The organism is Streptomyces yerevanensis, assembly GCF_000716805.1.
GTDB lineage: Bacteria > Actinomycetota > Actinomycetes > Streptomycetales > Streptomycetaceae > Streptomyces > Streptomyces flaveus.
This window is the reverse complement of the sequence record NZ_JNWJ01000075.1, coordinates 1-56,434: the sequence shown is the minus strand read 5'-3', so window position 1 is coordinate 56,434 and position 56,434 is coordinate 1. Positions and strand designations below refer to the sequence as shown.

Below are 56,434 nucleotides of genomic sequence, written 5' to 3'. Positions count from 1 at the left end.
TGGATGGTGTCGTCCGGCACCGGGACACCGACGGCCGGCTCCTCGACCCGCACACGGCCGCGGTCGAACTGCTCAATGTCATCCGTCCGACCGTCGCGGTGTGCTGGTTCGTCGCCTACGCCGGTCATGCGCTGCGCCTCAGGCCGGACATCCGGGAACGGCTGGGCGAGGACGACCCCGCGTACGCCGTGGCCTTCGCCCATGAGCTGCGGCGCTTCTACCCCTTCGCCCCGTTCCTCGGCGGCCGGGCCGTCACCGATCTGGAGTGGCAGGGAGAACCGATCCCGTCCGGCGCTTTGGTCCTGCTGGACCTGTACGGGCAGAACCACGACCCCGACCTCTGGGACGCTCCGTACACCTTCGACCCACAGCGCTTCCTGGAGCGGCCGCCCCATCGCGACGAACTCGTTCCTCAAGGCGGCGGCGACCGCACCACCGGTCACCGCTGCCCCGGTGAGGACGTCACGATCGCGCTGCTGCGCGCCCTCGGGCCACGGCTGGCGCGCCTGGAGTACGACGTGCCGGAACAGGACCTGAGGATCCCGCTGAACCGCATCCCGGCGCGCATACGCAGCGGATTCGTCATCGAGGCCGTCCGTGTACCGGCGCCCGTTCTCAGCTCCGGGCGGGCAGCGGGCTGACGGCTGCCCGGAGATCGGCGTCTCGCGGGGGGCCACCGTGTGCGGGCGCGGAACCCGCACACGGCCGGGTGCCGGTCAGGCGCCCCGCCCGGTCAGGGCACCCACCGGACCACGACTCATCCGCCGCCCGGCGGTCACGGCCGCTCCCGCCAGCACGGCAGCGGCAGCCGTCCTGCGCATCGCGGTCCGCCGCCGTCCGTCCCAGCCGCCGTGCACCGCCCCCTCCCCGGGAGCCGGTACGTGCAGCGTGCCGTGGGTGGCGGGAGCCTCCTCCTCGTGGGACAGATGGGTCTTGCCCGCCTGTCGTGCCATCGCCCGCTCCGCGATTCCCGGTGTCCTCCGGGACTGGCGTACCAGAGCGCGGCCCGCGGGGCCGACGACCACTTCACGGCGTGGGTGGCGGACCAGATCCACGACGGCCCGGGCGACCCGCTCGGGGCTGTAGACGGGAGGCATGGCGACCACCTTGCGCCCGGTGTAGTTGGCCGCCTGCTCGAAGTGCGGGGTGTCGATGGTCGCGGGCATCACGGTGCACACCTGGATGCCCTTGACCCCCTCCACCTGCAACTGCTGCCGGAGGCTCGACCCGAGCCCTTGGACGGCGTGCTTGGACATGCTGTACGGATGGCTGTACGGCTGAGAGGTGGCACCCACGACGGACGAGATGTTGATCAGCGTGCCCGTACCCTGTCCCCGCATCACCGGCAGAGCCGCTCGGGCCCCGTGCACGTAGCCCATGACATCGACGTCCAGGACCTTGCGGAAATCCTCCAGCGGCACGTCCTCGAAACGGCCGAAGGCGTTGACAGCCGCGTTGTTGACCCAGACGTCGATCCGGCCAAACTCCTCCACCGCACGCCGCGCCAGCTCCTCGACCGCCCTGACATCAGTCGTATCGGTCGGCACGACCAGCGCTCGTGCCCCGCGATGCTTCTCGCACTCCTGGGCGGTGGCCCGCAGCGCCTCCTCGCGGCGCGCGGCCAGCACCACGGCGCATCCCTTGCGGGCGAAAGCCTCGGCTGTGGCACGCCCGATCCCGCTGGACGCTCCGGTCACCACCACTACGTGGTCCTTCAGTCGCATGTCGTACCTCCTCGGGTCGTCTGCTCGAGCCGGACGCGTCATGTCCGGCTCCACCGCCGAACGGGTACCCCACATGGGCAGATGATCGCGGTGGCCGCACAGCTCGCCGCGGCGCACTGTCAGCGTGGGATTCCGCATTGGAGGCCGGTCTTCGGGTACTCAGGGTTTGCTCGATCGCACCAGGGCCCGCCTTTCGCAGAAGGAGTGGCGTATGACCGTCCCTGACGAGAACCGTCCGAAGACCGGGAAAACCGACGACACGTCCGTCGCAAAGCCTGACGAGGAACGCCGTTCGCAGCAGAAGCAGGAGAACCAAGGGGCCGGGCGCTCCATGCGGGAGGCGCTGGACGAGGCAGACATCACGCCGGAGGACTACGAGGAGGAGTAGAACTCGGCCGGTCGCGGACGCAGGTGACAAGTCCCCTGGCCACGCGGCCGGCCAGCGACCTCGCCCGGGGAGCAGCACGCCGACGAGTCGGCCGAGAGGCTGAAGAAGTCGCGGCGCACATGCCGTCGCGGCGTCGGCGCAGGCGTACGCCTCACTCCCCTTCAGGGGGGTGCCCGTTCCGCAGCATGCGCAGCACGGCCCGTTCCGCAGGTCCCTGGGTCGCGGGGATGCCGTAGGCGCCCTCGTCGCCGAGGTGCGGCAGCGCGGCGGCGACCGTCACGCCCTCCTCGAAGAGTTCGACCACCCGCGGGTTGATGTAGGAAGCCCGGCAGACCGCAGGTGTGTTGCCGAGGTACCCGGCCACCTCTCGCGCCGCCCGGGCGATGGCCCTGCGCCGGGCGGTCTCGCTGCGCGCGACAGGCTCCGAGACGGCAAGCGCCACGGCGGCCATGACGGTGGCATGCCAGGTGCGGAAGTCCTTGGCGGTGATCTCCAGGCCGGCCAGTTCCTTGAGGTACGCGTTGACGTCATGACCACTCACGTCATGCCAGGCGCGCCCCTCCCAGTAGGCAAGGAGCCGGTCGCCGCCGCCCCGGCGCCGCAGCAGCGCGGTGAGGCTACGGCAGGCGGCGGGGTCTGCGACCGTCTGGGCGATCTCCTTGCCGTGCTTGCCGGTGTAGGTGAACAGGACCGCACCGGCGTGGCAGCGGGAGTGTTCACGCAGCAGCGTGGTGAGGCCGTAGCTGTTGTTCAGGTCGGTGTAGCGGTCGCTGCCGATGCGGAAGAAGCCGAGGTCGAGCAGGCGTACGGCCGTGGCCAGGACCCGCTGCCGGGTCAGCCCGCGGTCGCGCAGATGCCCTTCGACAGCCTCCCGTACCGCGGGTAGAGTCTCGGCGACGTCGAGTACGTGCTCGTGCTTGGCCTGCTCCTGCTCGGCACGGAACTGCGGGTGGTACAGGTACTGACGGCGTCCGGCGGCGTCGGTACCGACAGCTTGCAGATGACCGTTGGCCCGGGTGCAGATCCACACATCCCGCCAGGCCGGCGGTATGACCAGCTGCCGGATCCGGGCCAGCTCCCCGGCGTCGCGCAGCGGCTCTCCCCGGACGTCGAGGTAACGGAAGCCGCGCCCGTGGCGCAGGCGGCGGTACCCGGGGTCAGTGGGACGGCTGTGGTAGAGACGCACCGCAACCTCCTCGGACGCACCTGCGGCGATGAAAGTACCGACTCGCCCTGTGCACGGTCCTCCGGTTCCCAGCCGACTCAGTCGGCTGCTTCCCTCTTCTGCTCCCCCCATCTACCTCAGATCGCAGATTCCTGGGGAAAGCCGTGCCCGAAGCCGACGACGGCCGGGTCGAACAAGGCTTGCAGGTCGACCGCTACGTCGGGCGCCGGGCCGGTCCAGTCGAGGGCGCGTGGTACGGAGCGGCCGGGGCGGCGTCCCGCAGGGCGTTCCCGTGCCGCTCCTGGTCGGCGGCCGCCGCGGCGAACGTACGTGCCTCCGCGCGGGCCGGTGACACCAGCCGGGTGCCCGGCACCGGCGGTCCTCCTCGCGGATGCGGGTCCCAGACCAGAGGTGGCCGCTCTGCGAGGACGTCCCGGAGGGCGTCCGCCGCGCCCCGGCCGTAGTCGGAGACCAGGACGGCGGAGGCCGAGCACAGTGCCTCGCGCGCCTCGTCCGTCGCCTCGCGGACACGGCCCGCGCCCCGGTCCAGGCGGACCACAGGGCTGCCCCGGGCCATGACGCGGGTCTTCTCCGACAGCGCGCCGGTCAGCGGCAACTCGATCAACTTCAGCTCCGGGGCGAGGAGTTGGCGCAGTTCCTCGCTCGCCGGGTCGTCGCCAAGACCGGTGATCAGGGTGACCTCGCGGCCGTCGCGGGCCGCGAGGTACGCGGTGAGGGCGGCGCCGCCCGGCCGCAGCCGGTGCGCGCAGTCGGCGACGACGGGCACGGGCGCGTCGGGGGCGAGGCGCTCGGCGGTGCCGGTCAGGTCGCGGTCCAGCAGAGCGTCGCCGACCACGACGAGGGGTGCCTTGCGGTGCATGTCAGCTGCCCTCCCTTGCCAGCGCGGCGTCGAACGCGGCGCACACCATGTGCACCGCCACGAGATGGAGTTCCTGGACGGTGGCGGTGGAGGCGGCGCTCACGCACAGGGACTCGTCGCTGCCCGCCAGCAGGGGGTTCGGGGCCGGGCCGGTCAGTGTCCACACGCGCAGGCCCGCCGCGCGTCCCGTGTGGGCGGCGGACAGCAGGTTGGCGCTGGCGCCGCTGGTGGACAGCAGCATCAGCACGTCGCCGGGGCGGCCGTGGGCGCGTACCTGGCGGGCGAACACCTCGTCGACGCCATAGTCGTTGGCGATGGCCGTCGTGCTGGAGGTGTCGGCGTGCAGGGCGATCGCGGAGAACGCCGGCCGGTCGTCGAGGTAACGGCCGACGAGTTCGGCGGTCAGGTGCTGGGCCTGGGCCGCACTGCCGCCGTTGCCCGCGGCGAGCAGTCGCCCGCCGCCGCTGAGGACGGTGGCGAGTTGCTCGCCCCACCGTTCGGTGACGTGTGCCGAGGCACGGAACGCCCCCAGGGCGTCGAGGAGTTCGTCGCAGTGCGCGGCGACCGGGGATGTCTCGGTGCTGCGGGTGCTCATCACGCCACCTCCGACGGGATCGCGTCACGCGCCGTGACGCGTTGGTGGACCTGTTCGACGCCGTCCGCGACGCGCTGCCAGGTGTAGCGGGCGAGGACGCGTTCGCGGCCGGCCGCGCCCATGCGGCGGCGCGACCGCTCGTCGTCGAGGAGTTCGCGGGTGGCCTCGGCGATCCCCCACGGGTCGCCCGCCGGCACCAGCCGGCCGGTGCCGTGGTCGGCCACGGTGTCCCGGTGGCCGCCGACGTCGGTGGCGACGACCGGTACGCCGCAGGCCATCGCCTCAAGCGGGACGATGCCGAAGGGCTCGTACGTCGGGGTGCACAGGGCCACGTCGGCGCTGCGGATCAGCGCGGGCATGTGGGCCGGGTCCACGGCGCCGAGCAGGTGGACCCGGTCGCCGACGCCGGCGCGTTCGGCCAGGCGCAGCAGCCGCTGTGCCTCCGGTTCGGCGGCCAGCAGTTCGGGCGGCGGCCCGCCGGCCACGACGAGTTCGGCGCCGGGGATCCGGGTGAGCGCGCGGATGGCCTGGTCGTAGCCCTTGCGGGGGACGAGCCGCCCGCAGGAGAGGATCCGGTGCCGCTCCCTCCGTACCGGTGTCTTGGCGCGTGGCCTCCCGGGGCGGAAGTGGTCGGCGTCCACCCCGCACGGCACCACGGAGACCCGGCTGACCGGTACGCCCATGTCGGCCAGTTCGTGCACCTCGTCGGTGCAGGTCGCCAGGACCCGGGCGCAGCCGCGGCCGATCTGCCGCTCGACACCGATGCGCTGGGGCGGGCTGGTGTCCTCGTGGCCCTGGTGGCGCCGCTTGACGGCGCCGAGGGCGTGGAAGGTCTGCACGACGGGGATGCCGTGAGGCTCGGCGCCGGTCTGTGCCGCCATCCCGGACATCCAGAAGTGGGCGTGCACGGCGTCGGGCCGCTCGCGCTCCCAGACGCGCGCGAGGTACGCGCCGAAGGCGGGCATGTACGGGAACAGCTCGTCCTTGGGGACCGGTTCGGGCGGCCCGGCCGGTACGTGCTCGACGACGGCGCCGCCGGGCAGCGGCACCCGGTCGGGCGGGCCGGTCGCGTCACGCCGGGTGTAGACGGTGACGTCGTGGCCGCGGCGTGCCAACTCCTCGGTGAGGCGGGCGACATACACGTTCTGGCCACCGGCGTCGACGCCGCCGAGCGCCGCCAGGGGGCTCGCGTGCTCGGACACCATGGCGATCCTCATCGGCTCACTTCCTTCAGCAGCCGCTCCCAGTCGTCCAGGAAGCGGGGTAGCCCGTAGCGGGCGAGCGCCGCGGCGCGTGCGCCCTCGCCGACCATGCGGGCGTGCAGCGGATCGGCGACGAAGTCCCGTACGGCGTCTGTCAGTACGTCGACGCGGTTGGAGACCACCCCGGCACCCGCCGGCACCGCCTCGGTCACCTCGGTGGTGGCGAGGGCCACCACCGGCATGCCGAGGTGCATCGCCTCCAGCAGGGACAGGCCGAGGGAGGTCCAGCGGACGGGGTGGACGTACACGCGCCGTCGGCCCATCTGCGCGTGCAGCTCGCTCTGGACGAGTTCGTGGGAGCGGCAGCGGTCGGTCGGGACGCCGATCCGGTCGGCGAGCCCGTCGGTCCCCATGCCGAATACGTCCAAGGGGGCCGCGCGGGAGAACTCCGGCAGCAGGTCCGTGCCCGTCGTACGGCCGCGCCGCACCGGCTCGTTGACCACCACGGCCGCCCGGTCCAGCTCACCGGTCCACAGGTGCCCGGGGTCGACGATGCCGTGCTCGATGACGGTCGTCGGGGTGTTTCCGGCGTCCCACATCAGGCGGTTGAAGTGCGTGACGTGGACGAGGGTGGCGCCGGGGATATCGGCGGCCGGGTGGCGGGTGTCGGGGACGTCACCGTGCGGGGCGTTGTGCTCGAGGTACACCAGCGGCGGCCGGCGCCCCAGCCAGCGGTCGACCAGGGCGAGTTCGTGCGGCCGCTGGAGGACCACGGCGTCGATGTCCGCGTCCCGCAGCCGCTCCGGCGGGACTTCGACGACGGAGTCCGGCCAGTCGAAGGTGCGGGCGCGGCCGAGTCCGTCGGGCCCCCGGTCCGGCGTGACGGGGACGACGTAGGTGTGCGGGCCCTGCACGAAGGCCGTGGTCCACGACCCGTGCACATGCCAGATGAGGATCCTCATGACTCCCCCACGAGTTTCCGCACGGCGGCGAGCACATCGAGCACGGTCACCGACTCCAGACACGGATGGCCGGGGACCGGGCAGGTCCGTGCACGGCTGTCCGCGCACGGTGCGGCCTGGTCGCCGAGCAGGACGTACGGAACGCCGTACGGCCGCCGGCGCTCGGCGGGCACCACCGGCGCGAAGAGCGAGACGACGGGGGTGCCGACGGCGGCGGCGAGGTGGGCCGGGGCCGTGTTGCCGGTGACGACGGCGTCGGCTCCGGCCAGCACACCGGCGAGTTCCGCGGCACCGGTACGGCCGCCGAGGTCGAGGCCGTGCTCGCCGGCGACGTACGCGGTCAGTTCCCGCTCGTCCGGGCCGCCGGTGACCACGACCCGGTGCCCGTCCGCGGCCAGTTCGCGCACGGCCTCCGCGCTGCGCTCGCGGCTCCAGGCCCGGGCGGGGACGCCGGCGCCGGGGTGCAGCACGACGTACGGCCCGGGACCGGTCACCGCGGCGGTGGCGGGTGGCGGCAGCACCCGCAGCCGTCCGTCGTCGACCCGGGGGAATCCCGCGGCTTCGGCGAGGTCGAGCGCGGCCTCCGCCTCGTGGGCGTGCGGCGCGCGGTGGTGGCGTACGTCGAGGAGGGAGCCGGGGTAGTCCTCGCTGTCCGCTGCGATGTGCCCCACCCCGGCCAGGCGCAGCAACAGGGCGGCGGGCAGCGGGGATTGATGGAAGGAGGTCAGGATCAGGGCGGTGTCGGCGTCGATCATGTCGAGAAGCTGCTCGACCTCTCCGCGGCCGACGGGCGGGGGTTCGAAACCCACCCAGGGCGCGTCCCAGACCAGGATGTCGTCCACGCCGGGCAGCAGGCGCGCGGCGGGCGCGCCCCGCGGTCCGCACAGCATCGTGACGGTGTCGGCGCGGGCGGCGGCTGCCCGTACGGCGGGCCCGGCGAGCAGCACGTCGCCGAAGCTGTCGAGGCGGGTGACGAGGGCCTTCACGGTGGCCTCCCACGGGTGTCGTAGGCGGTGTCGTAGGCGGCCTCGATGGGCCGCTCGTCAGCCAGGAGGCGGCCCCGCGGAGGCCCTGCCAGGACCGCGCGGACGGCGGTCAGGACGTCCGGCGCCACATGCTCCGCCCGCGCCGTCTCCTCCGGCCGCGTCTCCGGAGCCGGTACGAGGATGCCGTGGGCGCCCGCCCGGTGTGCGGCCTCGACGTCGGCGCCGATGTCGCCGACGACGACGCAGTCGGCGGGCGCGGTGCAGATCCGTCCGGCCGCCCAGAGGATCAGGCCCGGTTCCGGTTTGCGGCAGTGGCAGCCGTCGTCGGGCCCGTGCGGGCACACGGCCCACACGTCGAAGGGGCCGAGGAGTTCGTCGACGCGGTGGTTGACCCTGCGGACGTCGGCGTCGGTGAGCAGTCCGCGCGCGATGCCGGACTGGTTGGTGACGACGCCGGTGCGGATGCCGCTCTCGCGCAGCAGGCCGAGCGCCTCGCGGGCTCCGTCGACCGGGCGGACCCGGTCGGGGTCGCCGTTGTAGGGCACGTCGTGGACGAGGGTGCCGTCGCGGTCGAACAGCACGGCCTTCACGCCGCTCACGACGCCACCTCCTGCCAGGCGGGGGCGCCCCGGTGCCGCCACAGACCGCGCAGCCAGTGCCAGGTCGCGGCGGGCGGGATGAGCGCGCTGGTCACGAGCATGGTCGTCACCTCGTTCCGGGTGCGCGGGCCGGGTGCGATGCGCGCCCACGCGAACTCGCCGGTGCCGGCGGCCCAGCCGAGGCGGCGGCCGCGGCGGCCGCGGCCGTATGGCCGTCGACGAGGAGAGCGGCGGCCGGGTCGTGGAACAGGGCGTTGATGCCAAGGATCTTCATGGGCGGGTCGCTCCGTCCCGGTGGCTGGTGGGGTCAGTGCTCCGGCTTTTGCGGGTGCCGCCGTGACAGCTGTCTCAAACACTTGGAGATAGCTCGGCATGGAACGCCCCCTTATTTCACAGAATGCAATTTTTGCGTCACGGCTGGTTGCAACAGCTGGGGTGAGGGGGGCGGCTGACTACTGGGGTCGAACAATGCTTCGGTCGGTCGGCCGGTTCGTCGAGCGGTGCCGACGGCCCCGGGGACAAGGCGGGCGGTGTCCGGGCCCGCCAGTACGGCGCAGGGCTCAGAGGGGCACGCACGGAGGCCGGCGAAACGCCGGGACAGAGAAGGAAGTCCAGGAGGTTCTGCTCACCAGTCGGCCGGATACGGCCCGCCGCTCACGAGCCGGTCACATACCGCTCGCAGCCGCCCCCGCCGACCGACAGGCAGCTCGCTGCCTGCGCGACCCCAGCAGCCCGCGGCGAAGCCGCAGCATTCCGGTGGCACACCGGCATGCCGGCCGCGGTCCGGGGCGACGGCACGCGTACCGGTACGAGGCTCACTCCTCCAGATCGGCCACCACGGCGTAGTGATCCGATGGCGCCGGCTCACTGGTTCCCGCGAGCGTGGTTCCCTGAAGGGTGACTGGGCGGCCGGGCACACCGGGGCGCACGAGAATGTGATCGATCCGTCCGTCGGCGAGCCACTCGTCCGACCCCACAAAAGCGTTGTTGGTGGTGAAGGTGTGGCCGGGCTGCGCCGGGCAGGTGGCAGCCTAGGCGTCGACGAGGACTTCGGTGAGGGGCAGGAATTCCGGTGCATCCGACCGCGAGTTGAGGTCGGCGGCCAGGATGGGCGGCAAGGGACCGTCCAGAGCGGGATCGGCGAGCAGGTCGGCCAGCGCACGGGTCTGCGCGAGCCGTGCGTCGCCACGGTCGGCCTGCCAGTCCGGGCAGGCCGTCACGACATGCAGGGGACCGGCCGGATGGGCGAAGGTGACGGCGAGGGCGATCGTGGGGTCGCCGCGTCGTGGAGGTCCGTCCGCGCCATCAGGCAACTGATGCCGCCGGTACTCCACAACCGGCCACCGCCCGAGTACCGCCAGGCCGAGGATCGCGGCGTCGGGGGTCGGTTGCTGCCTCGGCATACGGCTCCGGGCAAAGACCGCGTGAAGGCCGAGCCGCGCGGCCATTTCGTCCGCCTGGCTGGTGTCCGACGTGCTCCAGGTCTCCTGCAGGCACACGATGTCCGCTTGCAGCTCGTCCAACGTCGTCAGAATCCGCGGAGCCCGGTCCCGCCACGGCCCGAATCGGCCCCAGACGTTCCAGGTCACTACCCGCATTGGCGACGCTCCCCCATCACGTTTCCGTCACCGCCGGCGTGCCCCAGGCCCGCCCGCCGACGGCGTGAGGTGCTCACCGCGCCCGAGGGAACCCGTTCGCCGGACTCCGGCCATCGCGATGCGGCCCGGGCTCACCCGTCCCGGGCCGCAGTTCGTGAACGAGCCTGCTATGCGTGGACGTGTCCGCGCCGGTGCCCGCGCCCGTGTCCGCGACTGGTGAACAGCCGGTACAGCGCGAGGAGGATGACGGATCCGACGATGGCCGCGATCCAGGTGGACAGGTCGAAGAAGCCGTCGATCGAGTCGACTCCGAACATCACCTTGCCGAGGAAGCCTCCAAGCAGGCCTCCGGCGATACCGATGAGCATGGTGACAATGATTCCGCCCGGGTCCTTGCCCGGCATGAGCGCCTTGGCAATGGCTCCCGCGAGCAGACCGATGACTATCCAAGCGATGATGCCCATGGCAGATTTTCTCCTTTGCGTCCGGTTCGCTGGCCTTGTATTCGGTTCGCTGGCCTTGTGTCCGGTTCGCCGGACGGGTTACCCATGGGCACGTCACCAAACAGCAGTTGACGCCAAGGCCCTCGAACGCACCGTCTGACATGGGGCCGGAGAACATTCCAGATGGCGGCACCGGTGGGCTTCGACTGCTCTCGTCGGCCGGGGTCCGCACCCGCCGCACCGCGAACGAGTGGCGGCCCGGACCGGATTGACCGTCGCGTGAAGGGGTACTCCGACGATCTTGGGAGATCTGCCAGCCGGTCGTAGGTCGGAAGGAGAGCCGTGCCTGACGAGAAGGTCAAGAACGTCTTCGTGATCGGGCTCGACGAGGCCAACCTGCCGACGCTCCGGCAGGTCCCGGGAGCCCGCTCACTGCGCTTCCACCAGCTGCTGACGATCGAAGAACTGCAGATCGGCGAGGTGCACCTGCCCGCGCTGATCGAGAAGGCTCAGGGCGTGCTGGACGCCTTCGACGGCAGCGTCGACGCGATCGTCGGCTACTGGGACTTCCCCGTCAGCACCCTCGTCCCGATTCTGAGCGAGCGCTACGGCACCCGCAGCACGAGCCTCGAGTCGGTGGTCAGGTGCGAGCACAAGTACTGGAGCCGACTGGAGCAGCAGAAGGTCACCGACCGGCACCCGCGTTTCGGCAGGGTCGACCTGGCGGCCGAGCCGCCGCGCCCGCCCGGGAACGTCGGGTTCCCAATGTGGGTCAAGCCCGCCCTCTCGTACTCCTCCGAACTCGCCTTCGGCGTCGGGGACGAGCAGGAGTTCCGCGCGGCCGTCGCCGAGATCCGCGAGGGAATCGCCCGGATCGGCCGCCCCTTCGAGCACATCCTCGAACGCATCGACCTGCCACCGGAGATGGACGGTCTCGGCGGTCAGGTCTGCCTCGCGGAGGAGGAGATGTCCGGCGTCCAGGTCGCCGTGGAGGGCTACACCCACCAGGGCGAGGTGACGGTCTACGGAGTCCTGGACTCCATCGACTACCCGGACTCGCCTTGCTTCCTGCGCCACCAGTACCCCTCGACGCTGCCGCCACCGGTCATCGCGGAACTCCACGACGTCACCGAGCGCGTGATGCGGCGCGTAGGCATGGACTCGGCCACCTTCAGCATCGAGTACTTCTACGATCCGCGGACACGGCAGATCAGCCTGCTGGAGATCAATCCCCGGCACTCCCAGTCGCACGCGGAGCTGTTCCAGTACGTCGACGGCGTGCCCAACCACCACTGCATGGTCAGCCTTGCCCTCGGCGACGACCCTCGCATGCCGCACCGCGAGGGCCCGTACGCGATGGCGGCGAAGTGGTACCACCGCTGGTTCACCGACGGCGTGGTGCGCCGTGTGCCCGGGCCGGAGGACATCGCCCGTATCGAGCGGGAGACCCCGGGCGTACGCGTCGACGTGGTCCCCGAGGAGGGCACCCGGCTCTCGGAGCTCCCCCAACAGGACAGTTACAGCTACGAGTTGGCCCATATCTTCACCGGCGGGGCGAACGAGGAGGAGCTGCGGGAGAAGTACGACCACTGTGTGGCCGCCCTGGGTCTCGTCTTCGACGAGGTCGAGGTCCCGCCCGAGTGACGCGACAGTGACGAGATGCCGCGAGAGTTGAGGAGCACGTCGGTCCCATGCGTTACGTGACCAACCTGCCGTACGCGACGAAGGAAGAAGAACACGTCACGATCCCCATGTCCGACGGGGTCCGTCTCTCCGCGCACATCTGGCGCCCCACCTCCTCGGACGACGAGCCGGTGCCCGCGGTGCTGGAGTACATCCCGTACCGCAAGCGCGACCTGACGGCCGTACGGGACTCGATCCACCACCCGTACATCGCCGGACACGGCTATGCCTGCGTCCGCGTCGATCTGCGCGGCACCGGCGACTCGGAGGGGGTGCTGCGGGACGAGTACCTGGAACGGGAGCAGGCCGACGCGGAGGAGGTCCTGGCCTGGCTGGCGGAGCAGCCCTGGTGCGACGGCGGCACGGGGATGATGGGCATCTCCTGGGGCGCGTTCGCGGCACTCCAGGTGGCGGCCCGCCGGCCGGCCGGCCTGAAGGCCGTCGTCATCGCCTCCTTCACCGACGACCGGCACGCCGACGACATGCACTACATGGGCGGCGCCCTGCTGTCGGACAACCTGGCCGAGGCGGGCACCATGTTCGCCTACGGCACCTGTCCGCCCGACCCCGCCGTGGTGGGCGACCGCTGGCGCGAGATGTGGCACGAGCGGCTGGAGAACACGGAGCCCTGGGTTCTCCAGTGGCTGCGCCACCAGCGCCGAGACGACTACTGGCGGCATGCCTCGGTGTGCGAGGACTACAAGAGCGTGCGCTGCCCGGTCCTGGCCTCCAGCGGATGGGCGGACGGCTACTCCAACGCCGTGACGCGGCTGCTCGGCCACCTGGACGTGCCCCGCAAGGGACTGATCGGCCCCTGGTCTCACAAGTTCCCCCACCTCGGGGAGCCCGGCCCCGCCATCGGCTACCTCCAGGAGGTCGTGCGGTGGTGGGACCACTGGCTCAAGGGCGTCGACAACGGCGTCATGGACGGTCCCATGCTGCAGACATGGATGCAGGACAGCGTGCCGCCCTCCACCGCGTACGAGGAGCGGCCGGGACGCTGGGTCGGAGAGCCCGACTGGCCCTCCCCGCACATCCGGCCGGTCACACGTCCGCTCACCCGGCACAGGATCGAACCTCCGCAGGACACGGCGGACGCGACGGGTGCGGGACAGACACCCGACGGCGACGCGATGACCGTGCAGTCACCGCTGTCCGTCGGCCAGTTCGCGGGCAAGTGGGCCTCCTACAACGCCCCACCGGACCTGCCGTACGACCAGCGCGAGGAGGACGGCGGTTCACTCGTCTTCGACAGCGAGCCGTTGACCGAACAGCTGGAGATCCTCGGTTCACCGAGCGTGGAACTCGATCTGTCCGTCAGTGAACCGGTCGCCATGGTGGCCGCACGTCTGTCCGACGTGAGCCCCGACGGCGCCGCGACCCGCGTCTCGTACGGCCTGCTGAACCTCACCCGCCGCGACAGTACGGAGGCCCCCGAGCCACTGGAGCCGGGCCGACGCTACCGCGCCACCATCCCGCTGAACGGAGTGGCACAGGCCTTCCCGCCGGGCCACCGCATCAGGCTCTCCCTCTCCACGTCCTACTGGCCCCTCGCCTGGCCGCCGCCGAAGCCCGCGCTGCTCAGCGTCCACGAGAACTCCAGCACGCTCACCCTGCCGGTCCGCCCGGTGGACGAACCCGATGACGTGCCGCCCAGTCCCTTCGGGGAACCCGAGGGCACACCACCGATCGCCACCAGCCAGGTGACGCCGCCCGAGGAGCGCTGGGAGGTCAAGCGGGACCTGGTCGGCTACCACGCCGAGCTGGAGATCGTGAAGGACCGCGGCACGGTCCGCTTCGACGACATCGGCCTCGACGCCGACCGCCGGGCCTACGAGCGCTACGCGGCGGTCGCCGACGACTTCACCTCGGTCAGCGGCGAATCCACCTGGACCATGCGGTTCCGGCGGGACGACTGGGACGTGCGGGTGGTGACGCACACCGAGCTCACGTGCGACGAGACGGATTTCTTCGTGGACGCGACTCTTGACGCGTACGAGACCGGCCGCCGGGTCTTCTCCCGCACCTGGAACGAGAAGGTACCGCGCGATCTGCTCTAGCCGGTGCGGAGCCGGTACGTCTTCTCGTGCCCTCTCAGGCTGAACCCGCAGAGCGGGGCGTCTCACCCAAGGCCGACAGAGAGGGCACCGGCACTTCTGCCATACGAACGGCCCAAGCAGAATCGTGCACCGCCCGCACGGCGCCGACGATGAACAATATCGATCCGGCCACTCGTGAAGGACGACAGGATGCTGCGAGACCACCCCGGCCGCGGCCATCGAACCGTCGTGGCGGCACTCGGATGTGTTCTGTCCACCGTCGCCCTCACCGGGTGTGGCGGCACCGAGGACGCAGGCTCCTCACCCGCGCCGACACCGAGCAGCCCCGATACGGCATCGTTCTCCGGATCGCCGCCGTCGGCGCTGGCCTCCGAGGCGGCTTCCGCGATCGCCTCCGCTCATGCTTCGGCTTCGGCGGCGGCCTCCTCGGCAAGTGCCCGTGCCTCCGAGTTCGAGGCATCCGTCGAAGCCGAGGCCGCCCGCGCCAGTGCCGCTGCGGAGAAGGTGCTCAAGGATGTCGAGGGGCGCGGCAACGCGGTGTCCGAGGTCGGCATGAAGGGCCTGCCCAGGAACGAGACCAGCGGGCTGCTCGCCGTGCTGGTCACGATCACCAACAAGACCGACGACAGGGCCTCGTACGCCGTGCGGATCGACTTCGAGGACTCGTCCGGAAAGGTCGTCGAGACGAGATTCGTCGGCGCGGAGAACCTCGACCCGGGCGAGAAACAACAACCCATCGCCTTCAGCCGACAGCCCGCGGACGCACAGCTCACTCCCCGTCTCGCCAAAGCACAGCGGTACTGACGTCGCCGGTGGACGCGGGTGGAATCGAGCCATGGAGGAGCGATGGGCAACCTGGTGGTTGTGGGAACGGACGGCTCGCCGTCAAGTCTCGCCGCGGTGGAGACGGCCGCCAGGGAGGCCCGACGCCGTCGCGCAGCACTGCGCGTGGTGTACGCCCTCAACTGGCCGGTCAGACCCATGTACGCGCCACTGGACACCACACCGCTCAATCGCATGGTGAGCGAGGCCGCGGACCGTGCGCGGAGCGTGGCCCCGGAGGTGACAGTCACCGAGGCCGTGGTGCCCGGCGACACGGTGTCGGTGCTGGAGGCCGAGTCCCGGGCGGCGGACCTGCTGGTCGTGGGTGCCCGTGGGACGGGAGGCTTCATCGGCATGCTGCTGGGATCGACGGCGGCGTCCCTGACGGCCCACAGTCGGTGCCCGGTGATGGTGGCCCGCGAGGAGTCGGCCGACGGCGGTCCGATCGTGCTGTGTGTCGACGGCTCCCCCGCGGGCGAGACGGCGGTCGAGTTCGCCTTTGCCGAGGCGGCGCTGCGCGGAGCCGAGATCGCCGCCGTGCACGTATGGCTGCCGGATCACGCGCCGGCCGGTACCGGTGTCGAGAGCCAGGAGCGGCTGCTGGCCCAGGCCCTCGCCGGGTACGCGGAGAAGCATCCCGATGTCACGGTCAGGCGCGAGGTGGCGAGTGGCGAAGCCAGGGAGGTGCTGATCGAGAGAAGCAGGAACGCCCAACTCGTGGTCGTCGGAGCTCGGGGGCGTGGCGGGTTCACCGGTCTGCTCCTGGGGTCGGTGAGCCAGGCGCTGCTGCACCACGCGCATAGTTCCGTCGTCGTCGTCCGCGGCGGGACGGGATCAGACGTGTCGTAAGGAAACGCCGGTCGCGCGCGTCCGCCACCCCTGTCGGTACGTCGGTACGGGGACACGCTCAGGTCGCGAGTCGGGGGGAGCTCATGGCTACGGCCGTGCTGCCGCCTCCGTGTCACGGGTTCCTCCGGCCGGGATCGTCGCCGCCGGTCACGCCGTCGAGACCGCCTGGGAGGAGAGGGTTTCACCGACCTCGCAACCGCTTTACGGCCGTCTCGACGATCGCCTCGGGGTCGGCTCCGCGACCAGCGAAGCTCCTTACTCGTCCTCGTCGTCACGTTCGGTTCGCTGCTCGCCGCCGGCATGGCGCTGCTGCCCGCGCTGATCGGTGTGGCGGTCGGTCTGACCGGGCTGCTGGCCCTGGCCCCCCGGTGAGCATCTCCTCCACGGCCGTCACGCTCGCCCTGATGCTGGGCCTGGCCGTAGGCATCGACTACGGCCTGTTCATCCTCGGCCGGCAGATGGAGGCCGCCCCCTTCATGATGGCTCTCGACCTGATCGGCCGGGGCGGGACAGTCGTCTCATCTATCTACGATGTCCGCCGACGACTGGAGGCGACCATGGCTGTGAACTCGTACGCCCCGGACCGTCGCGCGCAACGGTGGGCGGCCCGGACGGCACTGGCCGCGGCGGCCTTCGCGGTACTGCTCCCCCTCGGCTACGGCGGCGTGGGCGGCGTCCTGCTGCTCGTGGCCGTACTCGCGGGTGCGGCCCTCACCGCGGCCGCCGTCTGGTGGGCACTGACCCGCCACGGCCCCGTCCGCTGGGCGGCGGCGCTGCTCGCGGTGGCCGCCCCCACCGCCGTCGTCTTCCTGCTCGCGACCACCCTCCTGTGGGCCCTGCCGCTGTCGCTGGTGTCGTGGGCGGTGGCAGTCGGGGCAGGTCGCTACGCCCTGCGCAGCACCCGGAAGCAGTTCACCGGCATGAAGGAGCGCAGGGCGGCCCCGCCCCGGCGTCCGTACGTCCTCATGAACCCGCGTTCCGGCGGCGGCAAGGTGGCGGTGTTCGGCCTGAAGGAGAAGGCCGAGCGACTCGGTGCGCGCGTCGTCCTGCTCGACCCGGAGCAGCACCAGGACGTCGCCGCGCTGGCCCGGTCGGCCGTCGCGGACGGCGCCGATCTGCTGGGTGTCGCGGGCGGCGACGGCACCCAGGCGCTCGTCGCTGCCGTCGCCGCCGAACACGACGTACCGTTCCTCGTCATCAGCGCCGGCACCCGCAACCACTTCGCGATGGATCTCGGCCTGAACCGCGAAGACCCCGCCGCCTGCCTCGACGCCCTCACCGACGGCGTGGAACTCCACGTGGACCTCGGCTTCGCCGGAGAGCACCCGTTCGTCAACAACGCCTCCTTCGGCGCGTACGCGGCAGTCATCCAGAGCCCCGCCTACCGCGACGACAAGATCGGCACCATCTGGGACCTGCTGCCCGACCTGCTCACTCGCCAACGCGGAGCAGAACTGACCGCGCGCGCCGCGGACACCACGCTCACCGCCCCGCAGGCCGTCCTCGTGAGCAACAACCCCTATGGCACGGCAGATCCGACAGGTCTCGGCCGCCGTGAGCGACTCGACACCGGACTGCTCGGCGTCCTGGGCATCAGGGTGGACAGTGCGGCCGAGGCGGCCGGACTCCTGCTGGACCCGGAGCCGGACGGACTCACGGTCGTGACCGCCCGCGAAGTGGTCGTCGACGCCGACCGCGCGGAGATCGAGGTCGGCCTCGACGGCGAGGCCACGATCCTTCCCACACCCGTGCACTGCCGCATCGCACCCGGCAAGCTGCGCGTACGCGTTCCCCGACAGCGTCCCGGTGTACCCCAGACCCATCCGCCCCTGGACTGGCGGCAACTACGCAAGCTCGCAGCATCGGTGGGACGTACAGCCGCACCCAGACGTCGAAACCGCCGCGGGAAAGCTGAGAGGGAGTAAGGGAGTAACGGCACGAGCGTGAGCGCGAACCTTCCTACTTGTCGTGCTGTCGGCGCACCATCTCGGTGATCCAGATGGGCGCGAACGGAGATGTGCAGCCCGGGGAAGTCGGGTAGTCCCTGAGCACCTCCAGGCGCTCACCGATGTCGATCGCACGGGTGCGGTGCTCGGCGTGCTCGATCCCGATCTGAGCCAGGCAGTGGTTCATCGCCCACTGCAGGCGGTCCGGAGCGTCTTTCATCTCCGCCTCGATGACATCGAGCAGTCCTGCGAGGTCGAGGCCCTCGGGTTTCTTCGTCACGCGTTCGGTGGTCAGCGCCCAGCCGGCACTCGCGACCACTGGATCCGGATCGGCGGACCAGGCCAGGCGCAGCTCTTCGGCGTTCGGGTTCTTCTTCACCACGTAGTTCACGAGCCAGTCGTGCACCTTGGGTCTGCGCGCCTCGCGCAACATGACGTCCAACTCGTCACGCTCGAACGCCTTCGGGCGGCAGATCAGGATCGCCAGGAGTCGCGCCGCGGTGTCATCCGTCTCCCAGAGCCGGCACGCGAGTTCCTGCTGCGTCTTCAGTCGCTTCGCGAGCGCGCGCAGCTTGCTGAGGTTCACGCCGTGATCGTCACCGTGTTTCTCGTTCACCTCGCGTGCCTTCGGGTCCTCGAGTTCGGCCAGCTCGGCCATCACCTCGGCGACCGTCGTCTCGGTCAGCGTCGTCTCGGCCACCTCATCCTCCTGTCCGTCACGTGCAAGGTTCAGCCTATGGGCTGTCCCGTAACTGGTCTCTGATGGCGCGTAGTTGCTCAGAGGTCAGCGGGTGTCCCGCCTGATCACCGTGGGCTTCACGCAGAGGCCGGCTCCTGGCTGATGAGTGCGTGGAGCGCGCTGGCGGACTCCGGGGCCAGGCGATAGATCCCATGCACGCTTATCTCGCCACGCGGCTCCCCGTCCACGACGTGCCTGATCTGTCGCTCGCCCTCGAAGCCGCCGGCGATGAGCGCCTTGCACAGGTCGTTGGTCCACAAGGTGGTGTACGCATCAGCCATGGCCGGACGTTATCCGGTGGCACCGACAGAGCCCGCTCCTCCTGCACCGGCGTCGACGGGTTCCCTGGCCCGACGAACGCCACCCGGTGTTCGTTCTCGGGACCGGTCCCGCCCGACGTCCTGATACTTGCCCCCATGCGGTGGAGACGACGAAGGCAGTCCACGTACCAGCCGGGTGCCGAGGCGTACGGCAAGTGGCGTCCTTACGCTGACACCGTCGAGGGCAGCGCCACTGTCGTGGACAGGAAGGACAACGGCCAGGTTTACGAGGTGTCCTGGGTCAAGACCGAGGCCGTCACGCTGGAGTACCTGCGCCGCCGGGACGTACGCCAAGAGCGCTACTACATGATCGTAGAGACGCCGTACCGTAACCTCAGCCGCGACATGGCCATGATCTTCGATAAGGCGGACGGCGCCCTGCTCGAGATCCCCGAGCGCACGCCACTCCCGGAGTTGACTGCGTCGCCGAACCACTGCGCCCGCTGCGGATATCCGATCCCGCCCTGCGCCCACTTCGAGTTCTCCTGCGACGATCCGGACTGCGGCCACCCCTGACTCACCGCGGACTTCGCGCAAACCGCCGACGAGATCATGCTGCGCCTTTGCTGGATATGCCGGAGCCCCGCCACGGTCTTCGACGAGTGACCGGACGCGCGTTCCGTCAGCTCAACGCGCCGTTGCCGTAGCCCAGTTCCGCAGTCATCCGTCCGACTCGACCAGGAGGACCGCATGTCACCGAAATCCACGATGATGATGGGGCACGCACTCATTGTGATGGGCATCGGAGGGCTTCTCGTCCTGGATATGCCGACCTTGCTCAGCATATGGAACATCGTGCTGGGTGTGGTCCTTACCGCATACGCGATGTCGAACGGGTCGAAGGAGGAGTGACGCGGACACCCGTAAGCGTGCGGGATCGGGGCTGTTGCTCAGGTTGAGGGTCAGCCGGTGAGAACGTGAATCTCGTCGTCGGTATCTGGCATGACGTTCGTCGCTTGCCGTTCAGGAGCTCGGCAACTGCCGTACGGAAGTCGTCCATCGCGATGCCCGCGGGGTCCGGCTTGCCGGGCTGCCACTCCTTGTGGCCGATCGCTGAGCGCGAGGTCCAGCCGTGGGCGCGGCACAGAGCGGCGAGGTGTAGCCGGTGCGGCAGAGCTCCACCATGCCGGCCTCGGTGGAGTACGGGCCGGTGCGGGAGGGGCGCCCGGCGCGCGGAGCTTGGCCCATGGCGCGTCATAACGTGATCCGTACATCTCAACGGAAGCGACGATCGGCCCGGCGGATCATGAGCGGAGCCATAAACGGATCGCGGCGACGGTAACGGTGCGGCCTTCAGACGTCTTCCACAGCCCGTAGTACGCGGGCAGATCGCGCCAGGGGGCGCCGGCCCGTAGGCAGTAGAGGATCCCGTTGCGCCCAAGATCCCCGGCGCCCGAAGGCCAGGGACCTGACCCACTCAGAATATTTCTGCCCTTTTTGCAGAATATAGGCGAAAGAGGCCCATAATTGACTCATCGGGGTAAGTAAAAGGAAAAGGCTCAATGGACCCTGCAGCTCAGGTGCCTGACATGAATCCGTCCCCGAAACCAGATCCCAACGCGTGGCAGCGTAATGAGCCACGATGGTCTCGACCCGACAGAACGCAGCGGCGAGTTAAGCCACGGCTGATCGGCGCACTCACCGTGCTGATCCTGATTCTCACCATGGGGGTCACGGGTTGCACTGATCGAGCCGGTCAGGAAACAGACCCCGGATCAGCTCCGACTGACACCCAAACGACGGCGCCGACAGAGGCTCCCGCGAAGCCACCCGAGCAGTCCACCGCGGAGAAGCGTCCCGACGACGCATCCCCAGCCGCCGAGAGGACCAGCCGCGCCGAAGTCATGGTGGAGCGGATAATCGACGGTGACACCATAGAAGTCCGCGGTGGCAGCGGAATCCTTCCCCAGAACCAGACCACCAAGGTCCGCCTGCTGGAAATCGATGCGCCCGAGGTGGGGACCTGCTACAGCAGTGAAGCCACCACCCGCACGGCGGAACTGCTGCCCGTGGGTTCCACCGTGCGCATCGAACGCGACGTCGAACTCAAAGACCCATACGACCGCTACCTGCTGTACGTCTGGAACGACCAGGACGAATTCGTGAACCAGTCCCTGGTACGCACGGGGCACGCCAAGGCCGTTCTCTATCCGCCCAACGACAAGTACTGGCCGCAGATCTCCCAGGCCGGCGACGCCGCCGAGCAGGATCTGTCAGGACTCTGGCTCGCCTGCGACACGACAGCAACCACTCCCGAGGAGCCCGACACCCCGCTGCCGCCCGACACAGATGCCCCCGGCGCCCCCCTGCCCCCCGACACAGATCCAGGCTCCTCACTGCCCCCCGGACCACCGTCTGGTCCCGACGTCGACTGCTCGGACCTTGCCGGCCCCGTCTGGGTCGGGGACTCCGATCCCCACCGACTCGACCGCGACGGAGACGGCATCGGCTGCGACACCAACTAGATCAGGGAGTGTGGGGGTCCCCGAGGGGCCCCGCCCGGGGTTGCGTCGAGTAATTGTCCAAGAGTTGCGGATCGTGCGACTTGTGATTTACGACGGACGCGAACACGTCCGCGTGGTCGGGCCGATTCGGACACAGTCAGAAGCGGTCATTCGTACGGCCCAGCAGCGCATGCCCAGGCCGGGCTGTGTCCATACGGTCGCAGTGACCACCACAGCGATCACGGGACGGAAGGGAAGGCCCATGGGCATACGCACCATGCTCGCCGCGACAACGATGGTTCTCGTGACCACCGGTCCCATGACAGGCATCGCGCACGCACAACCCGACCTGGACTGCCGCGACTTCGCCTTCCAGGAAGACGCGCAGGCGGAACTGAACCGCGACCCCAGCGACCCACACGACCTGGACGAGGACCAAGGGCCGGACGACGGCATCGCCTGTGAGGTACTGCCCCGCAGGAGCGCTCCCGGCCCGACCGTTTCCGTCGCGCCCACACCCACCGTCAGCCCTGTCACCCCCACCGTCAGCCCGGTCACTCCCACCCCCACCGTCAGCCCCGTCACCCCCACCCGCGGCACCGACGCCGGCGTCGGCGGCAGCACGGGTCCGGCCGGAGTCGAACAGGCTGTGGGCGCGTGCATGGCCGTCGGCTCTCTTGGACTGGTGGCAGCGTATGCGGTCCGGCGACGCCGACGTCCCTCCGGAGCGCGAAAGCTTTGACGCTCAGTCGTCCACCGGATCCAGCAGCTCCGGTGTGCCGTCCACCAGGCTCGCCGTGACCACGTGGCGCTCGTCGGTACGGTGACGTCGTAGGACGCCGCAGGAGACAGATCACCAGGTGGTGGGCTCATCGACCCGGGGGGAACGAGCACTCGTGCAGCGCATCGGCCTGTACTACCCGTACATCCACTGCCGTGACGAGCGGCCGCTTCTCCGGACTCTCCGTGTGAGGTAACTGACCTACCTTCGCCCTGTAAGCCGGTGATCAGCTGTAACGCTGGGACTTCCATGCCCTCGGGCGGGTCGGTGAGATCCGCGACGGGCAACTCGCACTCCGCCCGTGGACCTCCCAGGACGTCGTCGACACCGCGAAGCGTCTCGGCAGTGCCGAGGAGTTTGCGCTACCCGAGCAGGATGCCGTGGCCGCGGCGGCCGCCCTGCACGCCGCGCTGCTGGCGCTGGAGTCCGGGTAGGCTCCGCGACGTCCCGGCGCCAGGCCATGGGGATTCCCGCCCCACCGCCCGTCATCCGGCTCATGGTCACCACGGCCCTACGCCTCCGGACGGAACACACGAGGAGGCGCAGGGCCGGTGGCCCATCCACTCCGCGCTGAATGACCTGTGCGGGAGCAGTCACCGAAAGGGTCGGCAGCCACGCCGAAACGCACGCAGCCCGCTACCGCCAGAAGATCTCGAACCGAGCCTCGTCGAACTTCCGCGAACCGCGCACCGTCGCCGGACCCACCCGTACCTCCCGCACGGCCAACTGCACCAGGTTCCGGCGCTGCTCACGGCCCGCCGTCTCGTTCCACCAGGGCTCGACACCCTGCGGCGTCAACTCCGGCAGCTCGTCGAGGGACTTGCCCCGCCGCACAGCCGCCATCGCCTCACCACGCCGCTTCTCCAACGCGGCCTTCGCCGCCCGGAACTCGCCCAGGTTCAGCTCCTTGCCCCCGTACGCCTGCGCCAACTCCTCCTTGTGACCCCGCAGTTCCTTCTGGAACCGCTCCGCCTCCCGGGCCTGTGCGGCGAACCGGTCACGGATCGCGGCGAGCCGCTTGAGCTGCGCCGGGCTCGCCAGCCGGGCCACGAGCCGCTCGCCGATGTACTCGTCCAACGGCTCGGCGGAGATCCGTACCTTGCCGCAGCCCTCGCTCTCGCACACGTAGCCGCGCCCGCCGTTCGCCGTGGACCGGGCCACCAGCGGCTGCTTGCACAAGGCGCAGGTCGCCGGGCCGCCGGACAGGTAGTGCACGTGCTTGGACTTGCTGCCCTGGCTCTTCTGGTTCTCCCGGAACAGCTCCTGCAGCGCGTCGAACGTCTCGCGGTCGATCAGCGGCTCGGCCGGGCCGGGGACCAGCTCGCCCTCGGCGTTCTCCCTCAGGCCGGTGATCGCCGGATTCCGCAGGCGGCGGCGCAGCGTGGTCGGCGACCACGGCCGCCCGGACACCGTCGGTCCCGCGTTCTGCGTCATCCACGCCGTGGCCTCGGTGAGCGTCGTCTCCTCCGCGAGGAGAAGCTTGGCTACCGCCGCCAGGTAGGTGGCCTCCTCGGGGACGGCGGTGACACCGTCCGTCTCATGCCCGTACGCCCTCATGTACTCTCCAGCCCGAAATCCCCCTGCTTTCCACGCACAGGATATGCCACAACGCAGCATTGTCACCCCTACATCTGAACTCGGCTGTGAACCAGGGTCAGCTGCTGCACGGCGGACTGTACAGCGGGAAGATCGGCCACTGGAGAGTTCCGGCACCTCGGCATGTGCCAACTCGCCCTTTGAGAAAGGGACTTGCGGAGCTGGCGTTGGGATGGGGACTAACGTGATGCCGTGCCCCCGGACCCCTTGCCCAGGCGGCAGGGCTGTAGCTGACTGGCGTCGACGCAGCCAGCGCCGAGGGGGGAGCAAGCATGGGCAGCTGGGCCGTGATCGCACAGTACGGATACGCCCGTGACTATTACGAGACCACGATCATCCGCCGCGGACTGGGAACGAAGGACCATGCGCTGGAGGAACTCCGCGCCGTCCTCCATACGTACCGGCCGGCCAAAGGGATCAGAGAGCAGTGGCGCCAGGTGTACCGCTTCGCCGACCTGGAGTCGTACCTGCTGGTGATCAAGGGCCAGGTGACGGAGTGGAAGTGCACCCTGCGCGTCGCGGAACTGATCTCGGACTCGACCGACCCGACCGTCGCCGAGCGAGCGTAAACGGAAGACCTCAGAACGGACAGAGGCCCGCCGGACACACGTCCGACGGGCCTCAGCGTCAATCCCGGTGGGTCGCGTTCCCGCAGGTAGCATCGATTCTGCCCGCGTGTCGCCTGGCGGGGCGGGTGGGATTCGAACCCCCACGGCCGACTCCTCCACCGCCTCGGAGGAGTCGGCCGCCGGAAGGGCTGTCGAGCCCGTGCGAAGGGGCTGTCACTGGTAGCGGGACGCTGTTGGTCAATTCGGGGCCTGTTTCGGCCCGTCGGCCGGTTCGATCCAAAGGTTCCTGAAGCGGACCTTGTTCCCGTGGTCCTGGAGCCGGATCGCGCCCGCCGCGGCCGATTCCGCATCGCCACCGCCGGTCGGACCGTCCACCGCGACGTTGTCGTGGACCTTTCTACCGTTCCACACCACGGTGATCCTGGCGTCCTCGGTCTTCTGGCCCGCGGCGTCGAAACGAGCCGCGCGGAACACGATGTCGTACGTCTGCCAGGTTTCGGGTGCGGTGGCGGCGTTCAGGTCGGCGGCCTTCTTCTCGTAGATGGCCGCGGCCTCGTTCGGGGCGAGTTTCTCCACTCCGAAGGAGTCCAGGATCTGGATCTCGTACCGGTCCTGGAGATAGATGCCGCTGTTGCCGCGATCCTGCCCGGTGACGTCGTCCGGCAGCTTCGGCACCCGGAATTCGGCGTGCAGTCTGAAGTCACCGAAGGACTGTTTGGTGCGGATGTCGCCGCAGCACACCTCGATGGAGTCCTCGGCGGTGTGCGGCCATTCGGCGCTTCGGCCGTCGGTGTGCTGCCAGCCGGTGGCGAGGCTGCCGCCGGAGAACAGGTCGATACGGCTGCCGGGTCTGCGTACGTCGATCATGTCGAGGTTGACATGGCCGGTGTCCTCGGGCCGGTAGGTGTACGTGATGGTGTTGCGGCCCTTGCGGAGGTCAAGCCGCTCGGTGCGGGTGGACCAGCGGTTCCAGGCGCCGGTGGAGGGGAGGCTGGTCTGCCGCGCCTGTCCGCCGTTGACGCTGACACCGAGCGTCTTCGTGCCGGTGAAGGGGTGCGGGCCGTTGGCGTAGCGCAGGCCCACGTCGTAGCTGCCCCTCGCGGGTGCGTCGACCTCGAAGGTGACGGTGGCGCCCTGGGTGCCGAAGCCGTCGACGAAGCCGCCGCCGGTGTGACCGGCATGCTCGGTGTCGATGTCCGCCCCGCCGGACAGGCGTGCTGATTCGGCGTCGTACGAGGTGACGGGCTCCTCGGGACCGGGGCGTGCGTTCAGGGTGTACCAGGCCTCGGTGGACCAGAGTTGCTCACCGTCGGCCGAAGCGAACGGGCGCGGCGAGCGCACATGCACCACCCGGTCGGTCTTCAGGCCGGGGATGGTGAGCCGGACCTTGCGACGGTCACCGGATATCCGGGCCGCCGCGACGGGGAGGACCTCCTCGTCGACCTTGGGGCCCCCGTACGCCGGGGTGGGGACATAGCGCCACTGCTCCACCGAGTAGGCGCCGCTCGTCAGCTTCGCGGCGGTCTCCTCCGACAGCGGCTCGGTGTAGGTGAGTTCGAAGCCGTCACGGGTGGCGCGCATGGTCTTGATGTCGAAGACGCTCTTACCGTTCGGCGTGAGTTTCTGCAGGCCGAAGCGGAGTTTGCCTTCCTGGCCCCAGTTTCCGTCGGCGCCCAGGCCGCCCGCGTAGATCGCGCCGTCCGGTCCGGTGCTGATCCGGGTGACGCCGGCCTCCAGGCCCTGCGTGTGCCGGAACACCGCGCCCTGGTACTCGCCGTCCACCTTCTCCAGGTCGGCGCGCTGGATTCCGCCGTAGGTGACATCGCCGAAGAGCATCTGCCCGGCGAAGGGCCCCTTCTTCAACAGCATGGGTGTGCTGGGCGAGTTCGCGATCTCGTTCTGCGGCAGCCAGAGCACCGGCTTGGTGACCGTACGGTCGTCGAACGGGCCGTCCGGGTTGGTGTGGTGGTTGAAGAACCGGCCGGGCTTGATGTGCAGCAGCTTGGAGGAGGGCAGCCAGCCGCCCTGGTTGTCGGTGACGAAGAGTTCGCCCTCGGGACCGCGTCCGATTCCGTTCGGTGTACGCAGGCCACCGGCCAGGTAACTGACCTTCCCCGTCTTCTTGTTCACCTTGATGGTGGTGCCGCGATCGGGGGCGGGCTGCGGATCGGTCGTCGCGCCGCCGTAGTTGATGGCGACGGACAGGTTCAGATAGAAGTGCCCGTCCTCGTAGAGCAGTCCGAAGGCGAACTCGTGGAAGTTCCCTCCGTACGGCCACTCGGCGACCTTCCGGATCTCGCCCGCGGTGTTGTCGCCCTTGGTGTCGGACAGCTCGGTCAGCTGGTGCTTCTCCGAGACGTACAGCTTTCCGTCGACGTACTTGATCCCCATCGGCTCCTTCAGGCCGTCGGCGATCTTCTTGTACGTGACCTTGTCCGGGCCGGTGTCACCCGTGACGTTGTCGAGGATGTACACCTCTCCCCGCGTCTCCTCGCTGCCGCCCCACGTGGTCACGGCGAGTCGGCCGCCCGGCATCCAGTCCATCGCGGAGACCTGCGGCTCGAAGCCCTCGGGGCGCAGATCGGTGAGGTTGTAGGCGGGGTTGACCGAGTTCAGCGGAAGGCCGTCGCCCGGGGTGTCGTAAGTGCCCTCGCACTCCTTGCGGCCGGGGGCAGTGACACGGACGACGTCGGCGTCGGTACTGAGAACGGAGTTCGGGACGAGGGTGAAGTCGTCGGCGCCCGGCGGCTTCCACTGGAGGGTCACCTGCTGTTCGCCACCGCGGTCGAAGTGGTCGATGTGCAGGGCGTGGTAACCGGGCGTGAGGGTGATCTCGCCGTCCTTGGGCTCGGCGCCGTGCAGTCCGTCATGGTCGATGACCTTCTGGTCGCCGATGAAGAGGCGGGAGCCGTCGTCGCTGATCAGGCGGAAGGCGTACGTACCGTCAGCGGGAACATTGATGTTGCCGATGATCTGCGACACGAAGTTGTCGGTGAAGCCGAAACCCTCGGTGGAGGACCAGTCGACGGTGGGGATCAGTTTGTCGACGTTGGGCGTCTGGGCGGGCTTGAGGTCGCAGAGTTCACTCAGCGGGGACTGGATGTCGAAGACGCGGAGGGTGACGCCGGGTTCCTGGGGCGGCAGATCCGCGAATGGCTCCTCCTCCGCGCCGGCGACGGGGGCCACGAGGCCGCCGGCGAAAAGGGCTGTGAGAAGTAACCCGGCGGTTCTTCGTGCTCTACGGCGGTGGCGACGGGTCCTCGGAGACTTGTGTGGCGTCACTCTTCCTCCTGCTGGGCGCTGTGAGGCGACGCGCCGGGGGTGGCCGGCGTCCGCGGAGTGGAGTTCGTGCACGGGCAGCTGGTAGCGGCGTTCCGCGGTGATGCACGCGGACTTCCGCACGAAAGCGACGCCCAGCGTACGAAGGACATACGAAACCGTCCATGCTTTGTCCTCAGAAAGGAGAAACTGATGCGAGTTGAGAGGAGACGGCCCGGACAGCGCCCCGGTTCGCCACCCAAGGCCTGCCGTGATCCATAGGCCCCAAGGGCCGCCAGACGGAAGCATTCGGGACCATCTCGCCGGCTCGGGAAAGGGCCTCGAACCCGTCGACAGCGGATTGCCCTGCCGACTCGCGCACCTCGGGACCGTGTCTCAGCGAGGAACTCGCGGCGTTCGCCGTGTCATGGCGGAGTGCAAGTGGCTCGCGTGGCGGGAGGCTCCAGTCCGTCAGACTCGAATGACACACAAGCGGCGTCGACGCCCGCCCCTTACGTTGAAAACCACCCCTGCTTCCCCGATTCGCGGCTGCTCCGAAGAGGGCGGCGCCCAGGCCGAGCGTGGTTCGTCCTGCTCCTGCGGCGTCCTTCGTCCCAGGAAACCGACGGGGGCAGCGCCGTCACCCCTACGCCACGCGAAAACGCCACCAATGCCACCGCTGGGCATGAATGCGCTGCCGCGATGCAACGTGGACCGGTCCCAGAGATCAGGCTCGTACGTCTCGCTGCTGAAGTTCCTTGAGTACTCCGGCCACCGTCGCGAAGTCGTTGTCCACGTGGAGGACGGTGTGCCCGTGGTGGACCGCGGTCGCACACACCAACAGGTCGATCGCTCCTGCCACGCGATGCCGGCCCTGCTGGGTCAGTTTGTACTGGGGGGATGTCGACCCAGCGCCAGGCGTTCTTCGGAACGGGAGAGAGCAGGCAGAGTGCGTCCAACTCCTCCACGAGCTCGTCCCGGTGGGACGGGCTGGTTGCCGAGTAAAAAAATTCGGCGCGTGTCGGCTCGCAGAGGTGGAACACCCCGGCTGCGATGTGCCCCTCCCACGGCGGCAATGCCCCGGGGGTGCGGAACAGGTGCCACAGGGCGGAGGTGTCGAGCAGGTACGTGATCACTCGAAGGCCTCGCGTCGGGCACGCTTGCCTGCGTCATGCGCCGCCGCGGCCTGCTCGAACTCGCCACGCGCACCGCGCGAGGCCAGTTTCTCGGCAGCCTCGAGCCGCCTGATGCACGGCACACACGTGACGCCTGACGTCAATCCGCAACGGCACGACATGTCCGTTTTATGAATACGGCGGCCTCAACTTAGGCCTCACCGTCATGAACCATGATCAACTAGGGTCGCCGAGATCCCCCAACTCGCCCGACCTGCCAGCGAAGTTGCTGGTCAGATCGATTCGCCTCGCGTAGCGCCTGGTGGGGCGGGTGGGACTCGAACCCACGGCCGACGGATTATGAGTCCTTTGAGGATCTTGGTGGCCCTTGCCGATCCGTGCTCATCCTTGACGTTTTCGCCACTCAGAAGGGGTGAGCATTGTCGGAGCTTCTCAGCTCTTGTCAGTCTGTTCCTGTCCTTGCGTCCCGAACGCGCCCTGGAGGGACAAGGACACGGGGCTCCTGAGTGGTTTGTTCCAGCTCGGAGAGGAGTTTCGAACCCGTCCGCAGCGGATTGCCATTCCCCATTTGAGTACTGCAATCGCCGTCGCCGAGGGGTATGCGGACGTGACGGCGGCAAAGGCATCGGGCCGGCGGACGGGATGAACGTGGCCCTCGCCGCGGCCTACCGCACCGACGCCATGTTCACCAACGACCGGTACTTCCGCCGGTCCGCCCGCCGACCGGCCATCCAGCTTTCACCTTCTGCCTGACGATCTGCAGCCGTTCTCAGGACGGGTGTGGCCTGCGCATGGCCCCTCCTGCCGCTCGTGGTCATCGACCGCGCCGAGAGCTTGGAGTTCAGGGAGTTACAGAGACCTCGCTTTGAGCTGTTGGTGATGTGCTCCGTCTGCGATCTGGCGGCCTTCGGCGCACTCATCGACGCATGGACGTGCGAACCCACCTACGCCGGTTCGGTGAACTGGTCGAACACCATCACGGCGGCCCGGGTGGCGAGGGACCAGCCGTCCTCTCCTTCCGGGTCCTCCAGGTTGGGGTGTCCGGCGATCCAGCGCATGTGGAAGCCGTCGAGCAGGGCGGCGATGGTGGTGGCGAGGTGTTCGAGCTTGTAGGGCGCGCGCATGCGTAGCCCGTAGGCGTCGAGCAGCGTCTGGTACGCCTCGCAGGCGACCTCGGTGAACGACTCGCCGTAGTGCCCCAGGGCGTCGCGGACACGTGGGTTGGCGGCGCTGGCATAGAAGCCGAGCAGCACGCGGTAAATCGGGTCCACGCGGTGGTTCTCGTGGTTGTCCGTCAGGACGTCGTTGAGAGCCTCCTGCCAGGTCGTGCCGCTGTCGACCGCCTCCTTGAAACGGCGGATGCTCTCCGGCAGCCCCGGGACCAGTTCGGCCTGTCGGCTGGTGAGGTGGAAGAGGAGATCTGCCTGGAAGTCGGCCTGCGCGGGCCAGATCTGGTAGATGGATCCGGTCGTGATCGCCGGTGCCGTATCGTCGCCCAGTCTCTCCCGCATGATGCGGGTGGCTTCCTCGGTGACCCGCTTGACGCGGATATGAGCAAGGGCTGCGGAGACAGCCGCCTCGCTCGTGTCGGAGGTGCCGGCGCAGACGAGCTTGGTGGCCGCTTCCAGCATGAGGGCCCGGGTCTCTTCGGGTGAGCGCCGAGGGAGCCTGCGTCTCACGGCGTGCGCCGTCATGTCCTTCCCCTCCCGTTGCATGATCGTTAATTCGGTGTGAAGCGGGGCGTTGACAGGGCGCAATCGTACACCTAGATTCCCGATCCGTAAGAAAGTTACGAAACTCGAAAGCGCCGGTCACCTGGCCCTTCGAAGTTCCTCGGGCTGGTCCGAGGCACCGGTCACCCCGGTGCGCCCTCCTGCCTTCCTCTGCCTTCCGTGCTCTCCCCGCATGCCGTGCCGGGCACCGCCCTGCCGTTTCCGATCCTGGAGGATCCCGCATGCCCGCAACCTCACGCCCCCTAAGACTCGGCCTCGTCTCCGCCGCCATGGCGCCCCTGCTGGGCGTCGCCGCATGCAGCGGATCGGGCACCGACGCACCCTCATCGACCGGCGCCTCCGGGGGTTCCTCCTCCGCGAGTGCGGACTCCCGCCCGGTGAGTGACGTCGTGACCGACTACCTCGGCTACGTCGGCGGAAAGGCGGGCAAGGCCGACGCCGGCCTCGAACCGGTCACCCTGGGTTGGGTGAACGTCGAGGGCGGCCCCGGCGGCAGCCCCGAAGCCACCCTGGGTGCCCGTGCCGCCGTGAAGTACGTCAACGAAAAGTTGGGCGGTATCGGCGGGCACCCGCTGAAACTGAACGTCTGCACGGTGGTGTCCGCCGAGGAGGAGGGACAGAAATGCGGCCAGCAACTGCTCGGCGACAAGACGGTCTCCGCCATCGGCGTCGGCAACCTCTACCTCGGCGACGCCTCCTTCAACTCCGTGATCGCGGGGAAGAAGCCCGTGCTGGTCGGAGTGGCGACGGGCCCGACCATGCCCACCGCGAAGAACACCTTCAGCACGTTCGGCGACCTGCCGCACATCTTCGGTACCTGGGGCACGTACGCCCGTGACGTGCTGAAGGCGAAGACCGCGGCGGTGATCCACACGAGCACGCCCGGCGACAAGATCGCCTCCGGGGCAGCGGTGAAGGGCCTGGAAGCCGCCGGCCTGAAGGTGAAGTCCGTCGGATTCGACGCGCAGTCCACCGATCTGATCGGCCCGGTCACCGCCGCCGGGGCGAACACCGCGGATGTCGTGGTGCCCATCTCCCTCGGTGGCGGATGCGTCGGGATCGCCAAGGCACTGAAGCAGCTCAATGTCACCAAGCCGGTGGTCTCCACGCCGCTGTGCATGTCCCCCGATGTCGCCCAGGGGCTCGGAGGGGACCTGCCCACCTGGACGTACGGCGTCGCCCAGACACTGCCGATGGACTCCTCGGCCGCCGACTCCAAGGCGTTCCTGAAGGCCTCGGCGCAGGCGGGGCTGGACAAGGACGACCAGTCCAAGGTCTTCGCGCCGCTGGGCTGGAGCACGGTCCTGACGTACGCGAAGGTGCTCAACACCGTCGGCCCGGACAAGATCACTCCCGCGTCGGTGACCGAGCAGCTCAAGAAGTTCACCGGGCCGGTCGTCATGGGCGCCGCCGAGGTCAAGTGCGGCAAGTACCCGGACGCCCTCGCTGTCTGCAACGACCAGGCGAGGTTCTACCAGTACGAAGGCAAGGGCCAGTTCAAGCCCCTGACCGACTGGATCCGCCCGCCCCAGTGAGCCCCGCCCGCCCCCGCCGCCGCTGAGGCCGCACGCCCTCGCGGGACGCAGCCTCAGCAGCGCGGACTCGCAGACTCGCGGACTCATGACAGGAGTCATGCATTGGAACAGATCCTGCTCTTCGCCGTGCTCGGCCTCGGCCAGGGGGCACTGATCGCCGGCATCGCGCTCGGCGTCGTGGTCACCTACCGGGGTTCGGGCATCATCAACCTGTCCACCGGCGCCGTAGCCATGGCCTCGGCCTATGCCTTCTGGGCCCTGACCACCGGTTTCTTCGGGTTCACGCTGCCCGTCGGGCCCGCTCTCGCCGGGGCCCTCGCGGTCGCGCTCGCCGTCGGGGTGCTCACGGAGGTGGCGGTCTTCAAGCCGCTGCGAACTGTCTCACCCCTGGCCAAACTCGCGGCCTCCCTCGGCATCCTGCTCACCCTGCAGGCCACCGTGCTACTGGTCTTCGGGGTTCAGCCGCAGCAGGCACCGAGCATCCTTCCGGCCGACACCGTCACCATCCTGGGCGTCACCACACCCTCCGACCGCTTCGTCCTGGCCGGACTGGTCGTCGTGATCGCCCTGGTCCTCGGGGCCCTGTACCGGTGGAGCCGCTTCGGCCTGGCCACCCGCGCGGCCTCGGAGAACGAACAGGCCGCTCTTCTGGCAGGCCTGTCACCCAACAGCGTCTCGATGGCCAACACACTCCTGGCCGCCCTGGTCGCCGGGCTGCTCGGTGTCCTGGCCGCGCCCATCGTCCAGGTCGACTCCATGACGCTCCCCCTGCAGGTGGTCCCGGCCCTGGCAGCCGCCCTCTTCGCCGGGTTCACCTCGCTGTGGATCGCCTGCACCACGGGCATCCTCATCGGAGTGCTCCAGTCGATCGTGTACTACCTGTCCACGCAGAGCTGGTTCCCGACCGACGACGGCAACGCCATGCCCGGCCTCCAGCAGCTCCTCGTCTTCGCCCTGATGGTCGTCGCCCTGTACGTGCGCGGCGCCGGTCTGCCGCGCCGTGGTGAACTCGTCGAAAAGCGGCTGCCCGCGGTACCCCTGCCCGAGCGGCTACTGCGCCCTGCCTTGATGGCCGCTACGGTCGCCGCCGCCGCACTGATAGTGCTCCCGTTCGACTTCCGCCAGGCACTCACGAACTCGATGATCGGCATGGTCATCGTCCTGTCCTACGTCGTCATCACCGGCTACGTGGGACAGATCTCCGTGATGCAGCTCGCGCTCTCCGGAACCGCGGGCTTCGTCCTCTCTCACCTCTCGGTCGGGCTGGGGATCCCGTTCCCGTTCTCCGCCCTCGGCGCGATGGTTCTGGCCACACTGCTCGGAGTGGCCGCGGGCGTCTCCGCCCTGCGGGTGCGGGGTGTGAGCCTGGCCGTCGTCACCCTGGCCGCGGCCCTGGCCATGGAACAGGCACTGTTCAACAACACCTCGTTCGGCGGAACGGCCGGAGTGTCCGTACCCCCGCCGCGCCTGTTCGGGAACGACCTCGGACCGAAAGCGGACTTCCGCGGCCTGGACGGCAACGAACCCAGCCCCATGTTCGGCTTCCTCGTCCTGGCCGTCACTGTCGCCCTCGGACTGTACGTCGCCCATCTCAGGCGCACCGGCCTCGGCCGGCGGATGCTGGCCGTGCGCTCCAACGAGCGCGCCGCCGCAGCAGCCGGTGTCGACGTGCGGGCCGTGAAGATCGCCGCGTTCGCGATCAGTTCCTTCATCGCCAGCGCTGCCGGCACCCTCTACGGCTACAACTTCGGCTCGGTCAGCGCCGCTCGGTTCACCGCGCTGGCCGCCCTCGGCCTGATCGGTTTCGCCTACATCGGCGGCATCACCATGGTGTCCGGAGCCGTGATCGCGGGGCTGATGTCCACCGAGGCGCTGCTGCCCCACGCGCTGGACAAGTGGTTCGGGATCAAGGGGACCTGGGCCCTGCTCTTCGGCGGCGTCTCCCTGATCGTGACGCTGATCGCCAACCCCGACGGCATCGCGGGCGCCGCCCACCGCCGGAGGACGGCGAAGAGGGCGAAGAGGGCGGACCGCGCTGCGGCCGCGACGGGCCCACCGACTGACAGCGCATCCGCCGTCGGCTCCCCACAGATCCACCTCGGCCGTACCGCTGCCGACGCCAAGGAGGTCGCACCGTGAACGTGCTCTCTGTCCAGCAGTTGGGCGTCAGCTACGGCGGCGTCCACGCACTCAGCGATGTCTCCCTGGAGGTCGGCGAGGGCCAACTCGTGGGGCTCATCGGCCCCAACGGTGCCGGCAAGACCACCTTCGTGGACGCGGTCACCGGCCTCGTCGCCGCCCGAGGAAGGGTGGAACTGGATGGCAAGGACCTGACCGGACGGCCGCCCCATGTACGAGCCCGCCGAGGACTCGCCCGCACCTTCCAAAGCAGCGAACTCTTCGAAGACCTCACGGTCGCGGAGAACCTCCAGGTCACGGCGGACCCTTCGACGTGGTGGACCGCGCTCGGTGAGACCTTCGGCCGCCGCCCGTCCCCGAACTCCGCTGTTCCTCAGGCCCTTACGGCCCTGGGACTCGAGGACCTGGCCGACGCCTCGGCACACGAACTGTCCCAGGGCAGACGCAAACTCGTCGGTGTGGCGCGGGCCTTGGCAGCCCGGCCCCGCATCATCTGTCTCGACGAACCCGCGGCCGGCCTGGACACAACTGAGAGCGCCGAACTCGGACGCAGACTGCGCACGGTCGCTGAAGCCGGCACCGCGCTGCTCCTCATCGACCACGACATGAGCCTCGTGATGGGCATCTGCGACCACGTCGTCGTCCTGGAGTTCGGCAAGGTGATCGCCTCCGGGACACCGGCACAGGTCCGAACCGACCCCGCCGTCGTCACCGCCTACCTCGGGGCATCCACCGTCCAGCCCGCCACCGCGTCCGACACTTCAGCCGGTGGCTCCGCCAAGGCCCTCACCAGCACACCGGAGACACCATGAGTACCCCAGTCCTGGAGGTGGCCGGACTCGCTGCCGGATACGACGGAGTCCCTGTCATCCGCGGGATCGACCTCGAAGTGGGCGCGGGAGAGGTCGTCGCCCTCCTCGGGGCCAACGGAGCGGGAAAGACCACCACGCTCAAGGCCGTCTCCGCGCTGCTGCGCCCCCTCGCCGGCACGATCACTTTCAACGGAACGGACCTCGGCAGAATCCCGGCAGCGAACCGCGCCCGCCTCGGCATCGCCCACGTTCCGGAAGGACGAGGCATCTTCTCCGGCCTCACGGTAGCGGAGCATCTGCGCCTCGGTCACCGGGGCGAGCGCCTCGACCAGGCGGCCGCCCAACGTTACTTTCCCGCCCTGTCCCGCCTCCAGGACCGCAAGGCAGGACTGCTCTCCGGCGGCGAGCAGCAGATGCTCGCCATGGGACGAGCCTTGGCCCGCGGCCCCAAGCTGCTCCTGCTCGACGAGCTCAGCCTCGGCCTGGCACCCATCATCGTCGAGGAGCTGCTGCCCATCGTCAGGCGCTATGCCGACGACACCGGCTGCGGGGTGCTGCTCGTCGAACAGCACGTCGGCCTCGCCCTCGACATTGCCGACCGCGGCTACGTCCTCTCCCACGGCGAGATCACCACGCACGCCACGGCCCAGGAACTGAGGGCCGACCAGTCCCGGATCATCGCCGGCTACCTCGGCGAGCAGCACGCCTGACCCGGCCGGGCGGCCACGCGGTCAACCGGCCATGCGGCCCGGTGCCCACAACCGCCGTACACCACAACCACCGTGAGTCTGAACCGCTCGGGCCGGCCCACCCCCTACAACCCTGCCGGACGCTCAGGGCTGCCCGCGTACCCAGGACAAGGAGTCCGATGTTCACCTTCGACAGCAAAGACGGCGTCCAGATCCACGTGCACGAATGGAAGCCGGACACCCCACCGCGAGCCGTCGTCCAGATCGCCCACGGCATGGGAGAGCACGCCGGCCGTTACGCCCCACTCGCGGCAGCACTGACCACTCAGGGCTACGCCGTCTACGCCAACGATCACCGCGGACACGGGCTGAGCAGGCACGCCGAGCCCGGTCATCTCGGGGACGACGGCTGGAACCGACTCGTCAGTGACATGGTCACCCTCTCCGAGACCATCCGCGAGCAGCACCCCGGCCTGCCCCTGGTGCTGCTCGGACACAGCCTTGGTTCCTTCGCCTCGCAGCAGTACGTCCTGGACCACTCCCACCTGATCGACGCACTCGCCCTCGCCGGTACTACCGCGGTCGACGTCATGCTCGCGGCACAGGCGCAGGAGGCCGCGGAGGGGCGAGAGCCGTTGCTCGCGCTCAACCAGGCGTTCCAGCCCATCCGCACGCCGTTCGACTGGCTCAGCCGGGACGAACTGGCCGTCGACGCCTACCTCGCCGACCCCATGTGCGGCTTCAGCCTCGACGTCCAGGGCATGGCCGACATCACCATCGCCTCGGCGTCGCTTGCCCAGCCCAGGGGCATCCCGGCGGATCTACCCATCTGCATCCTGGTCGGGGATCACGACCCGCTGAACGCCGAGCTCTCACTCAGCAATCTGCTTGTCGAACGCTACGTCGAGGCCGGCCTCATCGACGTCACCTGTCTCAGTTATCCCGAAGCCCGCCACGAACTGTTCCACGAGACCAACAAACAGGAGATTGTCAGCGACCTGCTGGCCTGGCTGAACCGCATCCTCGCCCGCTGACCCCGGCGCTGGAGACAGCGTCCCCAAGACCGCGAACGGTTATGGGGCGGGCGACTGTTCTCGGCCATCATGCGCTTGGCGAGGTTGTCGATCGAGGTGATGTGGATCATGGCTTCTGAGCTGGCGGGGAGGGGCTCATAGTCGCGGGCCAGACGCCGGCGGAGCAGGATCCATCCCAGGCTGGGCCCGGGTCCAGGTCGAACTGCTCAACCGCAGACGGTGGCGGACGCGGCTGGAGCTGTCCACCGCGCTCTTCGAGTACCTGGAAATCTTCCACAACCGACAGCGCAGACACTCCGCGCTGGGCATGCTCACCCCGGTGGAGTACGAACTCCGCACCCCACCAGTAGCCTGAAACCAAGCAACTCGACTCCACCCCACTCGGGACAGTCCGGAGCCTCCATCAGACCCGGAACGGTTCAGTCCGCAGATCTCAGCCGGGGAGCTTGTTGCTCTTGCGGATCTGTCCGTCGAAGACCCCGGCGGGAAGGATACGGTGCGCCGCGCTGAGGAGCCGGGCGCTCTTGCCGGCGGTGTACCGCACCTGCGGCTTGGAGTCGGTGGCGGCCGCGACGATCGCCTTCGCGACGGTGGCGGGCTCGTCGCCCTCCTCGTTGACCGCCAACGCCACCTGGTCGGCGATGCGCCGCTGCTCCGCGTAGATTTGCATGGGCATGTCGGGCGCGACGGTGTTCGCCTCGAACGAGGATTTGGTACCGCCCGGCTGGACGATAAGGGCCCGGACCCCGTGTTCGCGGATCTCGTGGTCCAGGGACTCGGTGTACCCCTCGAGCGCGTGCTTGGACGCCGAGTAGTTGGCCATGTAGGGCGCGGGGAGGAACCCGAGGACGGACGAGATGTTGATGATGCGCCCGCTTCCCTGGGCGCGCATGTGCGGGAGAACGGCCTTGGTCATGCGCATCACACCGAAGACGTTGATGTTGAAGAGGCGCTGGGCCTGCGCGAGAGAGTTTTCCTCGTCGGCGCCCGAGGAGCCGATGCCCGCGTTGTTGACCAGGACGTCGATCCGCCCGAACCGCTCGATCACCTGCTCGACCGCGGCGGCGACCGAATCGTCGCTGCCCACGTCGAGGGCGAGGAACGTCACGCCGTCGCGACGGTCGGCTCCCGACGTCTTCCGGCTCGTCCCCACCGTCTCGAAACCCGCTGCGGCGAGCGCGAGGGCGGCCGCCTTTCCGATACCGGTGGACGCGCCTGTCACGAGTGCCACCGGTCGGTTTGTTGTAGTCATTGTGACCTCCAGAGCCCATTGGATTATGTTCGTAATTCTAAGCATGGGGGCGGGTGGCTGGCAAGTGGTCTTCGGTAGTGAGAGCAAGTTGCATGGGGGAAGTGCAAGCGGGGAGCGGTGGATCATCGAGGTGGCCGGGTGCCGCTTCAAGTGGTGCGGCATTGGCGGCTGGCGGATCTCCATGCTCATGGCAGCCGGAGCTGACCGACGGAGCTTCGGCCGGGCTGGTCGGTCCGCGCTCATCTGCGACTCCCCGGAGTCCGTCACTGTGGAGGCCCCGGTGGAGCTGTCCGACACCCTGGAAGGCACTTCCGTCCCCGCGGGCACGGCGCTGGACCTCGGTGCGTGGGGCGTTGCAGGTGTTCGTTACCGGGGACGGAGCGGCAGCTTGGGGCGAGGGCCCTGACAACACCCACCAGAAGAGAAGCGCTGGCGCCAGTTGTCCGCCGAAGGCGTCGGGAACCCCCGGGCACCGCAAGGGGACCGCACACTTATGGGCGGCACACCACGTGGAGGAGACACCGTCAGCTCCACGCCCCTGAAGACGGTGAAGGGATCCGGAGGCGCCCCAGTCCGGTCAACCGTGATGTACAGGGCGGACCATCAAGAACTACAGCTGCCGGGACTGGCACGCATGCCGTCGTCGGCAGGGACCGGCGACGTTCAACAGCCGCCCCGTGGTCTCCATCGGCATCTCCACCGTCACCTCCACTGGAGACAACTTGCTGTCAACGGCGGCGGCGCTCCACATTTCGTACGGCTTCGCCGTCATCGCCGCCTCGACACCCGTCGGCTATTCGGCCCGTCGCACCGTTCCGCATGTGTCCCGACACTGGCTTCGGCAACGGCCTCGAGGCGATGAACCGCCGATCAAGACGAGGTCACCGCATCGACCCGATCTACTCGCTTGGGCTACCTCCGAGTCGCCCGGCGGCGAGTGCACGCGCGTACGTCTCACGATTCATCAGAGGGAGCTCGCCAGTGGCGTCCGTGGTGGCGATGTATTCAAGCATCCGCCCCTGAGCTTCCTTCGATTGATCTCTGACCAGGAACTCGGCGTGCTCGAACTGCAAGCCGTCCTCGAGCGACAGGGAGCTGCCGAAGTAGATGGATCGCTTGATGGCTCCGAGGGATTTCTTCGAGCGTAGGCTCAGATACTCTGCGCGCTCGATCGACCGTGCGAGGACCTTTTCCTGTGGCACCACTTCGTCGACCGCACCGAGCGAGAGAGCCTCTGCAGTCGTGAACGGCCTGCCTTCGAGAACGGCGAGCAACGTCTGCTGAGTACCGATCAGACGAGGCAGTCGCTGAGAGCCGCCGCCACCCGGTGTCAGTGCGAGCAGGACTTCTGTCAGGCCGATGACATGCTCCCCGTCTGCCATGATGCGCAGATCACAGGCAAATGCCAGTTCCGCGCCGACGGCAAGTGCCGAACCGTTGAGTGCTGCAACGAAGATGGTGCCGCTTGCATTCATCTTCAGGAAGGTGGCATGGAAGCTGTCGAGCTGCAGAAGTGTCTTGAGCCGGGTCATCCCCGCGAGTGTTCTGACAACCGGCACCCTGTTGATGAGTCGCGCCATGCGCGCTACGAGCTTGGCGATGCGCGTGTTGATCGGCGGGAATCCAGTGCCACCTTTTTGTAGCCAGCGCACATCAGAATGACTCAAGAAACGGTCAGGATGCGTACCGGTGAAGACGACCGCGCGGATGTCCGGATCGCGGTCTGCACGATCGACCAACTCTTTCAGCTGCTTGGAGATCTCGGGATCGAACAACGCATGCGGGCCTCCGTCGATACGAGCGACAAGCACCCCGGCGTGGCCCTCGACGGCAATGTGTCCTGCGGACTGCGAGCTACTTCGCGGCGTGTCCATGTGGCCCTCCGGTGAGTTGGCTGTGGTCGACGGTTTCCGGCGCTCGCGCGTGTCACGCTCCTCCTGAGACGGCGACGCATTCTGTGCGCAGGGGGCGTGCCGGCCCGGCGGTCCTGTCCTTGCTTCCGGTTTCGATGATCGCGGTCGCCATGTCGTCTCCCGCGGTGCGCGCGCGAGTGCGCTGACCACGCCCGACGCTACGGACAGCGAGCTGCAAGCGAATCGGTCACCGTATCGGTCACGGAGATGGCGAAGTTTGGAACGCAGGTAGCACGAGCGCTCCGGCGGCAGAAGCCATGAAGCTTTCAAGCAAAGGGACCTTTACGGACGGCGCCAGGAGCAGGCCGCCCACCGTGCGCCGCCGGATCGACGCCTCCCTGGAGTGCACTCCACCGCCGCCATGGTCACCATGCTGTTCGGCCAGGCCGAAAAGCGCGACCCGACGCACGGCCGCCGCTGGATCGTGCTGGTCGACGGCGCCAACCACCAGCTGGAATGCCTGGAAAGAGAAGCCGCCGGACGCGGCGTGGACATCGACATCATCGTCGACTTCATGCACGTGCTCGAATACCTGTGGAAGGCCGCCGAGGACCTGCACCCCGCCCAGCCCGCCCGCGCCGCCTTCGTCCAGGCCACAGCCCGCGACCTGCTGGAGGGCCACGCCCCGCGCGTGGTCGCCGACCTGCACGCCTACCAGCGCGCCCGCACCGAACAGGACCGCTCCGCCCCCGGACTGGAACGCGCCGCCGCCTACCTGAAGGCCAAGCAGCCCTACCTGAACTACCGCATCGCCCTCACCCTGGGCCGGCCGATCGCCAGCGGCGTCATCGAGGGCTGCTGCCGCTACCTCGCGAAAGACCGCCTGGATGTGACCGGGACGAGGTGGAGCCTTCCCGGTGGCGAGGCGGTCCTGCTCCTGCGTGCCGTCATCACCAACGGCGACTTCGAGAAGTACTGGAAATTCCACGTGCAGCGCGAGTACCAGCGCACCCACGCCGCGCTCTACCAGGAGCAACTCGACCTCGCCGCATGACTACCCAAGATCCACTCACTCAAGGAGATCCGCACCCAATCCTGCGTCCCCGACCCGTCCCCACGATCATGAAATGAAGCCGAGGGATGCAGCCCAGCCCGCCGACGGAAGCCGTGATCACCAGAATTACCGCAGGTCAGAGTGGGCCCCACCTCGGCACGCAAGCCAGAGCCTCATCGCGCTCCAAGGCCTTGAGCAGCGGATTCCCCTTCCAGCGCACAGAGGTCCGCCCGCCACTCGGGGTGGAACCCCAGTGGCCGTTGTAGCGGGGGCCCTATGCCGTGCGGAGACAAGCCCCGGTACCAGGGGCGGTCGGGCTTGTCCCCTCGTACGGACTCGAGCGATTCACCGGCGTACTCGGCCAGGATGTCGACCACCACCGACGAGGAAGCGAGCACCATATGACGCTCCGCCGCTGCCCTGCGGGCGCGCATGTCCTGCTGCTCGATGGGGATGGCCGAGATCGCCGGGACCGTACCGTCGCCGAGCCAGTCGGGGTTGGGCAGCCAGCCCGGTGCGTCCTTCGTCACCGACAGACCGGAAGGCGAGAGCAGGGCCTGCTGAAGGGTGGCGTGGCCCCGGCCGAACACGGCTGTCAACTCAGGGCAGTTGGGGCTGCCGGACAGCTCGGTCCAGGCCGCCTCGATATCCTGGTGAATGCCGAAGAGGCGGCCTTCGCCCGCGAAACGAACGACGCGTCGACAGTGGCCCCTTCCCCCCAACTCGTAGGGCCTGAGCCGTTCCGCGCTGCCCAGCTGTGCCACCGCCGGGTAACGCGGCAGGAGTTCGTATGCCGACGGCCACTGACGCAGCACTTCGGTGAGTCCGGCCAGCCGTTTGGGGCCCACCTTCAGCCCGTTCGCCAGGACACTCAGCGCCTTGGGAGCGCCACGGTGCGGGGTACCGAGGATGATCAGCGCCGCGCAGTCGACCGCGCCGCCCAGGGGGCCCAGCCAGTAGCGGGCGACCAGGCCGCCCATGGAGTGCGCGACCACGATCACCCGCCGTCGGCGTGCCCCGGAGTGCTCACCGCCCAGACGGGCAGCGACATCGGAGGCGAGGCGCTCGGCCGCATGCCGGATGCTGTGCCGGAAGTCGTACGGGAAGAGGACCAGGTCAGCACGATTGTCTGGCTCACGCCCAGGCAGGGAGACATCCACCTGCACGTCATCGAAGTTGTTGCGGATCTTGCGTACCAGGCCGTCATAGCCCGGGACGACGAAGGGGCCGATCAAGGTGATGTCCGGCATCAGACCGACCGGGACCAGGTCCGGATGCGTATCCAGGCCCAGCCGGTGCGGCCGGGTGGCAGCGGCGACAAACCGCCGTCGGTGCCCATCCCAGCGGGCGGCCCCCTCCGTCGCCTATAGGACACTTCCGCTGATTCCGGGCACCACGACGACAAGATGCTTGAGTGAAGCCACCGCTGTTCCCCCGTTCACACTCGCCACCGGGGCGCTGGACCAGGGTGACGACCAATCAGGGGTACGAAGATGGCGCCGGATCACACACGTTCGGCAGGGTTTCACTGCATCGAGAATCGGGACCAATGCCATTCGGTGATTCGAGGGGGTGTTTGCCGCAGGACCGGAACTCAATGGTCAGTTGACGGGTGTGCCGGACCGGAAATGGTCAGAACTGAACACGTTCTGGCGGGAGCGACGGACGTGACCTCAGGACACTCGTCGGCTGGGATGAGGACCGGGTGGTGGCCGGCTGCTGCACTGCAGCTCCCGTCCAACGCGGTGTCCGCCGGCCACCAGACCTGTCGACGCCGATGATTCCCGGCCCGTGCGGGAGTCTGTCTTTCGACAGCAATCTTCTGGAAGGCGGCCTCATGTCTACCCTGCACGACTTGCTGGAAGCCCACGTCGGTGCCGGCACGCTGCCGGGAGCGGTTGGCCTCGTGGCCCGGGGTGACCAGGTCGAGGTGGTGGCCGTCGGCGCGCAGGACGCCGGCGACGGCGCCCCGATGGCGAGGGACTCCATCTTCCGGGTCGCCTCGATCACCAAGTCCGTCACCGCCGCCGCACTGCTGATCCTCGTGGAGGAGGACCGGATCGCACTGGACGATTCGGTCGGGATGTGGCTGCCGGAGCTGGCGAAGCCGCTGGTCGTACGCACGCCGGCGAGCCCGGTGGACGACGTGGTGCCGGCCGACCGGCCCATCACCGTATTCGACGTGCTGGCCTCCCAGGCCGGGTACGGATTCCCCTCCGACTTCACGCTGCCGGCGGTGCAGGAGTTGTTCACGGTGCAAAAGGACGGCCGGGTGCCGAGCAACTTCCCGCCGGCCGACGAGTGGATGGCGGCGCTCGGCCGCATCCCGCTGCTGTACCAGCCGGGCGCTGCCTGGCTGTACGACACCTGCTCCGTGCTGCAGGGGGTGCTGATTTCGCGGGTCACCGGACAGCCGCTGCCGGAGTTCCTGGCGGAGCGGATCTTCGGGCCGCTGGGCATGGTGGACACCGGTTTCCAGGTGCCGGCCGCCAAGTGGGGCCGGTTCACCAGCTTCTACAGGCCAAGCGACGACGGCAGCCTGGAGCTCGCCGACGGCCCGGACGGCGAGTGGAGCAGCCCGCCCGCGCTGCCGCTCGGCAACGGCGGGCTGGCCTCGACCGCCGACGACTGGCTGGCCTTCTGCCGGATGCTGCTGGCCGGCGGGGTGGCGGCCGACGGCCGCCGGGTGCTGTCGGCCGACTCCGTACGCATGATGATGACCGACCATACGAATCCGGCGCAGCGCGACATCGGCCGGTTGTTCCTGGAGGGCCAGGGCTGGGGCTTCGGCGGCTCGGTTGACCTCGACCGGACCAACCCGTGGAATGTCCCCGGCCGCTACGGCTGGGTCGGCGGCACGGGCACAGCGGCGCACGTCATCCCGGCCACGGGTGCGGTCAGCATCCTGCTGACTCAGGTGGCGGCGATGGGTCCGGCGCCGGCACCGGTGATCAGGGAGTTCTGGCGGTACGCGGCGGGCGTCTGACACACGCATCTCAGCGGTGGGCCCAGCTGAGAGGGTGGCGAAATCGGAACACTACGCATAGCTACGTAAGCTCGCAAAGAGATCTTGCTGAGGTGCCCCGGTCGGACGTGACCGTTGTGACGATCTGATCGTTCGGCGGGTGTGACGACTCGGCCGTGGATCGTGGACGATGACTTGTGGGCGCTGATCGAACCGCTGCTGCCGCCCTGCCGACGCGGTCGCCGGGGCCGAGGCCGAGGCCGAGGCCAGTGGATGATCGGCTCTGTCTGCAGGGCATCCTGTACGTCCTGCACCAGGACATCGCCTGGCAACTCCTCCCGCTGGAGCCGGGGTTCGGATCCGGGCAGACCTACTGGCGGCGCCTGGAGCGGTGGCCGCCTCGGCCGTGCGAGCCATCATCGGGGCCCCGGTCACGGAAACGCCGTGACCGGGGCCCAGGGTCAGCTACCGCGGAAGGTGCCGACCGCCGCTAGTTCCGGTACCGGAACACGATCCGGCCGCGCGTCAGGTCGTACGGCGGGAGCTCCACCAGCACCCGGTCTTCCAGCATGATCTTGATGTAGTTCTTGCGGATCTTCCCGCTGATGTGCGCGAGCACCTGGTGGCCGTTCTCGAGCTCCACGGTGAACATGGCGCTGCGCAGGCACTCGACGACCTTGCCCTCGACTTCGATGACGTTCTTGTTCTTCGTCATCGCACCAGCTCCAGGTTGCTGCTCATCGGCCGGGCGCCGATGCCCTCGAACAGCGCCGAGGCTGCTTGGTTGGACTCGTGGACTTCGGTCCAGGCCGCGGCGGCCCCGGAGCGGTGCAGCGTCCCCAGCGCGTGGGCCAGCAGCGCCCGCGCGATGCCGCGGCGCTGCTCACCGGCCCGGACCGCGACCAGCCCGATGCGCGGCCGCTTCACCCTCACCACCCGGATCAGACCCAGGTAGCCCTCCGGCGCCGCGGCCACCGCGTACTTCGACGGGTCGACGATGGTGTCGCCCTCGGGGCGGGGAATGACCTCCGCGGGCATCGACTGCCACCCGACGGTCGCCTCGACTTCGTCACGGATCGCGCGGTCCACCGCCCGCAGCAGACTCTCGTCCGCCTGACCGGCGGGCACGATCGTCACGCCCGAAGGCGGCAGGACTGCTTCGAGCCCTGTGACCCGCGGGTCGGTCGGCACGACGTACTCCCACTCGCGTCGCCGGATCGTGAAACCGGCCCGCCGCCAGCCAGCCGTCAGCTCGGCGTCGGCTTCGTCGACCACCGTGTACAGCGGCGACGGCAGTTCCGCCAGCATCGCCTCGGCGAGCCGGTCGAAGGCGGCGTCGTGCCAGGCGTCGATGCTGACGAACAAGCGTCCGTCGGGCCGGTGTGCCGCATGCCCACGGCCGACCACCAGGTCGTCATCCAGTGCATGCCATTGCCTGTCCGCGACGCGCGTGATCATCACCGCGTTCTCGCTCAGGCCAGATGTGAAAGGCTTCGTGTTCATCGGAGTCTCCTTCCAGGAGTGCCTCGATCTCAGGCGCTCCTGGCGACACCGAACGTCAGCCGCCGGACCGTGACGGGTTGAGGGAGCACCCATGGGTAACTGTGTTCACGGGGCTCACCTCCATACGACGACTTCACGGTCCACCGCGAAAGTAGCAGCGGGGCGCCGCCTCGTTCAAAGCCTTTTCCTATGAGCTCGTAACGCGATCATGATCCGGTCTTCTTGAGGCGTCTGCAGCAGATGAGGCTGCAAGCCAACGAGAGGAAGGAGTCGTGGAGTTCGATACGTCGTTCCCAGCGGACCGCGAGGCGTTTGAACTGGTGGAGCAGGGCGAAGGTCTGCTCGACGACGTAGCGGAGCTTGCCCAGGCCCTTGATGTTCGGGGAGCCCTTGCGGGAGATCACCGCCTGGATGCGGCGGCGTCGCAGCTCACCGCGCACAGCCTTCGAGTCGTACGCCTTGTCGCCCAGGAGGCGCTCCGGCCGCCGTCAGGGCCGGCAGGGTCGTCCGCGGCGACGGGAGGGATGCCGTCGACGAGGCGGCGGATGCTGGATCGGGGAGGCCGCTTGAACGGGCACGGTCAAGCATGTCACCGGCGCAGGCCTGTCGAGCGGGTCGGCGGTCCATGCCGGGCCGTTTCCAGTACGGGCCGTTTTCACCCACACTCGGGAGAGCCGCGGAGCCGCGCCTACGCCCGTGCCTCCCCGACCTCCCCGCCCAGGGTCATAGCAACGCCGTCGCCCACCACCCACTGAGCGTGCCCCGCAAGCAGTCCTTCCCGATACCTCCGGCCTCAAAGCGGCCTCAATTTCGCCGTCCGCCCCTTGTCCGGACCATTGGTGTGGCTCACCCGCACCAAGGTCCGACCCATTCGCGCAGGTCAGCTCAGCATGAGCTGCGGCCGTTGAAGGTGCCGTTGAACTCACGAGCAGCGGATTCAGTCCGTTGAGCCAGAGTTGACGCTCCAACACCTCACACGGAATGTTTCCGCAGGCCAGGGCGCTGCTGAGGTGGGGCGGGTGGGACTCGAACCCACGGCCGACGGATTATGAGTCCTTTGAGGATCTTGGCGGTCCTTGCCGATCAACTCCCATCCTTGACGTTTTTGCTGGTCAGAGCGGGTAGGCCGTGTCGGCATCCCTTCGTCTTTGTCGGTCTGTTCCTGTCCTTGCGTCCCGAACGCCTGCTGGAGGGACCGGCTCAGCCGATCCGAGGCCGATCACACCAGTTCGGGGATCGGTCTCGGACCCGCCCGCAGCGGATTCCCCTTCCAACGCGTAGAGGAGACTCGGCGCGACGTATCACGAGGACGCTCGCCCCGCGAGGCGGCGCTGCCACGCGTCGCGCAGTGCGGGGACGATGCCGCGCGGCAGGAACAGCACGACGAGGATGAGAAAGGCGGCGTACACGGCGTAGTTGAGGATGCTGGGGGCACTGGCGGGCATGCCCGGCCTGGAGCCCAGGTCGTTGAGGAACTGCACGATCAGGGTGATCGCGGTGGCGCCCAGGAGCGCGCCCCAGATGGTGCCGAGCCCGCCGACGACGGCCATCACCAGGAACTGGATGGACAGCAGGACCGGGAACGACCCCGGGTTGATGTAGCCGATGAAGAAGGCGTAGATCCCTCCGGCGAGTCCGGCGAACGCGGCGGCCAGGGTGAACACGGCGAGTTTGTAGCGGGCCACCGGCACTCCGCTGGCGCTCGCCGCCGTCTCGCTGGTGGCCAGCGCGCGCAGTCCGCGGCCGGCCCGTGAGGTGACGACGTTGCGGGCGACCAGGACGGTGACGGCCACGGCAGCCCAGGCCAGGTAGGCGTAGTGGATGTCCTCGCCGAGTTCCGTACCTCCGGCGGACAGTCGTGGGATGCCCTGCAGACCGACCGAGCCACCGGCCCAGTCCGCCTCGCCGAGCAGGGAGATGAGGATGAGCTGCAGGGCGATGGTGGCGAAGGCCAGGTGGTGCCCTCGCAGCCGCAGCAGCGGTCCGCCGATGGCGGCGGCGAACAGTGCGGCGATCAGTGGCGCCGCGGCCAGCGCCAGCAGCGGCGGCGTGCCGTGGACGCTCAGCAGGCCGGCCGCGTAGGCGCCGATGGCGTAGAACGACGCCTGGCCGATGGATACCTGGCCCGCGTAGCCCATGAGCAGGCTCAGCCCGACGGTGACCATGGCGGACAGGGCGAGCAGGATGTACACCGAGAGCTGGCTGGTGGTCAGCATCGGAGGCAGGGCGAGGGTCACGGCCACCGCAGCGCCTGCGGCGAGGAGGCCGGCCCGCCTTCCCCGGCCGGCGAAACGAGTGCCGAGGGGCCCTCGGGCGTCCGACGACTCGGTGTCCCCCTTGCCGCCCGCGCCGCCGGGGGGCTGGGAGGCGGCCCGTTCACGGCCGGAGGTGACGGCGCTCATATCGTGCTGCCTTTCTGGTGCGGCGGATACGGATCGGGCACGGACGGGATGCCCCATGCGTGCGTACGCCCGGTGTACGCGGCGGACAGCGGGCGTCGCACGGAGGATTGATGAGGCGTCATCCGGCCTCCGCCACAACGCTGTGGGTGCGGGCCGCCTGCCCGATCATCAGCGCCAGGACCAGACCCAGCGCCACCACGGTCTGGTACGTGGCGCTTCCATAGCCCGCGACCATCGCTTCGGCCACTCCGAGGAACAGCGCACCGGCCAGGGTGCGGCCGATGTGATGCATGGACCCGACGACCGCCGCCGCGAAACCGTTGATGATCAGCGCCACGTCGGAGTCGAAGGCCATCGAGTTCATGGGCGCCAGCAGAACGCCGGCCAGACCGCCGAGAGCGCCGCCGACGGCGAAGGCGATCAGCCCCATGCGAGTGACGGAGATCCCGACGACGCGGGCCGCGTACGGGTTGGAGGAGCACGCGGAGAGGGCCTTGCCGGCGTCGGTACGGCCGAACAGCGCGGCCATCGCGGCGAAGACGGCCGTGGTGACGCCGATGATGAGCAGGTAGTGGGTCTGGATACGAGCGCCGAACACGGTCACAGCGCCGGAGAGCCCTTCGGAGGACCGGCCCTGGTCCCCCCAGAGCATGACCTCCACGGCGTACGCCAGAATGCCCAGTCCCAGGGTGACCATCAGCGCGGCCTGCGGCGAGGTGCCCCGCCGGCCGATGGCGATCATGCCGAAGAGCAGTCCCACGACGGCGGCGACGGCGACCCCGAGCACTTCGGCGAGCCCGTGCGGGAGGCCGGTGTCGAGGAGCGAGATGGCGGTCAGTCCCCCGACGACGGCGAAGGTGCCCTGGGCGAAGTTGACCACCCGCGTCACCCGGTGGATGAGCACCAGGCCGCTGCCGATCAGCGCGATGCCGCAGCCGGTGCCCAGTCCGGTGATGAGGTAGACGAGGAAGTCGCTCATTTCGCCTCCCGTGTCGCGGCCTGCGCGGCCTGGACGGCGGTGTCCTGGTTGCCCCGGGCGGTCTTGGCAGTGCCGGGCGTGAGTGCGGGGTCTGCTGTGGCCCGGTCGTGCGGATCTAGGTCGTCCGGACCCGGGTCGTCCGGATCTGGGTCGTCCGGACTCAGGGCGTCCCGAGCGTCCGGAGGGCTCGGGAGTCCCCGGGCCTCGCCGAGGTAGGCCCGAGCGATGTCGGGGCTGGCGGCCAGGTCGGCGCTGTCGCCCTCGGCGGCGATCCGTCCCGCTTCCAGGACGTAGGCGCGGCTGCACAGCTCCAGGGCGAGCCGTGCGTTCTGCTCGATGAGCACAACGGCCGTGCCCTGCTCCCGGTTGAGCTCGGTCAGGTGCTCGGCGAGGTCGGCGACGATGAGGGGCGCGAGGCCGAGGGACAGCTCGTCGATCACGAGGACCTCCGGCCGGCTCATCAGGGCGCGTCCGACGGCGACCATCTGCTGCTGTCCTCCCGACAGCCCGCCCGCCTTCCGGTCGCGTACCCGCACCAGGTCCGGAAGGAGCTCGTACACCCATGAGGTGTCACGCTGCTTGCGACGGCTCTGGCCGCGGCCGGGCAACTGCCAGGCACCCAGGCGCAGATTGTCGTCGACGGTGAGGTCGCCGAACATCTGCCGCCCCTCGGGTACCTGAGCGATCCTGGCCCGGACCACCACGCTGCCGGAGGCCGGTGTCAGGATCCCGGTCAGGGTGTTGACCAGGGTGGACTTGCCGGCTCCGTTGGGCCCGACGAGGGCGACCATCTCACCGGGCGCGACACGCAGCGAGACGTTGTCGAGAGCGGTCGCCGCGCCGTAGCGGACCACCAGGTCGCGTACCTCGACGGCATCGCTCCGGGACGGTTGCGAGGCGTTCATACGGCCGCCTCCGTGCCCAGATACGCGGTGACGACCCGCGGGTCGGTACGTATCTCGTCCGGTGTGCCCTCGGCGATGACCTTGCCCAGGTCCAGAACGGTGACACGGTCGGCGAGGCGGCCGACCATGGCGACGTCGTGTTCGACGAGCATGATGGTGAGTCCGTCCGCACGCAGTTGCTCGATGAGGTCGGCGAGCCGGTCCCGCTCTGCGGCCCGCAGGCCGGAGGCGGGTTCGTCGAGGAGCAGCAGGGTGGGTTCCCCGCACAGGGCGCGGGCGACCTGGAGCGCGCGCTGCTGCCCGAGCGGCAGCAGCTCCGCGGGGCGGTCCGCCCAGGCCTCGAGCCCGACCCGCTGTACCGCCTCGCGTGCCCGCTCGGCGATCAGGCGTTCCTCTCGGCGGTGGCGCGGCAGCCTGAGCGCGGCTGCCGCGAACCCGGCGCCGGTGGTGGCGTGGGCGCCGACCATCGCGTTCTCCAGCACGCTCATCCCGTGGAAGGTGCGGGCGCCCTGGAAGACGATGGCGATCCCCAGGCGGGCTCTGCGGTGGGGCGACAGCCGGTCGATACGTCGTCCACCGAGTCGGATCTCGCCCCGCTCGGCCGGCAGTTGACCGCTGACCAGGTTGAACAAGGTCGACTTGCCCGCCCCGTTGGGGCCGATGACTCCGACGGTGCTCCCACGTTCTACCGTCAGGTCGACGTCGTCCACGGCGTACACCCCGCCGAACGACCGTGACAGGCCGCTCACCTGGAGCAGGGGCTCGGTCACTTGGCCACCTTCTCCAACTCGCTCTTCGACCAGACGGTCGGCACGAACGTGCCGTCGGTGACGGCGTTGACCGAGATGTAGTCGGGGGACAGGCCCGAGTGGTCCTTCTCGCTGTAGCGGTAGGTGCCGTTCGGGGTGGTGAGCGTCAGCTCCTCCATCGCCTGCCGGATCTTCTCGTGGTCGGTGCTCTTCGCCTTCTCGATGGCGGCGGCCAGCAGCTGGACGCCGGTGTATCCGTCCTGCGCGAACTGCGGCGGCTGGTAGTTGTACTTCTGCGTAAACGGCTTGTTGACGGCCTCGATGGCCTTCTTCTGGGCTCCGTCCGGGAGCGTGTCGCCGACCAGGCCGATGGAACTGGCGACGATGGCGCCCTCGGCGGCCTTGCCGGCCGGGTCGAGCCACAGCTTGCTGGCCTGGGAGCCGGTGAAGGAGATCGGGATGTCCAGTCCCGAGGCGGCGTACTGCTTGGTGAGGACGACGGACGCAGGGCCGGTCACCCACACCGCGAGCGCCTGGGCGTCGGTGCCCTTGACGTGTGTGAAGACGGCGCTGAAGTCGGACGCGGTGCTCTGGATCTCCTCGGTGGCGACGACCTTGATGCCGTACTCCTCGGCCTTCGCCTTCATCGCCTTGTAGCCGGCGGTCGGATACGCGGTCTTGGTGTCGTAGGCCACGGCCAGCTTGGTGACGCCCTCCGACTTGTAGTACTGCAACAGCCGCTCGGCGTAGTCGGAGGCCAGGGCCGGTACGACGAAGACGTAGGGGTGGACGGGCGCCACCTGCTCGTCGGCCGGACTCAGGGAGATGTACGGGATCTCCGCCCGGTCCACCGCGGGCAGCGTGGCCAGCGCCGACCCTGCGGACGGTGAGCCGAGGACCGCGGTCACGCCCTGGTCCTTGAATGCGTTGAAGGCAAGTACGGACTGGTCGGGCAGGCTCTTGTCGTCCTTGACCGTCAGTTCCAGCTTCCGTCCGAGGACCCCGCCGTCCTTGTTGATCTGCTCGACTGCCAGTTCCGCGGCCTTGCGGCCCTCGGTACCGAGGGTCTGGAGCTGACCGGTGAGCGAGGTGATCATGCCGATCTCGATCGGGCCGTCATCAGGGGAGGAGGACTCGGACGAACCGCCTCCGCACGCTGTGACGGTGAGCACCAGACCGATGGCGAGAGTGACAAGGGGCGTACGAGGGCGCACGGGAACCTCCCGGATACGGAGCGGGAACGGCACGGGGAAGAGGCACGGGGGAAAGACGCACACGCACCCGGAGGAGACCCCGTGTGCACGAAAACGATGCAGGAAGAGCCGATTTGCGGGCTTTTGCGGCTTGCAGCCCGATCGACGGGTTGAACATAAGCCGCGACCACATGGGGGTCAACACTTCAGGCCAAGATTCTTGGACTCAAGTCCAAATCTGTTCTCAGGTCCGCCAATTGCCAGGACGAAAGGGGCGCCGCAGGGCCGGCGGCGAACCGGGCGAGGCCGCCGCCCGTCATCGGCGGGACACCGACGACCGCACCGCCTGCGGGTCAGCCGCCACGACGCCTCAGCGGCGCTCCCCGCCCCTCCGTTCCTCCGCGCCGGTCACGGACGCGCGAGGATGCCCAGCAGGATGATGTCGAGCGCCCCATCGAGGCGGCCGGGCAGGTCGAACGGCGGCGGCTCCTCGCGGACCCAGCGCAGGACCGAGGAGAAGTAGCAGGACGCGAGCAGAGCGCCGGCCTGGTCGGGGTCGACCTGCGACCGGATCTCTCCGCGCTGTCGTCCCTCCTCGACGATCTTCGCGAGTTCGGTTTCCAGGGAGGGGTCCTGCAGCAGGCGGCCGAAGCGTGCGGAGGCGTCCATCAGGACAGTGGTCTCCGCACGGGAGGCGACGTTGAGGTCGGCCATCTCCCCCAGGTAGCGGCGCAGCCGGTCGTCGACCGGCAGGCCCTCGGCGTGCTCCTGGCCAAGGATGGCCGCGACCCGGGCCCGGCGGCGGACGCCCCACTCCTCCAGAAAGCCGACCTTCTGTGAGAAGTGGTTGAAGACGGTGGCCCGGGCGACGTCGGCGGACTCAGCGATCTGCTCCATGGTCGTCGCCTCGTATCCCTGGGCGACGAACAGTCCCACCGCGGCGCCGTAGAGCTGGTCGCGCACCTGCTGCCGCTTCCGCTCGCGGCGCCCGAGGGGCGGGGTGCCCTGTGCGGGTGCGCCTCCCGCCTCAGAGATCGTCATGGGCTCAGTACAGCACAGGCACACACAGGTATTGACCTCCCCGAGCCACCTCTTTAGATTACGCCCCATGAATGGACTCAAGTCCATCAATAGATCTCAGTCTCGATTTCGCCGCTTCGGGACGTGGACAGGAGGCAGCGTGGCTTCCGTGCTTTCCCCAGCCGGCCGGATCGACCTCGGCCATGGCTGTCATGCGTGGGTACCGGGTGCGACCGGATGGGGTATGAGCAACGCCGGGCTGGTCACCGGCCGGGGCGAGTCCCTGCTCGTCGACACCCTCTACGACCTGCGCCTCACCCGGGCCATGCTCGACGGGCTGGCGCCGGTGACCGACGCCGCGCCCGTCTCGACCGTGGTCAACACCCATGGCAACGGCGACCACTGGTTCGGCAACCAGCTCGTGGCCCACGCCGAGATCATCGCGGCTCGTGGCTCACTGACCGACATGCGGCAGGTGGGCCCGGCCGAGATGCGGGCACTGACCAGCGCGGACACTGCCGCGGGACGGTTCGCCCGCCGGATCTTCGGCCGCTTCGACTACTCCGGCGTCCAGCCCGTGCTTCCGCACCGGGTGTTCGACGGCGAGACGGTCCTGGACATCGGCGGGACGGAGGTCCGTCTGATCGACGTGGGCCCCGCACACAGCGCCGGGGACACGATCGTCCATGTCCCGCGTGCGCGGACCGTCTACACCGGAGACATCGTGTTCGCCGGCTCCACACCCGTCATATGGCACGGCCCGTTCGCCAACTGGCTCACCGCCTGCGACCTGCTCCTCAGCCTCGACGTGGACATCATCGTGCCCGGCCACGGCCCGGTCACCACGAAGGAGGCGGTCCGCGCCGTCCGCGACTATCTGTCGTACGTCCACGAACAGGCCACCGCCCGCTTCAGCGCGGGAATGCCCGCCGAGGCAGCCGGACGCGACATCAGCCTCGGACGCTTCGCCGACCTCGACGAGAGCGAACGCCTCGCCGTCAACGTGCACACCGTCTACCGCGAACTCGACCCCTCGCTACCCCCGCTCGACGGCCCTCGGCTCTTCGGCCGCATGGCCGACCTCGCCTGCCCCTGCCCCGGCCTCTGAGCCGCATCAGGCCCGGGATCCATCGCCTGGCCGTATCGCCTCGGTCTCCCCCGAACCCGCCAAGGAGAAGACATGGTCACCAGCACCGTCCACGGCGCACCCGCCGTCCCTTCCGGCCGCCCGTCCACCCGGCACACCGGCACCGTCATCGCCGGATGCCTGGCGATCCGCCCCGCCTGGATCCACCCCGCCCCGACCGAGACAGAGGAGAGCGCGGCGTGAAGTTCGCGACCTTCGTGCACGACGGGAAGCGGCAGGCGGGAGTCGTCGCCGATGACCATGTCCACCCCTTCCAGTACCCCGCCGTGCTGCTGGACCTGATCGTGGAGGGCGAGGAGTCCCTGCACAGGGCGGGAGAACGCGCGCTGACCGGCTCGCTTCCGGTGCCCCTGGCCGACGTCGGGCTGCTGCCGCCGCTCCAGCCGCCGACCGTCCGCGACTACATGACCTTCGAGAGCCATGTCGCGGGTGTCGCCCGGGGATACGGTGACACCGTCCCCGAGGAGTGGTACGCCGCGCCCGCGTTCTATTTCACCAACCCGTACGCGACGATCGGCGCCCACGAAGACGTACCCGTGCCACCCGGTTGCCTCCGCTTCGACTTCGAACTCGAGGTGGCCGCCGTCATCGGCAAGGCCGGCCGGGACCTGACGCCCGAGCAGGCACGCGAGCACATCATCGGCTACACGATCCTCAACGACTGGTCCGCTCGCGACCTCCAGGGCCGCGAGATGAGGGTCAAACTCGGCCCCGCCAAGGGCAAGGACACCGCCACCACCCTCGGCCCCTGGCTCGTCACCGCCGACGAACTCGAGCCCCACCGCAATGCGGAGGGCTTCCTCGACCTGGCCCTCACCGTCCAGGTCAACGGCGAGACGATCGGGCGGGACAGGCTGGCCAACATGGCCTGGACGTTCGAGGAGATGGCGGCGTACGCCTCCCGCGGCACCTGGATCCGCCCCGGCGACGTCCTCGGCTCCGGCACCTGCGGCAACGGCGGCTGCCTGGCCGAACTCTGGGGCCGCAACGGCGCCTTGGAACCTCCGCCACTCATCCCCGGCGACACCGTCACCATGACGGTCGAGGGCATCGGAACCCTCAGCAACACCGTCGTCGAGGGCGTCGCTCCGGTTCCTCTGCCCCCTGCCCGCCGCAGATAATGACCGCCGTACGTCCGGGAAGCCCCACGTGAGGCGGTCACGGCATACCGGGGGCTCTGCTGAGAGGGCTCTCTGGCCTGACACTCTTCCGCACGCTGGAGCCGGCCTGCGCACTACCGCCAGAAGATCTCGAACCGTGCCTCGTCGAACTTCCGCGACCCGCGCACCGTTGCCGGACCCACCCGCACCTCCCGCACGACCCACTGCACCAGGTTCCGCCGCTGCTCCAGTGCCGCCTTCGCCGCCCGGAACTCGCCCAGGTTCAGCTCCTTGGCGCCGTACGCTCGCGCCAACTCCTCCTTATGGCCTTGCCGCAGCCCGCGCTCTCGCACACGTACCCGCGCCCACCGTTTCGCCGTGGACCGGGCCACCAGTGGCTGCTTGCACAAGGCGCAGGTCGCCGGGCCGCCGGACAGGTAGTGCACATGCTTGGACTTGCTGCCCCGACGCTTCTGGTTCTCCCGGAACAGCTCCTGCAGCGCGTCGAACGTCTCCCGGTCGACCAACGACTCGGCCGGCCCCGGGACCAGCTCGCCCTCGATGTTCTCCCGGAGGCCGGCGATCGGCATGTGGCAACTCGCCGCCCAGGAAAGGTGTTTGCAAGCCGGCGTCGGGATGAGGACTAGCGTGATGCCGCGTCACCGGCCCCCTTGCCCGGGCGGCAGGGCTGTGGCTGACTGGCGTCCACGCAGCCAGCGCCGAGGGGGGAGCAAGCATGGGCAGCTGGGCCGTGATCGCACAGTACGGATACGCCCCTGACTACAACGAGACCACGATCATCCGCCGCGGACTGGAAACGAAGGACCAAGCGCTGGAGGAACTCCGCGCCGCCCTCCACACGTACCGGCCGGCCAAGGGGCTCAGAGAGCAGTGGCGCCAGGTGTACCGCTTCGCCGACCTGGAGTCGTACCTGGTGGTGATCAAGGGCCAGGTGACGGAGTGGAAGTGCACCCTGCGCGTCGCGGAACTGATCTCGGACTCGACCGACCCGACCGTGGCCGAGCGAGCGTAAACGGAAGGCAGCGTGGCGAAGGCGGCTGACGAACCGAGCACCGTGACGCCGAGCCAGGCGCCAGCCGCCAGCATCACCCAGAGACGGCCGCGCAATTCCAGCAACGCGACCGCCTCCCCGCCCGGATCACCGAACCGGTCCCACCGGACCATCCCCGACGCGGTCCGCGGACTCGCCCGCGACTGCCCGTTCCGTTCCTCTCCGGCTCGTCCGTGTGCGACACCTCCGGTGTCTCCCCGGTCCGCGAGGTGTGCGACAGCGCGGCCGAGAGCCAGATCAGGATGACGCCGACAGCGGCTCATCCGGGACGGCATCGCCTCCCTGCTGTCCATCCGGCCGGGCATCGAGATCGTCGGTACGGCCGTGGACGGCCGGGACGCCGTGGCGAAGACCCTGGAGCTGGAACCGGACGTCGTTCTCATGGACGTCCGGATGCCGGAGATGGACGGGGTCGAGGCGGTGGCCGTGCTGCGCGGCCGGGCACCGGAGTGCCGAGTGGTGATGCTGACGACGTTCGACGACGAGGAGTACGTCGTACAGGCGCTGCGGGCGGGCGCCCACGGCTACCTGCTCAAGGACCTGCCGGCCGAGG

The 56,434-nt window shown here is 69.1% G+C and carries 53 protein-coding genes and 5 pseudogenes (1 of these 58 cut by a window edge); 27 read left to right on the top strand and 31 right to left on the bottom strand.

Going from position 1 to position 56,434, the window contains the following annotated elements; translation table 11 throughout:
• A protein-coding gene (locus OP79_RS42725; RefSeq protein WP_033328517.1) for a cytochrome P450 crosses the window boundary here: on the top strand, window positions 1–641 show its 3' portion. 640 nt of this gene lie to the left of the window's left edge; the window shows 641 of its 1,281 coding nt (coding positions 641–1,281); its start codon lies off the left edge, out of view; the stop codon is at window positions 639–641.
• 75 nt (window positions 642–716) lie between these two features.
• Here OP79_RS42725 and OP79_RS42720 read toward each other — a convergent pair whose 3' ends face one another.
• The gene (locus OP79_RS42720) at window positions 717–1,724 is read right to left on the bottom strand and encodes an SDR family oxidoreductase (RefSeq protein WP_033328516.1); all 1,008 of its coding nucleotides are present in this window, start codon (window positions 1,722–1,724) and stop codon (window positions 717–719) included.
• Window positions 1,725–1,935: 211 nt separating this feature from the next.
• Between OP79_RS42720 and OP79_RS56225 the strand changes: the two genes are divergently transcribed.
• Entirely contained in the window at window positions 1,936–2,112 is a 177-nt protein-coding gene (locus OP79_RS56225) for a hypothetical protein (protein WP_169786247.1), read from the top strand.
• A 151-nt stretch (window positions 2,113–2,263) separates the two neighbouring features.
• Here OP79_RS56225 and OP79_RS42715 read toward each other — a convergent pair whose 3' ends face one another.
• The 10 genes and pseudogenes from OP79_RS42715 to OP79_RS42675 form a co-directional block, all read right to left on the bottom strand.
• A complete protein-coding gene (locus tag OP79_RS42715; protein ID WP_033328515.1) occupies window positions 2,264–3,298 on the bottom strand; it encodes a DNA topoisomerase IB in 1,035 nt (344 codons plus the stop codon).
• A 247-nt stretch (window positions 3,299–3,545) separates the two neighbouring features.
• Window positions 3,546–4,157 (bottom strand): annotated as a pseudogene (locus OP79_RS42710) (D-beta-D-heptose 1-phosphate adenosyltransferase); the annotation flags it as partial.
• Window position 4,158: 1 nt separating this feature from the next.
• Entirely contained in the window at window positions 4,159–4,752 is a 594-nt protein-coding gene (locus OP79_RS42705) for a D-sedoheptulose-7-phosphate isomerase (RefSeq protein ID WP_033328514.1), read from the bottom strand.
• Window positions 4,752–5,969: a glycosyltransferase gene (locus tag OP79_RS42700; RefSeq protein ID WP_033328513.1), complete on the bottom strand. Its 1,218-nt coding sequence runs from the start codon at window positions 5,967–5,969 to the stop codon at window positions 4,752–4,754. Before OP79_RS42700 ends, OP79_RS42705 begins: the two co-directional genes overlap by 1 nt.
• Window positions 5,966–6,916, bottom strand: a complete 951-nt coding sequence (locus tag OP79_RS42695) for a glycosyltransferase (protein ID WP_033328512.1) — start codon at window positions 6,914–6,916, stop codon at window positions 5,966–5,968. Before OP79_RS42695 ends, OP79_RS42700 begins: the two co-directional genes overlap by 4 nt.
• Window positions 6,913–7,902 carry a glycosyltransferase family 9 protein gene (locus OP79_RS42690; protein WP_033328511.1) on the bottom strand — a complete coding sequence of 330 codons (990 nt, stop codon included), beginning with the start codon at window positions 7,900–7,902 and terminating at the stop codon, window positions 6,913–6,915. The genes OP79_RS42695 and OP79_RS42690 overlap by 4 nt, the downstream gene beginning before the upstream one ends.
• The gene (locus OP79_RS42685; protein ID WP_033328510.1) at window positions 7,899–8,501 is read right to left on the bottom strand and encodes a D-glycero-alpha-D-manno-heptose-1,7-bisphosphate 7-phosphatase; all 603 of its coding nucleotides are present in this window, start codon (window positions 8,499–8,501) and stop codon (window positions 7,899–7,901) included. The genes OP79_RS42690 and OP79_RS42685 overlap by 4 nt, the downstream gene beginning before the upstream one ends.
• A 106-nt stretch (window positions 8,502–8,607) precedes the next feature.
• A complete protein-coding gene (locus OP79_RS58730) occupies window positions 8,608–8,775 on the bottom strand; it encodes a hypothetical protein (protein WP_425428681.1) in 168 nt (55 codons plus the stop codon).
• A gap of 757 nt (window positions 8,776–9,532) precedes the next feature.
• Entirely contained in the window at window positions 9,533–10,099 is a 567-nt protein-coding gene (locus tag OP79_RS50780; RefSeq protein ID WP_106972626.1) for an endonuclease/exonuclease/phosphatase family protein, read from the bottom strand.
• A 167-nt stretch (window positions 10,100–10,266) separates the two neighbouring features.
• A complete protein-coding gene (locus tag OP79_RS42675; RefSeq protein WP_033328509.1) occupies window positions 10,267–10,563 on the bottom strand; it encodes a GlsB/YeaQ/YmgE family stress response membrane protein in 297 nt (98 codons plus the stop codon).
• 321 nt (window positions 10,564–10,884) lie between these two features.
• On the opposite strand from OP79_RS42675, the gene OP79_RS42670 reads away from it, so the two are divergent.
• From OP79_RS42670 to OP79_RS42650, 5 genes are all read left to right on the top strand, one after another.
• Window positions 10,885–12,186 carry an ATP-grasp domain-containing protein gene (locus tag OP79_RS42670; protein ID WP_033328508.1) on the top strand — a complete coding sequence of 434 codons (1,302 nt, stop codon included), beginning with the start codon at window positions 10,885–10,887 and terminating at the stop codon, window positions 12,184–12,186.
• A 47-nt stretch (window positions 12,187–12,233) separates the two neighbouring features.
• Window positions 12,234–14,285, top strand: coding sequence for a CocE/NonD family hydrolase (locus OP79_RS42665; RefSeq protein ID WP_033328507.1), 2,052 nt, complete (start codon window positions 12,234–12,236; stop codon window positions 14,283–14,285).
• Between the two features lie 189 nt (window positions 14,286–14,474).
• Window positions 14,475–15,089 (top strand): hypothetical protein, encoded by a 615-nt coding sequence (locus OP79_RS42660; RefSeq protein ID WP_033328506.1) that lies wholly within the window; start codon window positions 14,475–14,477, stop codon window positions 15,087–15,089.
• A gap of 42 nt (window positions 15,090–15,131) precedes the next feature.
• Window positions 15,132–15,956: a universal stress protein gene (locus OP79_RS42655; protein ID WP_078492377.1), complete on the top strand. Its 825-nt coding sequence runs from the start codon at window positions 15,132–15,134 to the stop codon at window positions 15,954–15,956.
• Window positions 15,957–16,513: 557 nt separating this feature from the next.
• Window positions 16,514–17,881 (top strand): diacylglycerol/lipid kinase family protein, encoded by a 1,368-nt coding sequence (locus OP79_RS42650; RefSeq protein WP_033328528.1) that lies wholly within the window; start codon window positions 16,514–16,516, stop codon window positions 17,879–17,881.
• A gap of 34 nt (window positions 17,882–17,915) precedes the next feature.
• Here OP79_RS42650 and OP79_RS42645 read toward each other — a convergent pair whose 3' ends face one another.
• Window positions 17,916–18,560 carry a DNA alkylation repair protein gene (locus OP79_RS42645; RefSeq protein WP_245685645.1) on the bottom strand — a complete coding sequence of 215 codons (645 nt, stop codon included), beginning with the start codon at window positions 18,558–18,560 and terminating at the stop codon, window positions 17,916–17,918.
• Between the two features lie 158 nt (window positions 18,561–18,718).
• Window positions 18,719–18,922: a hypothetical protein gene (locus OP79_RS42640; RefSeq protein WP_033328504.1), complete on the bottom strand. Its 204-nt coding sequence runs from the start codon at window positions 18,920–18,922 to the stop codon at window positions 18,719–18,721.
• Window positions 18,923–19,057: 135 nt separating this feature from the next.
• On the opposite strand from OP79_RS42640, the gene OP79_RS42635 reads away from it, so the two are divergent.
• The 5 genes and pseudogenes from OP79_RS42635 to OP79_RS58725 all read left to right on the top strand — a co-directional run.
• A complete protein-coding gene (locus tag OP79_RS42635) occupies window positions 19,058–19,477 on the top strand; it encodes a hypothetical protein (RefSeq protein WP_033328503.1) in 420 nt (139 codons plus the stop codon).
• 174 nt (window positions 19,478–19,651) lie between these two features.
• Window positions 19,652–19,813, top strand: coding sequence for a hypothetical protein (locus tag OP79_RS55630; RefSeq protein WP_157857460.1), 162 nt, complete (start codon window positions 19,652–19,654; stop codon window positions 19,811–19,813).
• A 992-nt stretch (window positions 19,814–20,805) separates the two neighbouring features.
• Window positions 20,806–21,426, top strand: a complete 621-nt coding sequence (locus tag OP79_RS42630; protein ID WP_033328502.1) for a thermonuclease family protein — start codon at window positions 20,806–20,808, stop codon at window positions 21,424–21,426.
• 241 nt (window positions 21,427–21,667) lie between these two features.
• A complete protein-coding gene (locus tag OP79_RS56575; RefSeq protein WP_033328501.1) occupies window positions 21,668–22,147 on the top strand; it encodes a hypothetical protein in 480 nt (159 codons plus the stop codon).
• Between the two features lie 293 nt (window positions 22,148–22,440).
• Window positions 22,441–22,620: pseudogene (locus OP79_RS58725) on the top strand (DUF6545 domain-containing protein); the annotation flags it as partial.
• Window positions 22,621–22,822: 202 nt separating this feature from the next.
• On the opposite strand, the gene OP79_RS42620 reads toward OP79_RS58725, so the two are convergent.
• Complete coding sequence (locus OP79_RS42620; RefSeq protein WP_033328500.1) at window positions 22,823–23,743, bottom strand: recombinase family protein; 921 nt, start codon at window positions 23,741–23,743, stop codon at window positions 22,823–22,825.
• 311 nt (window positions 23,744–24,054) lie between these two features.
• Between OP79_RS42620 and OP79_RS42615 the strand changes: the two genes are divergently transcribed.
• Window positions 24,055–24,351 (top strand): hypothetical protein, encoded by a 297-nt coding sequence (locus OP79_RS42615; RefSeq protein WP_051745492.1) that lies wholly within the window; start codon window positions 24,055–24,057, stop codon window positions 24,349–24,351.
• A gap of 237 nt (window positions 24,352–24,588) precedes the next feature.
• On the opposite strand, the gene OP79_RS42610 is transcribed toward OP79_RS42615, so the two are convergent.
• The 3 genes and pseudogenes from OP79_RS42610 to OP79_RS42595 all read right to left on the bottom strand — a co-directional run bounded on the left by OP79_RS42610 (window position 24,589) and on the right by OP79_RS42595 (window position 30,439).
• Window positions 24,589–27,633, bottom strand: a complete 3,045-nt coding sequence (locus OP79_RS42610) for a 3-keto-alpha-glucoside-1,2-lyase-like domain-containing protein (RefSeq protein ID WP_033328499.1) — start codon at window positions 27,631–27,633, stop codon at window positions 24,589–24,591.
• A 703-nt stretch (window positions 27,634–28,336) separates the two neighbouring features.
• A pseudogene (locus tag OP79_RS50035) lies at window positions 28,337–28,745 on the bottom strand (PIN domain-containing protein).
• 944 nt (window positions 28,746–29,689) lie between these two features.
• Window positions 29,690–30,439 carry a hypothetical protein gene (locus OP79_RS42595; RefSeq protein ID WP_245685643.1) on the bottom strand — a complete coding sequence of 250 codons (750 nt, stop codon included), beginning with the start codon at window positions 30,437–30,439 and terminating at the stop codon, window positions 29,690–29,692.
• A 260-nt stretch (window positions 30,440–30,699) separates the two neighbouring features.
• Between OP79_RS42595 and OP79_RS42590 the strand changes: the two genes are divergently transcribed.
• The 5 genes from OP79_RS42590 (at window position 30,700) to OP79_RS42570 (ending at window position 36,687) form a co-directional block, all read left to right on the top strand.
• Window positions 30,700–32,013, top strand: coding sequence for an ABC transporter substrate-binding protein (locus OP79_RS42590; protein ID WP_033328497.1), 1,314 nt, complete (start codon window positions 30,700–30,702; stop codon window positions 32,011–32,013).
• 102 nt (window positions 32,014–32,115) lie between these two features.
• Entirely contained in the window at window positions 32,116–34,152 is a 2,037-nt protein-coding gene (locus OP79_RS42585; protein ID WP_033328496.1) for a branched-chain amino acid ABC transporter permease, read from the top strand.
• On the top strand, window positions 34,149–34,964 hold the full coding sequence (locus OP79_RS42580) for an ABC transporter ATP-binding protein (RefSeq protein ID WP_051745490.1): 816 nt from the start codon (window positions 34,149–34,151) through the stop codon (window positions 34,962–34,964). Before OP79_RS42585 ends, OP79_RS42580 begins: the two co-directional genes overlap by 4 nt.
• Window positions 34,961–35,674 carry an ABC transporter ATP-binding protein gene (locus OP79_RS42575; RefSeq protein WP_033328495.1) on the top strand — a complete coding sequence of 238 codons (714 nt, stop codon included), beginning with the start codon at window positions 34,961–34,963 and terminating at the stop codon, window positions 35,672–35,674. The genes OP79_RS42580 and OP79_RS42575 overlap by 4 nt, the downstream gene beginning before the upstream one ends.
• 158 nt (window positions 35,675–35,832) lie before the next feature.
• On the top strand, window positions 35,833–36,687 hold the full coding sequence (locus tag OP79_RS42570) for an alpha/beta fold hydrolase (protein WP_033328494.1): 855 nt from the start codon (window positions 35,833–35,835) through the stop codon (window positions 36,685–36,687).
• A 53-nt stretch (window positions 36,688–36,740) separates the two neighbouring features.
• Here OP79_RS42570 and OP79_RS54600 read toward each other — a convergent pair.
• Window positions 36,741–36,869: pseudogene (locus OP79_RS54600) on the bottom strand (IS5/IS1182 family transposase); the annotation flags it as partial.
• Here OP79_RS54600 and OP79_RS58720 point away from each other — a divergent pair.
• Window positions 36,860–37,042, top strand: coding sequence for an IS3 family transposase (locus OP79_RS58720; RefSeq protein WP_425428680.1), 183 nt, complete (start codon window positions 36,860–36,862; stop codon window positions 37,040–37,042). The pseudogene OP79_RS54600 and the gene OP79_RS58720 sit on opposite strands and share 10 nt — an antisense overlap.
• Window positions 37,043–37,120: 78 nt before the next feature.
• Here the strand turns inward: OP79_RS58720 and OP79_RS42565 are convergent, their stop codons facing one another.
• On the bottom strand, window positions 37,121–37,939 hold the full coding sequence (locus tag OP79_RS42565) for an oxidoreductase (RefSeq protein WP_033328493.1): 819 nt from the start codon (window positions 37,937–37,939) through the stop codon (window positions 37,121–37,123).
• 899 nt (window positions 37,940–38,838) lie between these two features.
• Complete coding sequence (locus OP79_RS42555; RefSeq protein WP_033328491.1) at window positions 38,839–39,813, bottom strand: enoyl-CoA hydratase/isomerase family protein; 975 nt, start codon at window positions 39,811–39,813, stop codon at window positions 38,839–38,841.
• A gap of 382 nt (window positions 39,814–40,195) precedes the next feature.
• Here OP79_RS42555 and OP79_RS42550 point away from each other — a divergent pair, with 382 nt between their 5' ends.
• Window positions 40,196–40,846 carry a hypothetical protein gene (locus OP79_RS42550; protein ID WP_157857459.1) on the top strand — a complete coding sequence of 217 codons (651 nt, stop codon included), beginning with the start codon at window positions 40,196–40,198 and terminating at the stop codon, window positions 40,844–40,846.
• Window positions 40,847–41,019: 173 nt separating this feature from the next.
• Here the strand turns inward: OP79_RS42550 and OP79_RS42545 are convergent, their stop codons facing one another.
• Window positions 41,020–42,096, bottom strand: coding sequence for an esterase/lipase family protein (locus OP79_RS42545; protein ID WP_033328489.1), 1,077 nt, complete (start codon window positions 42,094–42,096; stop codon window positions 41,020–41,022).
• Between the two features lie 587 nt (window positions 42,097–42,683).
• On the opposite strand from OP79_RS42545, the gene OP79_RS42540 reads away from it, so the two are divergent.
• Both OP79_RS42540 and OP79_RS58715 read left to right on the top strand, forming a co-directional pair.
• The gene (locus OP79_RS42540; RefSeq protein WP_033328488.1) at window positions 42,684–43,832 is read left to right on the top strand and encodes a serine hydrolase domain-containing protein; all 1,149 of its coding nucleotides are present in this window, start codon (window positions 42,684–42,686) and stop codon (window positions 43,830–43,832) included.
• Between the two features lie 176 nt (window positions 43,833–44,008).
• Window positions 44,009–44,305 carry a transposase gene (locus OP79_RS58715; RefSeq protein ID WP_106972624.1) on the top strand — a complete coding sequence of 99 codons (297 nt, stop codon included), beginning with the start codon at window positions 44,009–44,011 and terminating at the stop codon, window positions 44,303–44,305.
• Here the strand turns inward: OP79_RS58715 and infA are convergent.
• From infA to OP79_RS42495, 9 genes and pseudogenes are all read right to left on the bottom strand, one after another.
• Window positions 44,302–44,526 carry a translation initiation factor IF-1 gene (gene infA, locus OP79_RS42535; RefSeq protein ID WP_010981942.1) on the bottom strand — a complete coding sequence of 75 codons (225 nt, stop codon included), beginning with the start codon at window positions 44,524–44,526 and terminating at the stop codon, window positions 44,302–44,304. The two genes, OP79_RS58715 and infA, sit on opposite strands and share 4 nt — an antisense overlap.
• On the bottom strand, window positions 44,523–45,314 hold the full coding sequence (locus OP79_RS42530) for a GNAT family N-acetyltransferase (RefSeq protein WP_033328487.1): 792 nt from the start codon (window positions 45,312–45,314) through the stop codon (window positions 44,523–44,525). Before OP79_RS42530 ends, infA begins: the two co-directional genes overlap by 4 nt.
• 206 nt (window positions 45,315–45,520) lie before the next feature.
• Window positions 45,521–45,787, bottom strand: a pseudogene (locus OP79_RS50030) (transposase); the annotation flags it as partial.
• 828 nt (window positions 45,788–46,615) lie between these two features.
• On the bottom strand, window positions 46,616–47,716 hold the full coding sequence (locus tag OP79_RS42520) for a branched-chain amino acid ABC transporter permease (RefSeq protein WP_211270977.1): 1,101 nt from the start codon (window positions 47,714–47,716) through the stop codon (window positions 46,616–46,618).
• A gap of 118 nt (window positions 47,717–47,834) precedes the next feature.
• Entirely contained in the window at window positions 47,835–48,695 is an 861-nt protein-coding gene (locus OP79_RS42515; protein WP_033328486.1) for a branched-chain amino acid ABC transporter permease, read from the bottom strand.
• Complete coding sequence (locus OP79_RS42510) at window positions 48,692–49,600, bottom strand: ABC transporter ATP-binding protein (protein ID WP_063742112.1); 909 nt, start codon at window positions 49,598–49,600, stop codon at window positions 48,692–48,694. Before OP79_RS42510 ends, OP79_RS42515 begins: the two co-directional genes overlap by 4 nt.
• Window positions 49,597–50,370, bottom strand: coding sequence for an ABC transporter ATP-binding protein (locus OP79_RS42505; protein WP_033328485.1), 774 nt, complete (start codon window positions 50,368–50,370; stop codon window positions 49,597–49,599). Before OP79_RS42505 ends, OP79_RS42510 begins: the two co-directional genes overlap by 4 nt.
• Window positions 50,367–51,563, bottom strand: coding sequence for an ABC transporter substrate-binding protein (locus tag OP79_RS42500; protein ID WP_033328484.1), 1,197 nt, complete (start codon window positions 51,561–51,563; stop codon window positions 50,367–50,369). Before OP79_RS42500 ends, OP79_RS42505 begins: the two co-directional genes overlap by 4 nt.
• A 387-nt stretch (window positions 51,564–51,950) precedes the next feature.
• Window positions 51,951–52,583: a TetR/AcrR family transcriptional regulator gene (locus OP79_RS42495; protein WP_033328483.1), complete on the bottom strand. Its 633-nt coding sequence runs from the start codon at window positions 52,581–52,583 to the stop codon at window positions 51,951–51,953.
• Between the two features lie 223 nt (window positions 52,584–52,806).
• Between OP79_RS42495 and OP79_RS42490 the strand changes: the two genes are divergently transcribed.
• From OP79_RS42490 to OP79_RS42485, 3 genes are all read left to right on the top strand, one after another.
• Window positions 52,807–53,670, top strand: coding sequence for an MBL fold metallo-hydrolase (locus tag OP79_RS42490; RefSeq protein WP_245685642.1), 864 nt, complete (start codon window positions 52,807–52,809; stop codon window positions 53,668–53,670).
• Between the two features lie 72 nt (window positions 53,671–53,742).
• Entirely contained in the window at window positions 53,743–53,892 is a 150-nt protein-coding gene (locus tag OP79_RS55620; RefSeq protein ID WP_157857457.1) for a hypothetical protein, read from the top strand.
• Window positions 53,889–54,830: a fumarylacetoacetate hydrolase family protein gene (locus OP79_RS42485; RefSeq protein ID WP_033328481.1), complete on the top strand. Its 942-nt coding sequence runs from the start codon at window positions 53,889–53,891 to the stop codon at window positions 54,828–54,830. Before OP79_RS55620 ends, OP79_RS42485 begins: the two co-directional genes overlap by 4 nt.
• Window positions 54,831–54,943: 113 nt before the next feature.
• On the opposite strand, the gene OP79_RS42480 is transcribed toward OP79_RS42485, so the two are convergent.
• Entirely contained in the window at window positions 54,944–55,399 is a 456-nt protein-coding gene (locus OP79_RS42480; protein WP_033328480.1) for a hypothetical protein, read from the bottom strand.
• 146 nt (window positions 55,400–55,545) lie between these two features.
• On the opposite strand from OP79_RS42480, the gene OP79_RS42475 reads away from it, so the two are divergent.
• Together OP79_RS42475 and OP79_RS42470 are read left to right on the top strand one after the other, a co-directional pair.
• Window positions 55,546–55,842: a hypothetical protein gene (locus OP79_RS42475; protein ID WP_051745488.1), complete on the top strand. Its 297-nt coding sequence runs from the start codon at window positions 55,546–55,548 to the stop codon at window positions 55,840–55,842.
• Window positions 55,843–56,142: 300 nt separating this feature from the next.
• Window positions 56,143–56,434: response regulator (locus tag OP79_RS42470; protein ID WP_033328521.1), on the top strand; the 292-nt coding region annotated here is incomplete at its 3' end.

Coding starts and splice junctions, on each gene's coding strand:
- OP79_RS42575 (WP_033328495.1), top strand. CDS start 34,961: ATGAGTACCCCAGTCCTGGAGGTGGCCGGACTCGCTGCCGGATACGAC.
- OP79_RS42615 (WP_051745492.1), top strand. CDS start 24,055: ATGGGCAGCTGGGCCGTGATCGCACAGTACGGATACGCCCGTGACTAT.
- OP79_RS42565 (WP_033328493.1), bottom strand. CDS start 37,939: ATGACTACAACAAACCGACCGGTGGCACTCGTGACAGGCGCGTCCACC.
- OP79_RS42475 (WP_051745488.1), top strand. CDS start 55,546: ATGGGCAGCTGGGCCGTGATCGCACAGTACGGATACGCCCCTGACTAC.
- OP79_RS42490 (WP_245685642.1), top strand. CDS start 52,807: ATGAGCAACGCCGGGCTGGTCACCGGCCGGGGCGAGTCCCTGCTCGTC.
- OP79_RS42700 (WP_033328513.1), bottom strand. CDS start 5,969: ATGAGGATCGCCATGGTGTCCGAGCACGCGAGCCCCCTGGCGGCGCTC.
- OP79_RS42510 (WP_063742112.1), bottom strand. CDS start 49,600: ATGAACGCCTCGCAACCGTCCCGGAGCGATGCCGTCGAGGTACGCGAC.
- OP79_RS42540 (WP_033328488.1), top strand. CDS start 42,684: ATGTCTACCCTGCACGACTTGCTGGAAGCCCACGTCGGTGCCGGCACG.
- OP79_RS42645 (WP_245685645.1), bottom strand. CDS start 18,560: ATGGCCGAGCTGGCCGAACTCGAGGACCCGAAGGCACGCGAGGTGAAC.
- OP79_RS42515 (WP_033328486.1), bottom strand. CDS start 48,695: ATGAGCGACTTCCTCGTCTACCTCATCACCGGACTGGGCACCGGCTGC.
- OP79_RS42720 (WP_033328516.1), bottom strand. CDS start 1,724: ATGCGACTGAAGGACCACGTAGTGGTGGTGACCGGAGCGTCCAGCGGG.
- infA (WP_010981942.1), bottom strand. CDS start 44,526: ATGACGAAGAACAAGAACGTCATCGAAGTCGAGGGCAAGGTCGTCGAG.
- OP79_RS42555 (WP_033328491.1), bottom strand. CDS start 39,813: ATGGACACGCCGCGAAGTAGCTCGCAGTCCGCAGGACACATTGCCGTC.
- OP79_RS55620 (WP_157857457.1), top strand. CDS start 53,743: ATGGTCACCAGCACCGTCCACGGCGCACCCGCCGTCCCTTCCGGCCGC.
- OP79_RS42650 (WP_033328528.1), top strand. CDS start 16,514: ATGGCTGTGAACTCGTACGCCCCGGACCGTCGCGCGCAACGGTGGGCG.
- OP79_RS58730 (WP_425428681.1), bottom strand. CDS start 8,775: ATGAAGATCCTTGGCATCAACGCCCTGTTCCACGACCCGGCCGCCGCT.
- OP79_RS42530 (WP_033328487.1), bottom strand. CDS start 45,314: ATGAACACGAAGCCTTTCACATCTGGCCTGAGCGAGAACGCGGTGATG.
- OP79_RS42630 (WP_033328502.1), top strand. CDS start 20,806: ATGGTGGAGCGGATAATCGACGGTGACACCATAGAAGTCCGCGGTGGC.
- OP79_RS42640 (WP_033328504.1), bottom strand. CDS start 18,922: ATGGCTGATGCGTACACCACCTTGTGGACCAACGACCTGTGCAAGGCG.
- OP79_RS42495 (WP_033328483.1), bottom strand. CDS start 52,583: ATGACGATCTCTGAGGCGGGAGGCGCACCCGCACAGGGCACCCCGCCC.
- OP79_RS50780 (WP_106972626.1), bottom strand. CDS start 10,099: ATGCGGGTAGTGACCTGGAACGTCTGGGGCCGATTCGGGCCGTGGCGG.
- OP79_RS42635 (WP_033328503.1), top strand. CDS start 19,058: ATGCGGTGGAGACGACGAAGGCAGTCCACGTACCAGCCGGGTGCCGAG.
- OP79_RS42545 (WP_033328489.1), bottom strand. CDS start 42,096: ATGCCGGACATCACCTTGATCGGCCCCTTCGTCGTCCCGGGCTATGAC.
- OP79_RS42705 (WP_033328514.1), bottom strand. CDS start 4,752: ATGAGCACCCGCAGCACCGAGACATCCCCGGTCGCCGCGCACTGCGAC.
- OP79_RS55630 (WP_157857460.1), top strand. CDS start 19,652: ATGTCACCGAAATCCACGATGATGATGGGGCACGCACTCATTGTGATG.
- OP79_RS42675 (WP_033328509.1), bottom strand. CDS start 10,563: ATGGGCATCATCGCTTGGATAGTCATCGGTCTGCTCGCGGGAGCCATT.
- OP79_RS42620 (WP_033328500.1), bottom strand. CDS start 23,743: ATGAGGGCGTACGGGCATGAGACGGACGGTGTCACCGCCGTCCCCGAG.
- OP79_RS42695 (WP_033328512.1), bottom strand. CDS start 6,916: ATGAGGATCCTCATCTGGCATGTGCACGGGTCGTGGACCACGGCCTTC.
- OP79_RS56225 (WP_169786247.1), top strand. CDS start 1,936: ATGACCGTCCCTGACGAGAACCGTCCGAAGACCGGGAAAACCGACGAC.
- OP79_RS42665 (WP_033328507.1), top strand. CDS start 12,234: ATGCGTTACGTGACCAACCTGCCGTACGCGACGAAGGAAGAAGAACAC.
- OP79_RS42655 (WP_078492377.1), top strand. CDS start 15,132: ATGGGCAACCTGGTGGTTGTGGGAACGGACGGCTCGCCGTCAAGTCTC.
- OP79_RS42660 (WP_033328506.1), top strand. CDS start 14,475: ATGCTGCGAGACCACCCCGGCCGCGGCCATCGAACCGTCGTGGCGGCA.
- OP79_RS56575 (WP_033328501.1), top strand. CDS start 21,668: ATGGGCATACGCACCATGCTCGCCGCGACAACGATGGTTCTCGTGACC.
- OP79_RS42570 (WP_033328494.1), top strand. CDS start 35,833: ATGTTCACCTTCGACAGCAAAGACGGCGTCCAGATCCACGTGCACGAA.
- OP79_RS42595 (WP_245685643.1), bottom strand. CDS start 30,439: ATGACGGCGCACGCCGTGAGACGCAGGCTCCCTCGGCGCTCACCCGAA.
- OP79_RS42590 (WP_033328497.1), top strand. CDS start 30,700: ATGCCCGCAACCTCACGCCCCCTAAGACTCGGCCTCGTCTCCGCCGCC.
- OP79_RS42480 (WP_033328480.1), bottom strand. CDS start 55,399: ATGCCGATCGCCGGCCTCCGGGAGAACATCGAGGGCGAGCTGGTCCCG.
- OP79_RS42520 (WP_211270977.1), bottom strand. CDS start 47,716: ATGAGCGCCGTCACCTCCGGCCGTGAACGGGCCGCCTCCCAGCCCCCC.